Annotated in this window: 65 protein-coding genes and 1 other annotated feature (1 of these 66 cut by a window edge); of the genes, 12 read left to right on the top strand and 53 right to left on the bottom strand. The window is 49.2% G+C overall.

What is annotated here, in order from left to right; translation table 11 throughout:
• The 26 genes from secY to thrC form a co-directional block, all read right to left on the bottom strand.
• Positions 1–833: the 5' portion of a preprotein translocase subunit SecY gene (gene secY, locus DW819_RS08220; protein WP_118732877.1), read on the bottom strand. The gene continues 487 nt to the left of window position 1, outside the view; 833 of the gene's 1320 nt are visible here — the first part of the coding sequence; its start codon is at positions 831–833; its stop codon lies off the left edge, out of view.
• A gap of 1 nt (position 834) precedes the next feature.
• Complete coding sequence (gene rplO / locus DW819_RS08215; RefSeq protein WP_118533428.1) at positions 835–1275, bottom strand: 50S ribosomal protein L15; 441 nt, start codon at positions 1273–1275, stop codon at positions 835–837.
• Between the two features lie 26 nt (positions 1276–1301).
• Positions 1302–1484, bottom strand: a complete 183-nt coding sequence (gene rpmD / locus DW819_RS08210) for a 50S ribosomal protein L30 (protein ID WP_118533430.1) — start codon at positions 1482–1484, stop codon at positions 1302–1304.
• Between the two features lie 13 nt (positions 1485–1497).
• Positions 1498–2007, bottom strand: coding sequence for a 30S ribosomal protein S5 (rpsE, locus tag DW819_RS08205; RefSeq protein ID WP_118533432.1), 510 nt, complete (start codon positions 2005–2007; stop codon positions 1498–1500).
• Between the two features lie 16 nt (positions 2008–2023).
• The gene (gene rplR, locus DW819_RS08200) at positions 2024–2392 is read right to left on the bottom strand and encodes a 50S ribosomal protein L18 (RefSeq protein ID WP_118533434.1); all 369 of its coding nucleotides are present in this window, start codon (positions 2390–2392) and stop codon (positions 2024–2026) included.
• A 17-nt stretch (positions 2393–2409) separates the two neighbouring features.
• The gene (gene rplF / locus DW819_RS08195) at positions 2410–2952 is read right to left on the bottom strand and encodes a 50S ribosomal protein L6 (RefSeq protein ID WP_118540162.1); all 543 of its coding nucleotides are present in this window, start codon (positions 2950–2952) and stop codon (positions 2410–2412) included.
• A 93-nt stretch (positions 2953–3045) separates the two neighbouring features.
• Positions 3046–3447 carry a 30S ribosomal protein S8 gene (gene rpsH / locus DW819_RS08190; RefSeq protein ID WP_118533438.1) on the bottom strand — a complete coding sequence of 134 codons (402 nt, stop codon included), beginning with the start codon at positions 3445–3447 and terminating at the stop codon, positions 3046–3048.
• Positions 3448–3711: 264 nt separating this feature from the next.
• On the bottom strand, positions 3712–3897 hold the full coding sequence (locus DW819_RS08185; RefSeq protein ID WP_002566501.1) for a type Z 30S ribosomal protein S14: 186 nt from the start codon (positions 3895–3897) through the stop codon (positions 3712–3714).
• A 15-nt stretch (positions 3898–3912) separates the two neighbouring features.
• Positions 3913–4452, bottom strand: coding sequence for a 50S ribosomal protein L5 (gene rplE / locus DW819_RS08180; RefSeq protein WP_118533440.1), 540 nt, complete (start codon positions 4450–4452; stop codon positions 3913–3915).
• 23 nt (positions 4453–4475) lie between these two features.
• Positions 4476–4775 carry a 50S ribosomal protein L24 gene (rplX, locus tag DW819_RS08175; RefSeq protein WP_118533442.1) on the bottom strand — a complete coding sequence of 100 codons (300 nt, stop codon included), beginning with the start codon at positions 4773–4775 and terminating at the stop codon, positions 4476–4478.
• A 13-nt stretch (positions 4776–4788) separates the two neighbouring features.
• Entirely contained in the window at positions 4789–5157 is a 369-nt protein-coding gene (gene rplN, locus DW819_RS08170; protein WP_118533444.1) for a 50S ribosomal protein L14, read from the bottom strand.
• A gap of 24 nt (positions 5158–5181) precedes the next feature.
• Positions 5182–5442, bottom strand: coding sequence for a 30S ribosomal protein S17 (gene rpsQ / locus DW819_RS08165; protein ID WP_118533445.1), 261 nt, complete (start codon positions 5440–5442; stop codon positions 5182–5184).
• Between the two features lie 16 nt (positions 5443–5458).
• The gene (gene rpmC, locus DW819_RS08160; protein WP_118533447.1) at positions 5459–5665 is read right to left on the bottom strand and encodes a 50S ribosomal protein L29; all 207 of its coding nucleotides are present in this window, start codon (positions 5663–5665) and stop codon (positions 5459–5461) included.
• Entirely contained in the window at positions 5655–6092 is a 438-nt protein-coding gene (gene rplP, locus DW819_RS08155) for a 50S ribosomal protein L16 (protein WP_118533449.1), read from the bottom strand. The genes rpmC and rplP overlap by 11 nt, the downstream gene beginning before the upstream one ends.
• A complete protein-coding gene (gene rpsC / locus DW819_RS08150; RefSeq protein ID WP_118533451.1) occupies positions 6092–6754 on the bottom strand; it encodes a 30S ribosomal protein S3 in 663 nt (220 codons plus the stop codon). The genes rplP and rpsC overlap by 1 nt, the downstream gene beginning before the upstream one ends.
• A 12-nt stretch (positions 6755–6766) precedes the next feature.
• Positions 6767–7153 (bottom strand): 50S ribosomal protein L22, encoded by a 387-nt coding sequence (gene rplV, locus DW819_RS08145; protein ID WP_118533453.1) that lies wholly within the window; start codon positions 7151–7153, stop codon positions 6767–6769.
• A 30-nt stretch (positions 7154–7183) separates the two neighbouring features.
• Positions 7184–7462 (bottom strand): 30S ribosomal protein S19, encoded by a 279-nt coding sequence (rpsS, locus tag DW819_RS08140; protein WP_006782235.1) that lies wholly within the window; start codon positions 7460–7462, stop codon positions 7184–7186.
• Between the two features lie 21 nt (positions 7463–7483).
• Positions 7484–8329 (bottom strand): 50S ribosomal protein L2, encoded by an 846-nt coding sequence (rplB, locus tag DW819_RS08135; RefSeq protein ID WP_118533455.1) that lies wholly within the window; start codon positions 8327–8329, stop codon positions 7484–7486.
• Positions 8330–8541: 212 nt separating this feature from the next.
• A complete protein-coding gene (gene rplW, locus DW819_RS08130; RefSeq protein ID WP_118533457.1) occupies positions 8542–8841 on the bottom strand; it encodes a 50S ribosomal protein L23 in 300 nt (99 codons plus the stop codon).
• Positions 8841–9461 (bottom strand): 50S ribosomal protein L4, encoded by a 621-nt coding sequence (rplD, locus tag DW819_RS08125; protein ID WP_118533459.1) that lies wholly within the window; start codon positions 9459–9461, stop codon positions 8841–8843. The genes rplW and rplD overlap by 1 nt, the downstream gene beginning before the upstream one ends.
• Before the next feature lie 28 nt (positions 9462–9489).
• On the bottom strand, positions 9490–10125 hold the full coding sequence (gene rplC / locus DW819_RS08120; protein WP_118732876.1) for a 50S ribosomal protein L3: 636 nt from the start codon (positions 10123–10125) through the stop codon (positions 9490–9492).
• A 51-nt stretch (positions 10126–10176) separates the two neighbouring features.
• Positions 10177–10494, bottom strand: coding sequence for a 30S ribosomal protein S10 (gene rpsJ, locus DW819_RS08115; RefSeq protein ID WP_118533463.1), 318 nt, complete (start codon positions 10492–10494; stop codon positions 10177–10179).
• A 412-nt stretch (positions 10495–10906) separates the two neighbouring features.
• Positions 10907–12271 (bottom strand): cell wall-binding protein, encoded by a 1365-nt coding sequence (locus DW819_RS08110; protein ID WP_118533465.1) that lies wholly within the window; start codon positions 12269–12271, stop codon positions 10907–10909.
• A 284-nt stretch (positions 12272–12555) separates the two neighbouring features.
• Positions 12556–14673, bottom strand: coding sequence for a glutamine synthetase III (locus DW819_RS08105; RefSeq protein ID WP_118732875.1), 2118 nt, complete (start codon positions 14671–14673; stop codon positions 12556–12558).
• Between the two features lie 227 nt (positions 14674–14900).
• Entirely contained in the window at positions 14901–15764 is an 864-nt protein-coding gene (gene fba, locus DW819_RS08100) for a class II fructose-1,6-bisphosphate aldolase (RefSeq protein WP_118533469.1), read from the bottom strand.
• A gap of 116 nt (positions 15765–15880) precedes the next feature.
• Positions 15881–17368 (bottom strand): threonine synthase, encoded by a 1488-nt coding sequence (thrC, locus tag DW819_RS08095; RefSeq protein WP_118732874.1) that lies wholly within the window; start codon positions 17366–17368, stop codon positions 15881–15883.
• Between the two features lie 202 nt (positions 17369–17570).
• Here thrC and DW819_RS08090 point away from each other — a divergent pair, with 202 nt between their 5' ends.
• Together DW819_RS08090 and DW819_RS08085 are read left to right on the top strand one after the other, a co-directional pair.
• A complete protein-coding gene (locus DW819_RS08090) occupies positions 17571–18650 on the top strand; it encodes a hypothetical protein (RefSeq protein WP_118732873.1) in 1080 nt (359 codons plus the stop codon).
• Positions 18651–18706: 56 nt separating this feature from the next.
• Positions 18707–19639 (top strand): LysR family transcriptional regulator, encoded by a 933-nt coding sequence (locus DW819_RS08085; RefSeq protein ID WP_118732872.1) that lies wholly within the window; start codon positions 18707–18709, stop codon positions 19637–19639.
• Positions 19640–19724: 85 nt separating this feature from the next.
• Here DW819_RS08085 and proS read toward each other — a convergent pair whose 3' ends face one another.
• The 9 genes from proS to DW819_RS08040 all read right to left on the bottom strand — a co-directional run bounded on the left by proS (position 19725) and on the right by DW819_RS08040 (position 28491).
• Complete coding sequence (gene proS / locus DW819_RS08080; RefSeq protein WP_118732871.1) at positions 19725–21158, bottom strand: proline--tRNA ligase; 1434 nt, start codon at positions 21156–21158, stop codon at positions 19725–19727.
• A gap of 114 nt (positions 21159–21272) precedes the next feature.
• Positions 21273–21496, bottom strand: a binding site (T-box leader).
• 172 nt (positions 21497–21668) lie between these two features.
• Complete coding sequence (locus DW819_RS08075) at positions 21669–21977, bottom strand: DUF3837 family protein (protein WP_118732870.1); 309 nt, start codon at positions 21975–21977, stop codon at positions 21669–21671.
• Between the two features lie 133 nt (positions 21978–22110).
• On the bottom strand, positions 22111–22746 hold the full coding sequence (locus DW819_RS08070) for a histidine phosphatase family protein (RefSeq protein WP_243025729.1): 636 nt from the start codon (positions 22744–22746) through the stop codon (positions 22111–22113).
• Positions 22747–22773: 27 nt separating this feature from the next.
• Positions 22774–23550, bottom strand: coding sequence for a triose-phosphate isomerase (locus DW819_RS08065; RefSeq protein ID WP_118732868.1), 777 nt, complete (start codon positions 23548–23550; stop codon positions 22774–22776).
• A 16-nt stretch (positions 23551–23566) separates the two neighbouring features.
• Positions 23567–24541: a 4-hydroxythreonine-4-phosphate dehydrogenase PdxA gene (gene pdxA, locus DW819_RS08060; protein WP_118732867.1), complete on the bottom strand. Its 975-nt coding sequence runs from the start codon at positions 24539–24541 to the stop codon at positions 23567–23569.
• A 33-nt stretch (positions 24542–24574) separates the two neighbouring features.
• Positions 24575–25786 (bottom strand): four-carbon acid sugar kinase family protein, encoded by a 1212-nt coding sequence (locus DW819_RS08055; RefSeq protein ID WP_118732866.1) that lies wholly within the window; start codon positions 25784–25786, stop codon positions 24575–24577.
• Positions 25787–25811: 25 nt separating this feature from the next.
• The gene (locus tag DW819_RS08050; protein WP_118732865.1) at positions 25812–26762 is read right to left on the bottom strand and encodes a 2-keto-3-deoxygluconate permease; all 951 of its coding nucleotides are present in this window, start codon (positions 26760–26762) and stop codon (positions 25812–25814) included.
• 251 nt (positions 26763–27013) lie between these two features.
• Complete coding sequence (locus DW819_RS08045; RefSeq protein ID WP_118732864.1) at positions 27014–27454, bottom strand: RpiB/LacA/LacB family sugar-phosphate isomerase; 441 nt, start codon at positions 27452–27454, stop codon at positions 27014–27016.
• Between the two features lie 29 nt (positions 27455–27483).
• The gene (locus DW819_RS08040) at positions 27484–28491 is read right to left on the bottom strand and encodes a sugar-binding transcriptional regulator (RefSeq protein ID WP_118732863.1); all 1008 of its coding nucleotides are present in this window, start codon (positions 28489–28491) and stop codon (positions 27484–27486) included.
• A 277-nt stretch (positions 28492–28768) separates the two neighbouring features.
• On the opposite strand from DW819_RS08040, the gene DW819_RS08035 reads away from it, so the two are divergent.
• Positions 28769–30112 carry a RuBisCO large subunit C-terminal-like domain-containing protein gene (locus DW819_RS08035; RefSeq protein ID WP_118732862.1) on the top strand — a complete coding sequence of 448 codons (1344 nt, stop codon included), beginning with the start codon at positions 28769–28771 and terminating at the stop codon, positions 30110–30112.
• A gap of 66 nt (positions 30113–30178) precedes the next feature.
• On the opposite strand, the gene DW819_RS08030 is transcribed toward DW819_RS08035, so the two are convergent.
• The 3 genes from DW819_RS08030 to DW819_RS08020 form a co-directional block, all read right to left on the bottom strand.
• Complete coding sequence (locus DW819_RS08030) at positions 30179–32485, bottom strand: DMSO/selenate family reductase complex A subunit (RefSeq protein WP_182432599.1); 2307 nt, start codon at positions 32483–32485, stop codon at positions 30179–30181.
• Entirely contained in the window at positions 32430–33611 is a 1182-nt protein-coding gene (locus DW819_RS08025) for a sensor domain-containing diguanylate cyclase (RefSeq protein WP_177303683.1), read from the bottom strand. The genes DW819_RS08030 and DW819_RS08025 overlap by 56 nt, the downstream gene beginning before the upstream one ends.
• A gap of 180 nt (positions 33612–33791) precedes the next feature.
• The gene (locus DW819_RS08020) at positions 33792–35069 is read right to left on the bottom strand and encodes an L-serine ammonia-lyase, iron-sulfur-dependent, subunit alpha (protein WP_118732906.1); all 1278 of its coding nucleotides are present in this window, start codon (positions 35067–35069) and stop codon (positions 33792–33794) included.
• A gap of 184 nt (positions 35070–35253) precedes the next feature.
• Here DW819_RS08020 and DW819_RS08015 point away from each other — a divergent pair, with 184 nt between their 5' ends.
• Positions 35254–36138: a LysR family transcriptional regulator gene (locus DW819_RS08015; RefSeq protein ID WP_118732859.1), complete on the top strand. Its 885-nt coding sequence runs from the start codon at positions 35254–35256 to the stop codon at positions 36136–36138.
• A gap of 11 nt (positions 36139–36149) precedes the next feature.
• Here the strand turns inward: DW819_RS08015 and DW819_RS08010 are convergent, their stop codons facing one another.
• The 3 genes from DW819_RS08010 to DW819_RS08000 form a co-directional block, all read right to left on the bottom strand.
• The gene (locus DW819_RS08010; RefSeq protein ID WP_118732858.1) at positions 36150–36407 is read right to left on the bottom strand and encodes a TIGR03905 family TSCPD domain-containing protein; all 258 of its coding nucleotides are present in this window, start codon (positions 36405–36407) and stop codon (positions 36150–36152) included.
• Between the two features lie 127 nt (positions 36408–36534).
• A complete protein-coding gene (locus DW819_RS08005; protein WP_118732857.1) occupies positions 36535–36810 on the bottom strand; it encodes a type II toxin-antitoxin system HicB family antitoxin in 276 nt (91 codons plus the stop codon).
• A gap of 210 nt (positions 36811–37020) precedes the next feature.
• Entirely contained in the window at positions 37021–37884 is an 864-nt protein-coding gene (locus DW819_RS08000) for an RluA family pseudouridine synthase (RefSeq protein ID WP_118732856.1), read from the bottom strand.
• A 259-nt stretch (positions 37885–38143) separates the two neighbouring features.
• Here DW819_RS08000 and DW819_RS07995 point away from each other — a divergent pair, with 259 nt between their 5' ends.
• Positions 38144–38794, top strand: coding sequence for a hemolysin III family protein (locus tag DW819_RS07995; RefSeq protein WP_118732855.1), 651 nt, complete (start codon positions 38144–38146; stop codon positions 38792–38794).
• Here DW819_RS07995 and DW819_RS07990 read toward each other — a convergent pair.
• The 5 genes from DW819_RS07990 to DW819_RS07970 all read right to left on the bottom strand — a co-directional run bounded on the left by DW819_RS07990 (position 38769) and on the right by DW819_RS07970 (position 43720).
• The gene (locus tag DW819_RS07990; protein WP_118732854.1) at positions 38769–39041 is read right to left on the bottom strand and encodes a GIY-YIG nuclease family protein; all 273 of its coding nucleotides are present in this window, start codon (positions 39039–39041) and stop codon (positions 38769–38771) included. The two genes, DW819_RS07995 and DW819_RS07990, sit on opposite strands and share 26 nt — an antisense overlap.
• 316 nt (positions 39042–39357) lie before the next feature.
• Positions 39358–40926, bottom strand: coding sequence for an SPOCS domain-containing protein (locus tag DW819_RS07985; RefSeq protein WP_118732853.1), 1569 nt, complete (start codon positions 40924–40926; stop codon positions 39358–39360).
• A 105-nt stretch (positions 40927–41031) separates the two neighbouring features.
• Positions 41032–41682 carry a serine O-acetyltransferase gene (gene cysE, locus DW819_RS07980; protein ID WP_118732852.1) on the bottom strand — a complete coding sequence of 217 codons (651 nt, stop codon included), beginning with the start codon at positions 41680–41682 and terminating at the stop codon, positions 41032–41034.
• A 97-nt stretch (positions 41683–41779) separates the two neighbouring features.
• Entirely contained in the window at positions 41780–42211 is a 432-nt protein-coding gene (locus DW819_RS07975; protein WP_118732851.1) for a protease complex subunit PrcB family protein, read from the bottom strand.
• A gap of 117 nt (positions 42212–42328) precedes the next feature.
• The gene (locus tag DW819_RS07970; protein WP_118732850.1) at positions 42329–43720 is read right to left on the bottom strand and encodes a sodium-dependent transporter; all 1392 of its coding nucleotides are present in this window, start codon (positions 43718–43720) and stop codon (positions 42329–42331) included.
• 140 nt (positions 43721–43860) lie between these two features.
• On the opposite strand from DW819_RS07970, the gene DW819_RS07965 reads away from it, so the two are divergent.
• Complete coding sequence (locus DW819_RS07965) at positions 43861–44727, top strand: LysR family transcriptional regulator (protein ID WP_118732849.1); 867 nt, start codon at positions 43861–43863, stop codon at positions 44725–44727.
• 14 nt (positions 44728–44741) lie between these two features.
• Here the strand turns inward: DW819_RS07965 and DW819_RS07960 are convergent, their stop codons facing one another.
• Positions 44742–45707 (bottom strand): D-2-hydroxyacid dehydrogenase, encoded by a 966-nt coding sequence (locus DW819_RS07960; RefSeq protein WP_118732848.1) that lies wholly within the window; start codon positions 45705–45707, stop codon positions 44742–44744.
• Between the two features lie 167 nt (positions 45708–45874).
• On the opposite strand from DW819_RS07960, the gene DW819_RS07955 reads away from it, so the two are divergent.
• Positions 45875–46603: a histidine phosphatase family protein gene (locus tag DW819_RS07955; RefSeq protein ID WP_118732847.1), complete on the top strand. Its 729-nt coding sequence runs from the start codon at positions 45875–45877 to the stop codon at positions 46601–46603.
• Between the two features lie 15 nt (positions 46604–46618).
• On the opposite strand, the gene spoIIID is transcribed toward DW819_RS07955, so the two are convergent.
• From spoIIID to DW819_RS07925, 6 genes are all read right to left on the bottom strand, one after another.
• Positions 46619–46897: a sporulation transcriptional regulator SpoIIID gene (spoIIID, locus tag DW819_RS07950; RefSeq protein WP_118732846.1), complete on the bottom strand. Its 279-nt coding sequence runs from the start codon at positions 46895–46897 to the stop codon at positions 46619–46621.
• A gap of 70 nt (positions 46898–46967) precedes the next feature.
• Positions 46968–47141 (bottom strand): chorismate--pyruvate lyase, encoded by a 174-nt coding sequence (locus tag DW819_RS07945; protein ID WP_118533521.1) that lies wholly within the window; start codon positions 47139–47141, stop codon positions 46968–46970.
• Positions 47134–48222 (bottom strand): FUSC family protein, encoded by a 1089-nt coding sequence (locus DW819_RS07940; RefSeq protein ID WP_347560189.1) that lies wholly within the window; start codon positions 48220–48222, stop codon positions 47134–47136. The genes DW819_RS07945 and DW819_RS07940 overlap by 8 nt, the downstream gene beginning before the upstream one ends.
• Positions 48223–48357: 135 nt before the next feature.
• Positions 48358–49080, bottom strand: a complete 723-nt coding sequence (locus tag DW819_RS07935; protein WP_118732845.1) for an amino acid ABC transporter ATP-binding protein — start codon at positions 49078–49080, stop codon at positions 48358–48360.
• On the bottom strand, positions 49064–49732 hold the full coding sequence (locus DW819_RS07930; RefSeq protein ID WP_118732844.1) for an amino acid ABC transporter permease: 669 nt from the start codon (positions 49730–49732) through the stop codon (positions 49064–49066). The genes DW819_RS07935 and DW819_RS07930 overlap by 17 nt, the downstream gene beginning before the upstream one ends.
• Before the next feature lie 22 nt (positions 49733–49754).
• Positions 49755–50636 carry a transporter substrate-binding domain-containing protein gene (locus DW819_RS07925; RefSeq protein WP_243025692.1) on the bottom strand — a complete coding sequence of 294 codons (882 nt, stop codon included), beginning with the start codon at positions 50634–50636 and terminating at the stop codon, positions 49755–49757.
• A 260-nt stretch (positions 50637–50896) separates the two neighbouring features.
• Between DW819_RS07925 and DW819_RS07920 the strand changes: the two genes are divergently transcribed.
• The 5 genes from DW819_RS07920 (at position 50897) to DW819_RS07900 (ending at position 56541) form a co-directional block, all read left to right on the top strand.
• Positions 50897–51766, top strand: coding sequence for a polysaccharide deacetylase (locus tag DW819_RS07920; RefSeq protein WP_118732842.1), 870 nt, complete (start codon positions 50897–50899; stop codon positions 51764–51766).
• Complete coding sequence (locus tag DW819_RS07915; protein WP_118732841.1) at positions 51763–52599, top strand: polysaccharide deacetylase; 837 nt, start codon at positions 51763–51765, stop codon at positions 52597–52599. The genes DW819_RS07920 and DW819_RS07915 overlap by 4 nt, the downstream gene beginning before the upstream one ends.
• Entirely contained in the window at positions 52592–53986 is a 1395-nt protein-coding gene (locus DW819_RS07910) for an MATE family efflux transporter (RefSeq protein ID WP_118732840.1), read from the top strand. The genes DW819_RS07915 and DW819_RS07910 overlap by 8 nt, the downstream gene beginning before the upstream one ends.
• Before the next feature lie 55 nt (positions 53987–54041).
• Positions 54042–54626, top strand: coding sequence for a TetR/AcrR family transcriptional regulator (locus DW819_RS07905; RefSeq protein WP_118732839.1), 585 nt, complete (start codon positions 54042–54044; stop codon positions 54624–54626).
• Between the two features lie 379 nt (positions 54627–55005).
• Complete coding sequence (locus tag DW819_RS07900; RefSeq protein ID WP_118732838.1) at positions 55006–56541, top strand: sodium/proline symporter; 1536 nt, start codon at positions 55006–55008, stop codon at positions 56539–56541.
• Positions 56542–56644 lie beyond the last annotated feature (103 nt).

Genomic DNA, 56644 nt, shown 5'->3' with positions numbered 1-56644 from the left:
ATGGAGGAAGCAAAGATTACCGGGATGACACCTGCGGTGTTCACCTTTAACGGAATGTGGGAAGCCTGGCCGCCCACTAACTTTCTGCCAACCATCTTTTTGGAATACTGGACCGGGATTCTGCGCTCACCATCCTGAAGGATGATTACGAACACAACCATGGCTGCGGTAACCGCAAGCATGATGAGCACGATCAGCACAGTTGATCCGATATTCTTGCTGTTGCTTAAGAATCTGGTGTACAGGGTGTTCACATCCTGTGGGAGAGAAGATACGATATTGAACAGCAGGACGATGGAAATACCATTGCCCACGCCCTTCTCAGTAATACGCTCACCGATCCACATCAGGAATGCGCTTCCTGCAGTCATGGTAGCGACTGCAATAACCACGCTCCATACATTGTAATTGATCAAAAGTCCCTGGCCGCCGAAACCGACTGCCATACCGATGGACTCGATCAGTGCAAGCCCAACCGTTAAGTAACGGGTGTACTCTGCAATCTTCTTACGGCCATCCTCGCCGTCACGCTGCATCTCTTCCAGCTTCGGAATTGCGATCGTGAGCAGCTGCATGATAATAGAAGATGTAATGTACGGGGTGATGCTCAGTGCGAAAATAGACATGGAGGAGAAGGATCCACCTGTCATCGCATTGAAAAATCCAAATGCATCAGTGGACTGATTCGCGAAGAAATTCGCGAAAAAGTCCGTCTTAACTCCAGGAATCGGCAGTTCAGATCCAAAACGGATGACCACCAGCATGAGGAAGGTGAAGATCAGTTTTGTTCTGATCTCCTTGATCTTCCATGCATTTCGGAGTGTCTTTAACATATTAGATCACCTCGCAGGTTCCACCTAAAGCTTCAATTTTAGCCTTCGCACCCTCACTGAATGCATCTGCCTTTACGGTCAGCTTTTTGGTCAGTTCTCCGTTACCCAGGATCTTGACGCCATCTCTCGGATTCTTAACGATTCCGCTCTCAAGAAGAGTCTCAACAGTAACAACTGCATCGTTCTCGAAGCACTCTAAAGCGCTTACATTGATACCAACGATAACTTTGGTGTTACGATTCTTGAAGCCTCTCTTCGGGAGACGTCTGTATAACGGCATCTGACCACCCTCGAAACCAGGTCTCGGTGCGCCAGAACGTGCTTTCTGACCCTTGTGGCCCTTACCAGCAGTTTTGCCGTTTCCGGAAGCGTGACCGCGTCCTCTTCTGAAATTATCACTATGTTTAGAACCAACAGCAGGCTGTAAATTGGATAAATCCATTGCACTGCACCTCCTTACTTCTATAATTAGATTTCTTCTACCTTAACTAAATGCTTTACGTGCCAGATCATACCTCTGACAGCCTCGTTATCCGGAAGTTCAACAGTCTTGTTGACTTTCTTCAGGCCCAGAGCCTCTACGGTAGCTTTCTGCTTCGGGATAGCACCGATCGGGGATTTGACTAACGTTACTTTTAACTTCTCTGCCATTTCATTACCCTCCTTAGCCTAAGATCTCTTCAACAGATTTGCCGCGAAGTCTTGCATACTCTTCCGGAGTCTTAAGCTGAGTCAGACCGTTGATCACTGCAAGAACAACGTTGGTCTTGTTGTTGGAGCCTAAAGACTTAGCACGGATGTTCTTGATACCAGCAAGCTCCAGTACGGAACGAGCCGGACCACCAGCGATGATACCAGTACCTTCCGGAGCCTTCTTTAACAGTACAGAAGAGCTGCCGAACTTGCAGATGTGGTCGTGCGGGATACTCTTGTTCTCGTCAACCGGAATCTCTACCAGGTTCTTCATAGCTGCTTCTCTTCCTTTGCGGATTGCCTCCGGAACCTCACCAGCCTTACCAAGACCTGCACCTACGTGACCATTGCCATCACCTACTACTACCAGAGCAGAGAATCTCATGGTACGTCCACCTTTTACGGTTTTGGATACACGCTTGATTGCTACTACGTTGTCATTTAATTCAAACTGACTTGGGTCAATAATTGTACGCTTCATGCCGTTCTCCTCTCTACTAGAATTTCAGACCAGCTTCACGAGCTGCGTCTGCGAGTGCCTGGATCTTACCCTGGTAAATGAAACCGCCTCTATCGAAAACGACTTCCTCGATACCCTTCTCCAGAGCTCTCTTAGCGATCAGAGTTCCAACATAAGTTGCTGCTGCAGTGTCATTGGTGTGCTCAAGCTCAGCCTTAACTGCCTTCTCATTGGTGGATGCTGCTACCAGAGTATTGCCGACTGAGTCGTCAATAATCTGAGCATACATATGATTATTACTTCTGAAAACAGCCAGACGCGGTCTCTCTGCAGTACCTGCAAAGCGATTACGTAATCTGGTATGCTTTTTAACGCGAATTTCGCTTCTTGATTTCTTACTAACCATCTTTGTACTCTCCTTAATTATTTCTTACCAGTCTTACCAACTTTACGTCTGATAGTCTCATCAGCATACTTGATACCCTTGCCCTTATACGGCTCAGGTCTTCTCTTGTCTCTGATCTCTGCAGCGTACTGGCCAACTTTCTCTTTATCGATACCTTTAACCGTGATCTTATTCTGACCGTCCAGAACAGTCTCAAGACCTTCCGGATCTTCCATCTCTACCGGATGGGAATAGCCCAGGTTAAGGGTTAATTTCTTGCCCTGCTTAGATGCTCTGTAACCTACACCGTTTACTTCCAGAACTTTCTCGTAGCCAGCGGTAACACCAACAACCATGTTATTGATCAGGGTTCTGGTCAGACCGTGTAAAGATTTCATCTTCTTTAAGTCATTCGGTCTGGTTACAACAATATGTCCATCTTCTTCCTTGATGTCCATCTCTACCGGTAACTCTCTCTCAAGGGTTCCCTTAGGACCTTTTACAGTCACTTTATTATTCTCTGCAATCGTTACAGTTACGCCTGCCGGGATTGCGATTGGCATTCTTCCGATACGTGACATGCCATTTACCTCCTACTTAAATTTTCGGAAAACGCTCTGTGCGTTTTCTGTTTTCAGTTACATAATATATAGAAGTAGCTTCGCGGCAACGAATTACCAAACGAATGCTAATACCTCTCCGCCTACGCCCAGACGACGTGCTTCCTTATCGGTGATAACGCCCTGGTTGGTAGAAATGATTGCGATTCCCAGACCGCCAAGTACTCTCGGGAGATCCTCTTTGTTTGCGTATACACGCAGACCCGGTTTGGAAATTCTCTTGATGCCGCTGATGATCTTCTCATTCTTATCTGCACCATACTTTAAGGTGATGTGGATAGTCTTGAATGCGCCGTCCTCAACGATATCGTATTTCTGAATGTAACCCTCTTTTACCAGGATGTCTGCAATAGCAAGCTTCATCTTGGAAGACGGTACGTCAACAGTGTCATGTTTAGCAGTGTTTGCGTTACGGATTCTTGTAAGCATATCTGCGATCGGATCACTCATAGTCATGATGGATAATTCCTCCTTAATATTGTTAGTTGGTTTCCTTTTTGTTGGACCTCACTCCTTCGAAACTTACGAAGCCGCAGGGGCTCATAAGTTTCGGGAGGGACATCTGCTGATTTGCTTGAACTGTAATTTCTCACAGTCAGCAGCATCGCTCAACTAAGCGCGCGCGGCGCCTTGCGGCTTGCACTTGCTAAGGTTCGCGATGGGCCTCGCACTAAGCTTGTCCGTCGCCTTGCGGCTCGGACTCGCTAAGTTGCTTTCGGCCTACCAGCTTGCCTTCTTTACGCCCGGGATCTGGCCCTTATATGCCAGCTCACGGAAGCAGATACGGCAGATACCGTATTTTCTTAAATATGCATGCGGACGTCCACAGATTCTGCAACGATTGTACTCTCTGGTGGAGAACTTCGCCGGACGCTGCTGCTTAATCTTCATTGAAGTCTTAGCCATGGATCTTTCCTCCTGTTATTTTGCAAATGGCATATTGAATAATGTCAAAAGTTCACGAGCTTCTTCATCAGTCTTGGCAGTGGTAACGAAGATGATATCCATACCTCTTACCTTGTCAACTTTATCGTATTCAATCTCAGGGAAGATCAACTGCTCTTTGATACCCAGAGCGTAGTTACCTCTGCCATCAAATGCGTTCGGGTTAACACCGCGGAAGTCACGTACACGCGGCAGAGCCAGGTTGATCAGACGATCAACGAACTCGTACATCTTCTCACCACGAAGGGTAACCTTACAACCGATCGGCATACCTTCTCTGATTTTGAAGTTTGCAACGGACTTTTTAGCCTTGGTGGTAACTGCCTTCTGTCCGGTGATCAGCTCTAAATCTCTAACTGCAGAATCCAGAACCTTAGCATTGTCTTTTGCCTCACCAACGCCCATGTTGATAACGATCTTATCAAGCTTCGGGACTTCCATGATGTTCTTGTAACCAAATTTCTTAATCAGTGCGTCAACCATCTCGCTCTGATACTGTTCTTTTAATCTAGCCAACTCTCTGTTCCTCCTCTCTGCAATTAGTCGATAACTTTACCGGTTGCCTTTGCAACGCGGACTTTCTTACCATCTTTTACTTCAAAGCCAACACGGGTAGCTTTGCCATCAACAACCAGCATAACGTTGGAAATATCCATAGCTGCTTCCTGATTTACGATGCCGCCCTGCGGGTTAGCAGCGTTCGGTTTGGAGTGCTTGGTAACCATGTTGCAGCCCTCAACCAGAACTTTACCGCCCTTAACGCTCAGGACTTTACCGGTTTTGTCTTTATCTTTACCTGCGATAACCTTTACCAGGTCGTCTTTTTTAATTTTCTGCACAGCCAATACCTCCTTACAGTACTTCCGGAGCCAGAGATACGATCTTCATGAACTGTTTCTCACGTAATTCTCTTGCTACCGGTCCAAAGATACGGGTTCCTCTTGGGGTCTTGTCATCTTTGATAATAACTGCTGCGTTCTCATCGAACTTGATATAAGAACCGTCTTTTCTGCGTGCGCCCTTAACGGAACGAACTACAACGGCCTTCACAACATCGCCTTTCTTTACAACGCCGCCTGGTGTTGCATCTTTAACGGAAGCGACGATTACATCACCAATGTTAGCATATCTTCTTGTAGAGCCACCCATAACACGGATGCAAAGTAACTCTTTTGCGCCGGTGTTATCAGCAACCTTCAGTCTGGTTTCCTGCTGAATCATGCCTGATACTCCTTCCTGGATAACTTATTTAGCCTTCTCGATAATCTCAACCAGTCTCCATCTCTTGTCCTTGGACAGCGGTCTGGTTTCCATAACTTTAACGGTATCACCCTTGCCGCACTCGTTGTTCTCGTCATGAGCTTTTAACTTAACGGTCTTTTTTACGATCTTGCCGTATAAAGGATGTTTGATGTGGTCCTCGATTGCTACAACGATGGTCTTGTCCATCTTGTCGCTTACGACTTTACCTACGCGGGTTTTTCTTAAATTTCTTTCCACGGTCATGTTCTCCTTTCAAACCTTAAGCCAGTTTAGATTTCTCTGTAATAACAGTCTGAATTCTAGCGATATTCTTGCGAACCTCTTTGATTCTGCTGGTATTATCTAACTGGTTGGTTGCATTCTGGAATCTTAAGTTGAAAAGTTCTTTCTTTGCAGCTACTAATTCTTCCTGTAACTCAGCCGCTGATTTTGCCTTTAAGCCTTCTACGAATTTATTAGTTTTCACTGTTATCACCGCCTTCTAAATCTGCTTTAGCAGCAATCTTACATTTGCATGGTAACTTGTGCATAGCAAGACGTAATGCCTCACGCGCGGTTTCCTCCGGAACGCCAGCGATCTCGAACATTACTCTGCCCGGTTTAACAACTGCTACCCAGTACTCCAGAGCGCCTTTACCGGAACCCATTCGAGTCTCAGCCGGCTTAGCAGTTACAGGTTTGTCCGGGAAAATCTTGATCCAGACTTTACCACCACGTTTGATGTAACGGGTCATGGCAACACGGGCTGCCTCGATCTGATTGGACTTGATCCAGCACGGCTCAGTAGCCACCAGACCGAACTCACCGTAGTTAATTTTATTTCCTCTTAAAGCCTTACCGGTCATAGTTCCACGGAACTGTTTGCGGCGCTTTACTCTCTTAGGCATTAACATTATTTATCGCTCCCTTCCTTGTTTCCTCTAGTAGGAAGTACCTCGCCTTTGTAGATCCAAACCTTAACGCCAAGCTTGCCGTAGGTGGTATCTGCCTCAGCGAAACCATAGTCAATATCTGCTCTTAATGTCTGTAACGGAATGGTGCCCTCGCTGTAGAACTCGGTACGAGCGATATCAGCACCGCCAAGACGTCCGCCAACAGCGGTCTTGATTCCCTTAACGCCAGCCTTCATGGAACGACCCATGGTAGACTTCATAGCACGACGGAAGGAAACACGGTTTTCCAGCTGCTGTGCAATGTTCTCAGCTACTAACTGAGCATCGCGGTCCGGTCTCTTGATTTCTTTAATGTCGATAAATACTTTTTTGTCGGTCAGCTTCTGAACCTCAGCTCTGAGCTTCTCGATCTCTGCGCCGCCTTTACCGATTACTACGCCCGGTTTAGCGGTGAAGATGATGATTTTTACTCTGTCGGATGCAGATGCTCTCTCGATCTCGATTTTGGAAACACCAGCGCTATACAGTTTTTTCTTGAGGAATTTACGGATGTTGTAATCCTCTACCAGGCAATCAGCGAAGTTGCCTTCTGCATACCACTTGGAATCCCAGTCTTTAATAACACCGACTCTTAAGCCGTGCGGATTAACTTTCTGTCCCATAATTGCCTCCTCTTATCTCTCATTCAGCACAACAGTGATGTGGCTCATTCTCTTCTCGATTCTGTAAGCTCTGCCCTGTGCTCTCGGTTTTACTCTCTTCATGGTCGGTCCCTTGTTAGCGAAGCACTCCTCCACGTAAAGTTTAGCCGGATCCATGTTGTTGTTGTTCTCTGCATTAGCAATTGCAGATTCCAGTAATTTTTTAATTAAAGAAGAAGCATATCTTGGGTTGTAAGTTACAATACCAAGTGCGGTCTGTACATCTTTGCCTCTGATGGCATCTAATACGAAGCAAGCCTTCTGAACGGAAACACGTGCGTAAGATAACTTTGCGCTCGGTCTGGTGTCCTTCTGGGCATTTCTCTCTCTCTTAATCTGACTTCTATGTCCTTTAGCCATTGCTAATTAACCTCCTTTCAATCCTGACGATTATCGCTTGGATTTCTTCTCGTCTTTTCCATGTCCTCTGTAAGTTCTGGTAGCTACGAACTCACCCAGTTTGTGGCCAACCATATCCTCGGTAACATATACCGGAACATGCTTTCTGCCGTCGTGAACTGCGATTGTATGTCCAACCATCTGCGGGAAGATTGTAGAACGGCGGGACCAGGTCTTGATTACCTGATGCTGTCCTGCTGCGTTCATTGCATCAACTTTTTTCAGTAAGTGTGCATCTGCAAATGGTCCTTTTTTTAATGAACGTGCCATAGGTTTTGTATCCTCCTTGAATTATTTAATGGTCTTGCCGTCGCGTCTTCTTACAATCAGCTTATTAGACTGCTTGTTTTTCTTTCTGGTCTTCAGACCCAGAGCAGGCTTGCCCCACGGAGTAGAAGGACCCGGACGACCGATACCAGTCTTACCTTCACCACCACCGTGCGGATGGTCATTCGGGTTCATAACGGAACCGCGAACTGTAGGACGGATACCCATATGACGTTTTCTACCAGCCTTACCGAGGTTGATCAGATTGTGCTCGCCGTTACCTACAACACCGATGGTTGCGCGGCATACGATCGGAACCATTCTCATCTCGCCGGAAGGAAGTCTTAAGGTTGCATATTTGCCTTCTTTTGCCATAAGCTGAGCAGCGTTACCAGCGGAACGAACCAGCTGACCACCCTTGCCCGGATACAGCTCAATATTATGAATCTGCGCACCAACCGGAATGTTTGCCAGCGGTAAGCAGTTACCAACTTTAGCCTCTGCAGTCTCGCCGCTCATAACCTTCATGCCATCGGTTAAACCAGCCGGAGCCAGGATATAAGCCTTCTCGCCGTCTGCGTAGCAGATCAGTGCGATGTTTGCAGTTCTGTTCGGATCGTACTCGATACCGATAACGGTTGCCGGGATACCATCCTTGCTGTTTCTCTTGAAATCGATGATTCTGTATTTTCTTCTGGAACCGCCACCACGATGTCTAACGGTAATCTTACCCTGGTTGTTACGGCCAGCATTCTTCTTTAAAGAAGTAACCAGAGACTTCTCCGGAGTGGACTTGGTGATCTCACTGAAGTCAGATCCGGTCATATGTCTTCTGGAAGGTGTATATGGGTTGTATGTTTTAATTCCCATGACTTGAACTCCTTTCAATTCCGTACACGGTCGTGCGTTATCAACGCACTCGCGTGTATCTCTTTATCACGGCGCAGTATATTCTTTTCACTGGCAGCCGTATAGTTTCATTAATTCTCATCGCTCAACTAAACTCAGCTTCGCTTCGTTAAGGTTCGCGATGGGCTTTCTCACTAAACTCGCGCTCTGCGCGCTCGTTAAGTGTTCAATGCCTACAGACCTGCAAATACCTCGATCTCTTTGCTGTCCTCAGTTAACTGAACGATAGCCTTCTTGGTTGCAGCGGTCTTGCCGAAGGTCATACCACGTCTCTTGTTCTTGCCTTCGCTGTTCATGGTGTTTACACTCTTAACTTTGGTTCCCGGGAACATCTTCTCAACAGCCTCTTTGATCATGGACTTGTTCGCATCGGTGTGAACCAGGAAAGTGTATTTCTTCTCGCTCATTGCGTTCATGCTCTTCTCGGTTACAACCGGTTTCAGAATGACGTCATAGTACTGAACGTTAGCCATTATGCGTACACCTCCTCGATATTTGCAACAGCAGCCTTGGTAGCTACTACGGTGTTGTATTTCAGAATGTCATATACGTTGATGGTATTGACATAAGCGGTCTTTACAGACTGGATGTTCTTAGCGGACTTAACAACGTTGTCGCTGTTCTCGTCAACTACTACCAGAGCCTTGTTAACCTTTAAGTTATTCAGGACGTTCTGGAATTTTTTGGTCTTGATTTCATCAAGCTTCAGCTCGTCAACAACGATGAACTTGTTTTCAAGCACTCTGCTGGTCAGTGCAGACTTCAGAGCTGCTCTCTTCTCTTTCTTGTTGAGTCTGATTGTATAATCTCTCGGAGTCGGAGCGAATACGATACCGCCGCCGGTCCACTGCGGAGCTCTGGTTGAACCCTGACGTGCATGTCCGGTTCCTTTCTGTCTCCACGGTTTTCTGCCGCCACCAGATACCTCAGAACGGGTTTTTGCTTTCTGAGTACCCTGACGATTGTTAGCAAGCTGTGCAACGACTGCCATGTGTACTAAGTGCTCGTTAACCTCAACACCGAATACAGCATCGTTTAAATCCATCTTGCCTACTTCATTACCTTCCATATTGTAAACAGATACGTTTGCCATCTGTGTGTTCCTCCTTTCTCGTCAAAGCTTACTTGGAAGCTTTCACTGTTTCTTTGATCGTTACTAAAGATTTCTTCGGTCCCGGAACAGCGCCCTTAACCAGAAGCAGATTGTTCTCAACGTCTACGCGGACAATCTCAAGGTTCTGAATGGTAACCTGCTTGGAACCCATATGTCCCGGCATGCCTTTACCCTTGAATACCTTGCTCGGATCAGAACAAGCACCGTTGGAACCCTGATGACGATGGAATTTAGAACCATGAGCCATAGGTCCTCTGTGCTGGCCGTGTCTCTTGATCGCGCCCTGGAAACCTTTACCTTTGGAAACAGCGGTTGCATCCACCTTATCGCCGTTAGCGAAGATGTCAGCTTTGATCTCGTCCTTTACAGAATACTCTTCTGCGTTCTCGAAACGGAACTCGCGGACGAATCTCTTGTAGGAAACACCTGCCTTGTCGAAGTGTCCCTTAACCGGTTTGCTAACCAGTTTGTCTCTCTTGTCTACAAAACCAACCTGAACTGCTTTGTAGCCATCGTTCTCAACGGTCTTAACCTGGGTTACTACACACGGGCCAGCCTGAAGAACGGTTACCGGAACTAACACGCCATCTTCGTTGAAGATCTGAGTCATTCCGACTTTAGTAGCTAAGATAGCTTTCTTCATTTCAATTTCCTCCTTACAGCGGATTACCTTTTACGGCAATCATACTAAAGCTTATTTCTGTTTCATTTTGATGTCGATATAAACACCAGCCGGCATTTCCAGTTTGCTTAATGCATCAACTGTCTTCTGGCTCGGAGTGGTGATATCGATAAGTCTTTTGTGAGTTCTCTGCTCGAACTGCTCTCTGGAATCTTTGTACTTGTGTACCGCTCTCAGAATAGTTACTACCTCTTTCTTGGTCGGTAACGGTACCGGTCCGCTCACCTGAGCCCCTGTCTTCTTTACGGTCTCGATGATTTTTCCAGCAGACTGATCAACTAACTGATGATCATAAGCTTTTAATGTGATTCTCATTACTTGACTTGCCATAAAAAAAGTCGCCTCCTTTTCGCACTTTTGTTTGAAGTACGACAAGCGGTGACTGTACACATCTCCGTGTGTGTCGCGCGGACTACACACTGCGTTACTGCAATTACTCTTTACTACAGCTGTTAAATTGGTACAGTGACTTGTCGTCAGTTTCCTAACTTGACATTCGCTCCACGGAAAACCTGCCATTTTGGCAGCAACCTCGCGCTTCATTGCTATCATGTCACAGCCTTTGTATGATATCATAGTCTTTCCAAAAAAGCAAGTATTTTATCTATTATTTTAATGTTTTTATTCTCATGCAATTTTCCGTGCATTGGCCAGAGCTGTGTTTCTTCTATATATAATACAACAAAGAGGCCGATACAGCTTTTCCCTGTATCAGCCTCTGTTTCTTTAATGGTATTCTGCTTTATTCGTTATCCCATTCCGGTTCTTCCGGGCTGCGGTAGCTTCCGCCGTCTACGCTCTCGTCATCTTCTTTAGTCAGGACCCCGCTGCTGTTGGTTTTGTATTTTACGCCATTGCTGTCCTTGACCGTAGTGTTCTTGGCAATCTTGCCGGAAGTGTTCACTACATAGTTCTTATAGCTGTTTCCGTTCGGAACGGAGAAGACTTCGTATTTGCTGCCGGAATCTGCCTTCTGCAGTTTACCCATATAATACAGATAATTGTCATACACTCCGGTATAGCCTTTTCCGGTAGAGTTGAAATAATACGGCCAGGAAACTCCTCCCTCCGTGATATTGTACTTGCCTGTCAGCATACTGCTCTGCGGATAATTGCCAAAGTAATAGGCGGTATACTCACTGCTGTTGGTATACACCTTCTGAACGCCATATACAGGAGTTCCATATTCATTGAACAAATGTGTATATCCGTTGATGCGCTTTAAATCACTGGTTTTCGCACTGCCCTTTGCCGGTCCCACTTCCGGAACACCCTTGGAATTGAAATAAAACCACTCAACGTCATGATCATAATGCCCCGCCAGATATTCCGGCGGCTCGGCAGAATACCAGCCGGTGCGGACTTTTCCCTCGGCATCTACCAGGCGGTAATCCTCAATGTTGTCGGATTCATCGCCGGTGACGCAGACCCAGCCGGTCTGAACAGCACCGTCCTCGCGCAGGCAATAATAGGTTCCGTTGATCTTTTTCTGTTTGATATTGGTTCCGTTCTCGCTTGGAACCGTTTTCTTTCCGTTGGTTCCGAAATAGTACCAGTACTGACCATCACTGGCAGTTTCAAACGGACCGGTGTGCTTGTCCTCATCCTGATATTCCTCCGGCGGGGTCAGTTTCTTCCATCCGGTCACCATAACGCCCACATCGTCGCAGTAATACATGTCATCCAAGATCCAGCCAGTCTCCATGGCGCCGGTATCTCCGAAATAATAATACTTACCATCAATCTGCACCCATTTTTCTTTCGAGCACTTGCCGTTATTTCCGAAATAATACCAGTCATACCCGCTGGTTTTCCGGCTATTTGCCACCTGAAGCCATTTATTGGTGATCATGATACCGCTGGCATCTACATAGTAATCATCGTTATCGACCCATTTGTTGGTTGCCATGGCTCCGCTGCTTTCCAGATAACGCCAGGTTCCATCCTGTGCCTGACGCCACGCATTGGTTACCTTGCTTCCATTGTTATTATAGTATACCCAGTTGCTGCCTTCCTGTGACCAGCCGGCCGCAAACGCCGTAATCCCCACCGCGCCAAGGCTCATGACTGCTGCCAGGGCAAACATTGCCAAACCCTTTTTCTTCATATATAAAAGCTCCTTCGTATCGTTGCGCCGCCGTTTCTTCTTTTTTGCAGCCAGTCTGCCTGCGCAGATGCCTGCTTTCCCCGGGCGGTCTCTTATACGTTTCATTTTAACAATAACGGCATAAATATTCAACCAATTCGCGCAAATAGATTCTTACGATTTCCTATCGGCCGGAAGGTCCGATTCAAAAAGCTTTCCCGCTGTATTCTTACCCGTAACTACAAAGCAGGCCTCCGCCAAACAGCGAAAGCCTGCCCTGATTTTTTTCTAATATGATTGGAACTTTATACCTCGAAGATTAGATCGCCGTAGCTCGGGAATGGCCACAGGTCTTTGTCCACGATCATCTCCAGCTTATCTGCCGGTGTACGGAGCGCTGCCATAGCCGGAACCACCTTCTCGTGGTAAACGCGTGCCTGAGTCTCAACACCGTCAACACATGCTGCCTCTTCCGTAATATCGATCAGAGCTGCCAGGGCAACCTTCATATCAGACAGAAGAGCAGAGGTCTCGGTCAGCAGTTCAGCCTGTACGCTGGTATCTGCCTCCGGGCATGCAGCCTTGACTGCACCAAGTGAACCTGCCAGCTGAGTGGTGTACTTGATCACAGCCGGAATGATCTGCTTGCTCGCCATATCGATCATGGTTCTTGCCTCGATGTTGATCATCTTGCCATATGCCTCATACTCAACCTCGGCACGGGACTCCAGCTCTGCCCTGGTAAATACGCCGAAGGACTCGTAGAGTTTTACTGCCTTCTCGGTAGTGAGGGCCGGGATTGCATCTACCATGGAGCGGATGTTCGGAAGGCCGCGTCTTTCTGCCTCTTCTACCCATGCATCAGAGTAACCATTGCCGTTGAAGATGATGTGCTTGTGGTCGCGAAGCAGTTTCTTGATCATGTCATGTACTGCAGTATCGAAATCATCTGCCTTTTCCAGCTCATCTGCCGCCTCTTTGAAAGCCTCTGCCACGATGGTGTTCAGGACTACGTTGGCCGGGGCAACAGAATCGGAAGAACCTACCATACGGAACTCGAACTTGTTTCCGGTGAAAGCGAACGGTGAAGTACGGTTACGGTCGGTTGCATCTTTATCCAGATCCGGAAGGGTTGCAACACCAGTCCTTAACGTACCGCCGCTCTTAGAGTGAGTTGCCTCACCAGTGCTGCACAGCTGATCAATCACATCCTCAAGCTGCTCGCCCAGGAATACGGAAATGATTGCCGGCGGTGCCTCGTTTGCTCCCAGACGGTGATCGTTTCCGATATCAGCTGCGGATTCACGAAGCAGGTCTGCATGAATATCGACTGCCTTTAAGATGCAGGCCAGAACAAGAAGGAACTGAATGTTCTCGTGCGGGGTATCGCCCGGGTTTAACAGGTTCACACCATCATCAGAGGTAAGGGACCAGTTATTGTGCTTACCGGAACCATTTACGCCCGCAAATGGCTTCTCATGAAGCAGACAGGTAAGGCCCTGACGCCCGGCAACCTTCTTTAAGGTTTCCATAACCATCTGGTTGTGGTCAACCGCCAGGTTTGCCTGGTCGTAAATTGGAGCCAGCTCATGCTGTGCCGGTGCTACCTCGTTGTGCTGGGTCTTAGCGGTAACACCAAGCTTCCAGAGCTCCTCGTTGACTGCCTTCATGTAAGCACCGATGCGCTCACGGATTGCACCGAAGTAATGGTCGTCCAGCTCCTGGCCCTTTGGAGGCATGGCACCGAACAGGGTGCGGCCGGTGTAGATCAGATCTTTTCTCTGTAAATACTTCTGACGGTCTACGATGAAGTACTCCTGCTCCGGTCCAACAGACGGGCAGACACGCTTTGCGGTGGTGTTGCCGAAGAGTCTTAAAATTCTTAAGGACTGCTCGTCAATGGCCTGCATAGAACGAAGAAGCGGGGTCTTCTGATCCAGTGCCTCACCAGTGTAGGAGCAGAACGCGGTCGGAATGCAAAGAGTCACGCCGCAGGCATCTTCTCTTAAAAAGGCCGGGGAGGTACAGTCCCATGCGGTATAGCCTCTTGCCTCGAAGGTAGCACGCAGGCCGCCTGACGGGAAGGAGGATGCATCCGGCTCGCCCTTGATGAGCTCCTTGCCGGAGAATTCCATGATGACCTTTCCCTCCGCATCCGGTGCGGAAATGAAGGAATCATGCTTCTCTGCGGTTACGCCGGTCAGCGGCTGGAACCAATGGGTATAGTGGGTTGCTCCTCTCTCAATAGCCCAGTCCTTCATTGCATGTGCAACTACATCTGCAATGGACGGATCCAGCTCAGCACCATCTTCGATGGTCTTTTTCATTTTTTTGAAAACGCTCTTTGGTAAGCGCTCTTTCATAACGGTTTCGTTGAAGACGTTCTTGCCAAAAATCTCAGCTACATTTACGATTTCGCTCATAGACTTTTTCCTTCCTCTCACTTAGAATTGCCGTTCCCGGTCTCCTCACCCTGCCCTAAATTATTTTTATGTATACTTAATTTTCTTAAGCTGGGTATCTGGTTAAAAAAAATGGTGCTCTTCCCATGTGGAAGAACACCATCGTTCCCTAATTAAAATAAACCATCAGCTTGGAAAAAGCAAGTGTTTTTTTGCATTTTCCCGTATTTTTTTCAAAGCACTGATTTTCAGGCTTTTCCAACGGAACCGAACAGCTCCATTTTCTCTTTTACAGTTGCCTTGATAGCCTCTGCGCCCGGTGCGAGCAGCTTACGCGGATCGAAGCCCTTGCCCTCTAAATCCTTGCCTGCCTCGACATACTTACGGGTAGCGTCTGCAAAGGAAAGCTGACACTCGGTATTTACGTTGATCTTTGCCACACCAAGATCGATCGCTTTTTTGATCATGTCAGCCGGGATACCGGTACCGCCATGAAGAACTAACGGCAGGTCGCCCACCTTCTCCTTGACTGCTGCCAGAGTCTCAAAGCTTAAGCCTTGCCAGTTTGCCGGATATTTGCCGTGGATGTTGCCGATGCCTGCTGCCAGGAAGTCTACGCCCAGGTCTGCGATCATCTTGCACTCGTTCGGATCTGCGCACTCGCCCATACCGATCACACCGTCTTCCTCGCCGCCGATGGAACCAACCTCAGCCTCGATGGAAAGACCCATAGCGTGAGCAACCTTTACTAACTCTTTTGTCTTCTCTACATTTTCTTCAATGGCATAGTGAGAACCATCGAACATGATGGAGGAGAATCCTGCCTTAATGCACTTGTAGCAGCCATCGTAGGTGCCGTGGTCTAAGTGCAGTGCTACCGGAACGGTAATGTTCATTTCCTCGATCATGGCCTTTACCATAGCGGAAACCGTCTTAAATCCGGTCATGTACTTTCCTGCGCCCTCAGATACACCCAGGATGACCGGGGAGTTTAACTCCTGTGCGGTTGCCAGGATAGCCTTGGTCCACTCCAGGTTATTGATGTTGAACTGACCTACTGCATAGTGGCCTTCTACTGCCTTTTTCAGCATTTCTGTTGCAGATACTAACATGTTCAAAACCTCCGTTTTTCTATAGTTTTCCGCGCAGCCTGTCCCAAATTCAGGCCGGGGGGCATAACTGTCTTTATTATATTACAAAAACAGTTTTTTGTGAAGCAGATAACGAATTATAAGCCCAGAATCTCTGCCACAGTCTTTTCCATGTCGGCTGCGTCGCACTCTCTGTTGTGACGGATCTCTGCGTTGCGGATTTCCTCCACTGCGCGCGGGATGGCTACGCCGGATGCCTTGCACAAAGCATCGATGGAAGCAAACTCATCCGTCTTTGCCTCCTTGCCGGTCACTGCCGCCATAACGCTGTGGGAGAACTTGTACGGACTTGCGGTAGACGCAATAACCGTTGGGGTCTTGTCTCCGGTCTCTGCCACATATTTTTTATATACGCAGGAAGCCACACCGGTATGTGTATCAATGATATATCCGGTCTCATCAGCCAGGTGTCTGATACCTGCGGCATTCTCTGCCTCGGTTGCATAACCGCCCACAAAATCCTTCATGAAGGCTTTCATGGAATCCGTAACCGTATAAGCGCCCTTGGTGCTTAAATCTTCCATCAGCTGCCTGTTGGCTGCTGCATCACAGCCGGTGCTTAAGTAGATCAGGCGCTCTAAGTTGCTGGAGATGAGGATATCCATGGACGGGGAATTGGTCAGGATAAACTCTCTCTTGCGATCGTAAGTACCGGTCTTGAAAAAGTCATACAGGACTTTATTGTCGTTAGATGCACAGATGAGGGTTTTGATCGGCACGCCCATCTGTTTTGCCAGGTATGCAGCCAGGATATTGCCGAAGTTTCCGGTCGGAACAGTCACATTGATGAGATCACCGTTCTGGATTTCTCCGTTCTGCACCAGCTTGGCGTAAGCGTATACATAGTAAACCACCTGCGGAACCAGACGGCCGATGTTGATGGAGTTCGCAGAGGAAAGCTGGAAGCCCTTTGCAGCCAACTTTGCAGCAAACTCTTTGTCACCAAAGATCTTCTTTACGCCGGTCTGCGCATCATCGAAGTTGCCGTGAATGGAAACAACGGCGGTATTGGCTCCTTTCTGGGTCACCATCTGCAGCTCCTGAACCTTGCTGACGCCGCCCTTCGGATAGAAGACAATGATGCGGGTTCCCGGTACATCCGCGAAACCTGCCATAGCTGCCTTTCCGGTATCTCCGGAGGTTGCAGTCAGAATGACAATTTCATTCTCTACATGATTCTTCTTTGCAGAGGTAGTCATCAGATACGGAAGAATGGACAGTGCCATATCTTTGAACGCAATGGTGCTTCCGTGGAAGAGTTCCAGATAGTAGGCACCGTCTGCCTTGACAAGCGGAGCAATCTCCTCCGTGTCAAACTTGCTGTCGTAAGCGTGATCGATGCAATAGCGCAGTTCTTCCTCGGTGAAATCTGTTAAGAACTGTTTCATAACACGGTAAGCAGTTTCCTGGTAACTCATGCCTGCCAGCTCTTCCATCGTTACATCCAGTTTCGGGATTGAAGTCGGCATAAACAGGCCGCCGTCATCAGCCAATCCTTTTAAGATTGCCTGAGATGCAGTCAGTCCGCTCTCTCCGCCTCTTGTGCTCTGATATGTTAAATTCATAGCTCTCTTTCCTTTCTCCCATTTCAGAATACATTTTTGTGCAGCTGCACATGTAACTATATTTTTGTTGATTGTAGCACAGACCAATATCCTTTGTCCATGCTTTCTTTTGCAAACAAAAGCCTCTGAAGGCATATTGAAGGTTTTTTCCGGATATGCTAAACTAAGATAAGTTGTTGATTCGCAAAAGAGGATTTCGATCATGTACACATATGCCTGGTATCACTGGCTTACTTTCTTCTATATATATTGCTTCTTCGGCTGGATTTTTGAATCCACCTATGTTTCCTTAAAGCAGCACCATTTTGTCAACCGCGGCTTTCTGAGGCTTCCCATGCTGCCTCTGTATGGCACCGGAGCCGTCATGATGCTGTGGGTATCCCTTCCGGTCAAGGACAATCTCCTTCTGGTCTACTGCTCCGGTGTGGTGGCAGCCACCCTGCTGGAATATGTAACCGGCTATATTATGGAGCGTCTGTTCAAGGTCCGTTACTGGGATTACAGCAGTCAGAAGTTCAATCTTCATGGTTACATCTGCCTGACCTCTTCCATTGCCTGGGGCTTCTTAACCATCTTTATGACCGAGATCATCCACAGGCCCATTGAACGTTTTGTTCTGAATCTTCCGCCGTCACTGGAATGGTGCCTGCTTGGGATCGTGAGCGGATGCTTTGTCATGGATACCATCCAGTCCACCAGAGAGGCTCTCAGCCTGGCAAAGACTCTGGAATCTGTTTCTAAGCTGCGTGCTGACCTGGAAGAAATGCAGGTACAGCTTGCTCTCCTGAAGGCCGAGACCGAACAAAATATCGAAAACGCGAAGGAGGAGCTGCGCGCGGCCGTGGCCGAAAATGTAGAAGCACACAAAGAGATGGTATCCGCACGCAGGGAGGCTCTGGAAGAAGCTGTTGCTGCACGCAGGGAAGAACTGGCCGAGGCTGTCGAAGCTCATAAGGAAGCTGTTGCCGTACGAAGGGAAGAGCTGTCTGAGGCTGTCGAAGCCCATAAGGAAGCTGTTGCCACACGCAGGGAAGAGCTGGCCGAGGCTGCCGCTGCACGCAGGGAGACTGTTGCCGCACGCAGAGAGGAGCTGGCCGAGGCTGCAGCTGCACGCAGAGAGACTCTGGCGGCACGTATCAGCGCACTGAATGAGAAGATGACAGACACAACCCGACTCTTAAACAACAAAAAATCAATACTTCGCCCGTCCATCCTGCGACGTAATCCAACTGCTGTATCCCGGCGTTTTGCCAATGCCTGGAAGGAGCTTTTTAAAGAATAATTGTGACTGTGAAGGTACTGAACAGTTACGAATAATTCCATGCCGGAGGCACTTTTATGGATTTAAAACAGATTGAATACATTGTAAAAATTGATGATGAACACAGCATCACCCGCGCGGCGGAAAAGCTGTTCGTAACCCAGTCCGCCTTAAACCAGCAGCTTCTGCGGCTGGAGAAGGAGCTTGGGGCACCGCTTTTTCACCGCAGCAAGGTAGATATGCGCCCCACCGAGATCGGACAGGTTTATCTGGACAATGCCAGGGAAATCCTGCGGATCAAGCAGCGCACCTACAACCTCATAAACGACATGACAGATGCCAAGAAGGGCCGTCTTTCCATTGGCTTCACGCCGGGCCGCGGCAGTGAGATGTTTACCCACGTTTACCCCGCATTTCACCAGGCTTATCCGAATGTTGTCGTTGAGCCTCATGAGCTTAGCGTACACCGCCAGCAGCAGATGATCACCCAGGGCAACCTGGACATCGGATTTCAGACACTCTCGGAGCGGCAACGCAACGACAGCGAATACATAAAGCTTGGCGAAGAGGAGATTTTTCTTCTGGTGCCCAGCATTCATCCCGCTGTGGAGGAACTGACGGCTGCACAGGCAGCAGCTGATCAGCAGGGTCAGCTGACCGGGCCTTACCCCACCGTCAGCCTCGCCCGCTTCCAGTATGAGCCCTTCGTCCTGATGTACAAGGAGTCCACTATCCGGGCCATCACCGATGAGATTTTCCGAAAATCCGGTTTTACCCCAAATGTTCTTTTTGAAACTGCCAGCAACAATACTGTACTCTCCATGATCGAGGCAAACCTCTGCTGCGGCGTAGTTCCTGAACACTATGTACGCAGGCTGCCAAAGGGAATCAGCTGTTTCTCATTTGCATCCCATCCGTCCTGGGACATTGTAGCCAACTACCGCAAAAACGGATACTTAAGCGAAGCCGCTAAATACTTTATTGAACTGGTCCGCGCCTTCTGGGCCTGACAACATCAGCAAAAACGAAAAAGGTCCGGGAAAGACCGCCGAACAGGCGCTTTCCCGGACCTTTTTACCGATTTCATATAAAATTTTAGTATGCTCTGCCCCAGTAAACCATCTTCTTGGCCGGCTTGCCGCAGCATACGCACTTATCGGAGAGATTCTCCTGTGCAAACGGCATGCAGCGAGAGGTCGCAGCTGTATCTTCTTTGATTTTGTCCTCGCAGGCCTGATCGCCGCACCACATAGCTTTTACAAAGCCCGGCTTCTCGTTGATGGTTTTTACAAACTCATCGTAGGTGGTTGCAACGTAGGTGTGAGAATCGCGGTGTGCTCTTGCGCGCTCCAACATATCACTCTGGATAGTGTCTAAGAGCTCGCTTACCTTGGCTTCGATCTCGTCTAAGGAAACCGTGATCTTTTCATGAGTATCGCGGCGGACCAGAACTGCCTCGTTATTCTCGATATCTCTCGGTCCGATCTCCACACGTACCGGAATTCCGCGCATTTCAGACTCACTGAACTTCCAGCCCGGGCTCTTGTCAGAATCATCTACTTTTACGCGGAAGTTGGAAAGAACGTCTTTCAGTGCAAATGCCTTGTCCAGAACGCCCTCTTTCTGCTGCTGGATCGGCACGATCACAACCTGGGTCGGAGCGATTCTCGGCGGCAGCACCAGACCATTGTTATCACCGTGTACCATGATGATCGCACCGATCATACGGGTCGTCATGCCCCAGGAAGTCTGATGAACATACTGCAGAGTGTTGTCCTTTGCTGCATACTGGATGCCGAATGCCTTTGCAAAGCCGTCACCAAAGTTATGGCTGGTTCCGGACTGCAGTGCTTTTCCGTCATGCATCAGGGACTCGATGGTGTAGGTAGCCTCTGCGCCTGCGAATTTCTCTTTATCAGTCTTCTGACCGCGGATTACCGGAATAGCCAGCACCTGCTCACAGAAATCTGCATAGAGATTCAGCATCTGGATGGTTCTTGCCTCTGCTTCCTCTGCGGTTGCGTGAGCGGTGTGCCCCTCCTGCCATAAGAACTCTCTGGAGCGCAGGAACGGACGGGTGGTTTTTTCCCATCTGACTACAGAACACCACTGGTTGTATACCTTCGGCAGGTCACGGTAAGAGTGGATATCCTTTGCATAGAAATCACAGAACAGAGTCTCTGAGGTCGGGCGCACGCACAGACGCTCCTGAAGCGGCTCCAGGCCGCCGTGGGTTACCCATGCAACCTCCGGCGCAAAGCCTTCCACATGATCTTTTTCTTTCTCCAGAAGGCTCTCCGGAATGAAGAGCGGCATATATACATTCTGAACTCCGGTTTCCTTAAAGCGGCGGTCCAGCTCATGCTGGATATTCTCCCAGATTGCATAACCAGCCGGTTTGATGACCATGCAGCCCTTTACGCTTGCGTAGTCACACAGCTCTGCTTTTTTTACCACATCCGTATACCACTGGGCGAAATCCTCGTCCATGGATGTGATGGCTTCTACTAATTTCTTATCCTTTGCCATGATAACTCTCCTTTATTTTTAATGAAAAAAAGTGCGCTTCCTCGCGACGCATTTTATTTCATAGGACGTAATTTCCTATGAAATAAAAAATCATCCGGTCCTCTGCCATTTCTGACAAGGGACCGAATGACCAGATAAATTCGGCGGTACCACCCTGATTAGCGCTGCAATGGATGCAGAATCGCTCACTCTATGCTCCGTTAACGCCGGAAACTACGCTGCAGTTCACTGCAGGACTCCAAGGCCGGTTCAGCTTCCAGGGACATGACGGCCTTGCACCAGATAGCCATCTCTCTGTGATGTAATGTCTGCTTACTAATCCTCTTCACTGTCGTTTTCTCTTGCTTGATTTTAAGCCATTTTCCGCACTTTGTCAAGGGAAGCTGAACTTTCCTTTTTCCATGTTATGTGAAATTGTTATCAGTTTTTTGTGAAACAACGATATGTGAAAATAGAGGAAGGCGGTCTCATTCACTTCCGGACCTTTATTCAGCTTTGTAGCTCAAATTTTTATATTGATTCGTACCCCATCTGAAGCGTGATGGCCGCATCTTCCGTCACTTCATCGTTGTCGAACCAGGTGTAGCTACGGACAATTTCGGATAGATTGCCGTTTTCTGCGTCGTAGACCTGTTGTGGAATGCTCTCGATGAGTTTTCCCAGGTTATCGCCCGCTTTCACCTCCGGCATGGGCTGGCCTGCTTTTTTGTACAGCATGCCGATGGCACATGTTACTTCACAGGTATTGATAAGCCGAGACGGCGGCGTAAACAGGGTTGATTTCAGTTTTACGGACTGAACGGTTAATTCATAGACCATAATGGATTCCTCCTCTTTTTTCCAGTTTCAGTATACTGTAATTTCCCCGCTGGTGCAATTTGATTCTCCTATGAAAAATTGAATGTTAAAACAGAAAAGACGGCGCTGCTCAAAATAGGGCAGCACCGTCTTTTCATGCTTTTAATGTATAGAAATCTTGAATCAGGGATACATCATAATAAATTTTATCCCGTTCCAGAAAACAGCTTTTTCCATGCTTCACTTTCAGAATAGTGACGGCGCAGTTGGCTGGCACGCCACCCTGCCAGAAATCAGAGGGATTCTCATACAGATGGTTCAGGATTCCCCGCAGTGCACAACCGTGGGTTGCAACGAGAATGGTTTTGTCCTGAAAGACTTCGTTCCGAATCAGTTCCTCATAAAAATCTTTTCCTCGCTCGCATACCTGACGTATATTCTCCCCACCGGGTGCTCCCCGAAAAAAGAACGGATTGGTGTAAAATAGTTCAAACCGTTCTTTTCCTCCAGCTTCTGCAATTTCTTCCGGTGTCAGGCCGTCCCAGTCTCCCCAGGTAATCTCCCGGATTCTGGCATCCTGGATACAGGGAATATCCGCATTTCCCGTTATGATCTGCGCGGTCTCCCGTGCACGCTGATAAGGACTCGTAATTACCAGGTCAAACGGGATCGTTCCCATATTCTCACGGGTAATCTCCGCAAGCCTTCGTCCATTTTCATTCAATAGAATATCCGATTCTCCCTGTAGCTTTCTTCTGCAGTTCCAGTCGGTTTCCCCGTGTCTTATCACATATAATTTCACGCTGTTTTCCTTCACTTACGACATTCTTTTTAACATTACCGCGGTTGTGATGGCCAGTTCGCTGTAAGTCTCCGCGTTTACACCGCAACCGGTGGTAAACAGGCCATTGACATCTGGCAGAGCTGCAATATCAAGATACGTTTCCATATTCACGCCACCACCATATACAATGTACACCGCTTCTGCTACATCACTTCCATATAAGGAAGCCACAACACTGCGAATATAATGATGAACCATCTGAATATGAGAAAGGTCTGCAGTAGATTTCTTTCCAATGGCCCACATAGGCTCATAAGCAAAAATAATCCTCCTCGCCTCCTCCTTCGACACTCCATCCAGAAGCTCCTCCAGTTGTTTTTGGATGAATGCCTGAACCTGCTCATCCGATTCTTTCAGCTCCTCGCCCACACACAGGAACGGATGCAAACCAATCTTCACAGCAGTTTTCAGTTTCCGGTTTGACATCTGGTTATCTTCCTTCAGGTAACGCCGCCGTTCCTGATGATTGATCTCCACATACCGGCAGCCGATGTCCAGGAGCATCTGCCCGGACACCTCACCAGTGTAGGCACCGTCCAGTTCCCAGAACATGTCCTGGCCCCCCACCTTTACCACACTGTCCGGATTTAGATGCTTTGTAATCTCCGGGATCACTGGAAAGGATGGAAAGATCACAACCGGATAGTCATGAAAGTCCTTCAGTTTCTCCTGCAGCTCTCTCGCAATGCGGATGCTGTCCTGATATCCATTTACCATCTTCCATCCGGAACCACAAATGAAATGCTTCACGTTATTCTCCACCTTACTACTTATTATTCAAAAATTCCTCTGCCACACGCATGGACTGCTTCATGTTATCTCCGCTGGCAATGCCTTTTCCGGCAATATCAAACGCGGTTCCGTGATCAACGGAAGTACGGATGATCGGAAGTCCGATAGTGCAGTTTACACACTCGCTCATGAGCTGCAGCTTCGCTGCGATATGTCCCTGATCATGATACATGGCAATAGCTGCATCATAGATACCATTTAATGTCTTGTTGAACACAGAATCCGGCGGAATCGGGCCGGTAACGTTGATGCCCTCTTCCTTTGCCGCTTCAATGGCCGGAATGATCTCTTCAATCTCCTCCATGCCGAACAGCCCGTGTTCTCCTGCATGCGGATTTAATCCGGCTACCGCGATCAGCGGATTCTCCATTCCGGTCTGCTTTAATGCCTTGTCCATCAGCTCAATGCAATCCAGGACACGCTGCTTCGTTGCCCGGTTGCAAGCCTCACGAAGAGAACAATGGGTCGAAACATGCATGATCTTAAGCGGTCCGTAAAACATCATAGCATACTTTTTGGTTCCTGTCAGGGTTGCAAAGATCTCAGTATGACCGTCATAATTATGACCGCCCATATGCAGGGCTTCTTTGTTGAGCGGTGCAGTTACCACTGCATCAATTTTCCCTGCGTTCGCATCTGCAATGGCATGTGCGATGTACTGGTATGCCGCATCTCCGCATTTAGCGGAAAGCTTGCCAATCTCATACTGGTCCATGGTCAGATGATTCGGATCGATTACATTGATCACACCGTCCTCGTACTCCTCCGGAGCCTGAATTTCCTTAAATTTACAATCCAGCTTTAACAGATCATTATAAAATTTCAGAATATCGACAGCACCGTACACAACGTATTTTCCCCCAAACTCTGTGCCGTCTCCCAGCGCTTTCATAATAATTTCCGGTCCGACTCCGGCCGGATCTCCCATGGTGATTCCCAGTCTTTTCATGAACAATCCTTCCCTTCCGCTCAAACTTTATTTTTACATCCGCTCTTTGAAATACACGATGGATTTTGCCAGTGCTTCCCGGTCTCCGATGGAGCCACCCTTTACAATACAGGGAAGTCCCGGATAATCACCGCCGTCCAGCTGAATCAGGGCAATAATTGGAAGAACCTCCTCCACCAGTTTTGCGCCGTGGGCGTGATTATAATTATTGACGCTGATGGCGGTATCACCGCCGGTCAGAAAGCATCCGCATACCTTTGCTTCCTTCAGTATCAGAGCAGAAAGCTCTCCAATCCGGGACTGGGCGTATTTGGCTACTGCCGTGCGGCTCATTCCCTTTTCTTTACCGACTTTAACAGCTTCCAGATAGTCCTCATGCTCCCTGGCCGTCACAACAACAACATCCTGTCCATAGTGAAGCAGTTCAATGGCTTCCCTGGCTGCTTTCTGAATATCGCCGCCGCGAAGCAGTTCCGCGATATTCATTTCCACAACCTTCGCTCCGGCTTCCTGCGCCACCCGCACCTGCATTCTGGAGGTCTCACTAATGCTTCCCACCAAAGCGAGCACCGGATACTGTACACGCATGGTCTTTACCAGCGCATTGGCCATACCAGCCGAGCCTACCCAGAGAACCTTTTTCTTCAGACTTAAAATGTATTCCACTACCACATTCAGGTCTGAATTCTCCAGGACATCAAAGGTCACAATCTTTGCCTGCCCCACATCCATGGTCTGATTTCTCACTTCATTGAGGGAGAAGTGCACCACCGGCTCTTCCATCTCCTTCTTCATGAGCTTTTCCAGATTATCCTCGGTTACCAGACACAGCGGATCCTTCATAATCTCTGTTTCGGTAATCCGCACACCGTTCATCATCAGGGTGCCATCCACAACCATCCGGTTGGAATCCGGATTAGCCGGATTAAACACAATAAGATCCGGTTTCAGTACTTCCTTGGCTGCAGTCATCTCAGCCTTCAGATTTCCTCGCAGCGTGGAATCAATCTTTTTGTAGTAATATTCGTATGGATACGGATTCATGCTCTGCAGAATGCTTTTTACCTTCGTGTAAGCCTCCTCAGCCGGAATATTGCGTGATTCCGTATCGATCACATAAGACTTTTCCGGATCAATCTCGTCCGTATCAAAAATAATGTGTGCTTCAATTCCGTTTTTGGTCATCTGCACACCAGCATCTCCGGCACCCGTAAAATCATCTGCCAACATCAGTAATTTGCCCATAACAGATTCCTCTTTATCTTTCCGGTTATTGTTTTGGATACTTCGGACAGCCAAACTTCTTTGCCCACCAGGTTGTGATAAACGGTACGAGCAGTGCGCTTAAAACAGTAGATGCTGCCACCTGTACAGTTGCTACAGATGCAAATGCTTCCCATGCCGGATCTGCGATGGCAATGGCTGCCGGTACTGCTACTGCATTTCCTGCGGTTGTAGCTACGGCCCACCCTGCATAACCAGGACGCTTGCCGATAAATCTGTCACAGCATACGATAAATGCGCCGCCGATAAAGATAGTGATCAGGCCAAGTACAACACCGGAAACTCCTCCCTTTACCACGTTAGCCAGGTTGATGCCTGCACCCAGTGAGAAACCGGTAAACGGAATGATTGCAGAGCCAACTGGTCCAAAGAAATCTTTTACCTTCGGATCAATGTTGCCAAGAAGCATACCTGCAAAGATTGGAACAACTGCTGCAACCAGGCTCATGAACGGAATATCCGCAAGACCGGATGCGCCAAGGGCAACCAGGGTCAGGAACGGACCATCGTTCAAAGCCAGAATCGGCATGCATGCACAATCTTTTTCGTCTCCGTACTGTTCCATCAGTGCATAGTAAACAGAACCATTACTGTTGGTTACTGCACAAATAATTGCCATACTGGAAATACCAAGGAAACCTGCGCTTCCAAAAATCTTTCCTACTGCTATACCAAGCGCTGCGCCAATCACGAATTTGGATACCAGAAGCAGTCCGCCTCGTTTTACGACTGCAGGCATATCTTTCACGGTCAGTGTTGTTCCCATACAGAACAACAGGATGCCTAACGCGCAGGAACCACCCGCGCTGGAGAATGTTGCCGTTGTAATACCACCGATCTGCAATGCAGACGGGAAAAATGTATTTACCAGACATCCAAGAATCAACGGAACAACCATCATGCCTGCCGGAACCTTTTTAATAAAATCCATAATCATAAACAATTACCTTCCTTTCCGTTCAATGCGTCCATTTGGATTTCCTGTGGTTTTCATACATGCATGTTTTTATTCTGGCATTCATGGCCATTCCTGCCAAAAATACGATTAATCGTCATTTTCACCAATCAACTATCCAAATTTTATTATTTGATAGTCAGATTATATAATGTCCTTCTTTTTATGAATAGTTTGAAAATATTTTCATACTATTCATATTTACTAACTTCTGTTACTTTGTTATATTGCTGTCACACTTTTTGAGTTTCATAATCATAGATCCGCTGTACTTTTACTTTCGATCTGGACTGCGGATCAAAGGTATTCTTCAGGTATTCCCGTACCAGGCACTTCGCCAGTTCAATTCCCGTCACCTGCGCACCAATGGTAATGATATTGGCACAGTTGCTGAGTTGGGCCCGCTCTGCCTGGTAAATATTATTCACCTCCGCTGCATAAGCGCCTTTTACCTTATTGGCTGCAATGCAGACTCCGATTCCAGTTCCGCAGATTAGGATTCCCCGGTCACATTCCCCCGCTGCCACGGCCTCTGCCAGACGAATGGCTGTATTGGCATAGATCGGATCCTCACTTCCAAAATCTACGCACTCATGTCCCAGATCCTCTACCAACTTTTTTAATACCTTCTTGTGTTCTGATGCGTTTGGGTCGCATCCAATTGCAACTTTCATGTTATCCCCTCCTTATGTTCTTTACCTTCTCAATCCGAAGTACCCTGATGCGTTTTCCAGATATCAATCAGCTCTGTTCCCAGCCTGCTATCGATGATCAGCGTATCTATCAGCCCTCCTTTCACCGCCGCCATAATCGCATAGGCCTTCTCAACTCCGGAAGCAAGTGTGATCTTTCTCGGAATCTTTTTAAACTGCTCCAGTTCAATGGAAACTGTCCGGTCTTTTAAGCTTGTATTACATTCATTTCCATTGATGTCTAAGAATCTCACCACAACATCCCCCACAACTCCGCATTTGCGCAGCTCCTTCAAATCCTCTGGCGGCAGATATTCCGGCCGGGCTAAAACCGTTGTTGTTTCTGGATAGAAGGCTCCGATTCCATTAATAGCAATATTCACCCGATCAAACATGGAATAAACCTGCGCAATGCTTTTTTCATTTTTCAATAGCCCTGTAATTTTTGATGAACTCATGAGAGTATCGGTAAGCAGAATATGTTTCTTTCCGGAAAATGCCTTCGCTGAGCGGGTTACCAAGGTTCTTACATCCCACTCTGCCACACTGCTCGCAAGGCTGCCATGCAGCGTGACAAAATCTGCCTCTACCTTCTGAGCCGGATTCAGGTAATTGATCATCTGGTAAATCGTGCTGCCCCAGGTAAATCCGATCACGTCACCCTTTTTGATGATCCTCTGCAAATACCGCGCTGCTTCCAGAGCCACCAGTTTCTTCACATTTTCCGGGTCCTCCGGATGATCCACGCCTTCCATACTCACAGCCGGTGCAATGATCACTTCTTTAATCCCAAGAAGCTCTTTTAGCTGGCGCTCTACCTCGATACATTCCACAAAAGGATCGCGAATTACAAATTCGATAATTTTTTCTTCCTTGGCACGTTTGAGCAATCTCGATACAGTCGTAATCGAGATTCCCAGTTCTTCCGCAATCTGATTCTGCGGTTTTTCTGAAATGTAATAGAGGTATGCCGCTTTCAAAACCAGGAACGTAGACTGGTCAAACTTGTCAATATGCATACTTTCCGTGCTCCTTTTCTGATATATCTATAACAATTTATCTATATTTTTCTACTTTCAGAAAAACATCCCATCATGTTGTATATTTTCTCATAGTTTCATGTTATCAGATATGTTAATAATTTCAATATTGAAATTTTTTCCAGTACCCGCCTCTCACAGGCCGAATATGAAATTATTTTCAGAGTTGTAATTATTTTTCATACCCCGTATATTGGAGCTACAGAAACAAAACAGGAACACAAAAAATTAAATATATCACACATGGAGGTATCTTATGATTAAACAGAACAGATTCTACAACACCCTGCTGAACCCTTTATATGAGGGATGTGACCTGAATGACTTATGCGTAGCCACCTACCTGATTGGTGCGGCAAAAGAAGAAGGCGCAATCTTAAAGGCTGTCAGTATCGGTATTGAGCAGACTACCGGTTCCTGGGTGGATGTACCGGCTGAGACGGATGAAATGCGTGCGAAATACGCATCCAAGATTATCGGTGTATATGAAGTACCGAACTATGAAAATCAGACTAATGTAAATCTGGATGTGGCTCCGGACGGCCTTCGCTTTTACGTGATTCGCATCGGCTATCCGGTTGATAATATTGAAAACAATATCCCACTGCTGATCGGTTCTATCTGCGGCAATATCATGTCCATGCCGTATCTGAAGCTGCTGGATATTGACTTCCCGAAGAAATTCACCGATGCATTCCAGGGACCGAAATTCGGTATCGATGGAATCCGCAAGATTTTAAATGTTTACGACAGACCACTGTTAAACAACATGATCAAGCCTTGTACCGGTTATACTCCAGAGGTTGGCGAAAAGCTGTTCTTTGAGGCTGCAGCCGGTGGTGTTGACATCATCAAGGATGACGAGCTGATCGGCGGAAACCGGAAATTTAACAGCCTGGCTGAACGTGTAAAGAGAAACATGGATGCCGTTGAGCGCGCGAAAGCCATTAAAGGTGAGAATACCATGTACGCCTGCAACATCACCGATGAAGTCTGCCGTCTGAAAGAGAATGCCATGACCGTCATCAACAACGGTGGCAACCTGATCATGGTAGACATTCACGGTACTGGCTACAGCGCAGTCCGCATGCTGGCTGAGGATCCGGAGATCACCGTTCCGATTCTGGCTCACTCCTGCTTCAACGGTGCCTTTACTTGTTCCCCGTACCAGGGCATAAGCTCCAAGGTAGTCAACAAGCTTGTCCGTCTCAGCGGTGCTGATATTTATCTGACCCAGCCTCCGTACGGAAAATTTGATAATACCTTTGATAACTACATCACCAACATCAACGCTTCCAAGGCAAAATTCTATGATTTAAAGCCGATGCTTCCATTCGTGGGCGGCGGCGTAGTTCCGGGACTGGTTCCGAAGTTCGTTGATGACTGCGGTCCGGATGTTCTCCTTGGTGTTGGTGCAGGTATCCACGCTCATCCGATGGGGCCGAGAGCCGGTGCGATTGCATTCCGCAATGCCATCGATGCCGTGATGAATGGTATCCCACTGCGTGAAAAGGCAAAAGACTGCAAGGAACTGACTGTAGCCATTGAGAAATGGGGCATCTACGGCGAGGACCATAGCAAAGACCTCTATGCCATTTAATATACTCCATAGATTTCAAAACAAGAGGCTGGCGCTTGGCGTCAGCCTCTTGTTTTGAAATCTATTTTATTTTCTGGATTCTTCCCGGGTCACCTCCACAAGGTTCGTATGCTGCCCGTTGCCCCGGGCGTAAGGGGTCGGGTGCAGGGATGTCAGCACGTTGATGGAACCGGCTGTGTCGGTTCCGTTTTCGTCCGGCCGGTACCAGGCGCCCTGGGAGATGGCGGTCACCCCCGGCATGATCCGGTCGGTGACGCGCACCGGCATGCGGATCCGGCCGCGGTCATTGAACACCTCTGCCAGGTCTCCGTCCTGCAGGTTCCGGGCTGCGGCATCGACCGGATTCATCCACAACATCTGAGGATCGATCTTATGCATGGCCTGGTTGTTGTCATGGATGCTGTGGCAGCGCCGTTTTGTATGCCAGCCGGTCAGCTGCAGCGGATATTTCTCTGTCAGAGGATCCCGCGGTCCCTCTACCGGCGGCACATACCGTGGGATGGCCGGCACAAATTCTTTAAATTCTGTCCTGTATACTTTCTCAGAGAAAATCTCTATTTTTCCACTCTTTGTCGGAAACGGATGTGCTTGCGGATCACGGCGTTCTTCTGCAAAAGCAGGCTGGACCGGCTGCTTCTGATAGCGGAACAGCGCCTGCTTTTTAAAGGCTTCATAATCCGGCAGTTCTGTTTCTGTTTTTCTCAATTCTTCATATAAATATTCCAGCCACTCTGACGAGGTACGGCCGCAGGTAAACTGTTCTTTTAACCCAAGGCGATCCGCAACCTCAGCGAGCCAGTCATACTCAAATCTTCCCTCATACAAAGGCTCGATCACCTTATTGTTGAAGCCAAGGAAATTGCCATATTTCCAGGGCATGGTAATGTTTTCGCATTCAAACATGGAAATTCCCGGAAGCAGGATATCGGCATATTTCGCGCTGGCCGTCATAAACAGATCACTGACTACAATGAACTCACATTTGCTTTCATCCCGCAGGATCTCTGCCGTACGGTTGATATCTCCATGCTGGTTGATGAGTGTGTTGCCCGCCAGATTGAGGATCATCTTGATATCACTTTCCAGCGTAACCGGTTCTTCCGGTCCGTCAATCCACTGTACCCCATCTTGCTGGTTCATGGTATGGCCATGCAGCACGGCCTCGGTCCAGAGGTAAACCGGGATCTGACGGTTGTAATGATTCACCTGCTTCGGCCAGGATGGTTTTTTATGTTCCATCCAGTCTGCGGTTCCGCTGGCCCAGCCGCCGGAAATTCCCACATTTCCGGTCATACAGGCAAGCAGAATGCCGCCCCGGGTGCTCTGTTCTCCATTAGCATTGCGCTGCGGTCCGTATCCCTGAATGAGGGCAGCCGGCTTTGCCAGGGCATAACGCCTTGCCAGACTTCGGATGGTGTCTGCCGGTACTCCGGTGATCGTTTCTGCCCATTCCGGCGTTTTCTCCACGCCGTCCTTTTCACCGTACAGATAAGAGAGATAACACTCTGACGGGTCCACTCCATCCGGCATATGCTCCTTATCAAAGCCAATACAGCAGCGGTTCAGAAATTCCTGATCCTGCAGGTTTTCTTCCACAATGACCCATGCCATGGCATCCATCATGGCACTGTCGGTGGCAGGGCGCACAGGAATCCACTCTGCCTCCAGGCGTACCACCGTGTCATTCTTTCTCGGATCAACAACGACAATGGGAATGCCCTTCTTCTTTGCGCGCAGAAGTACGTTCATGGTAACGCTGTCAAACTTTGTTTCTTCCGGATTATGGCCCCAGAGGATAATGAAATTCGCATTCAGCCAGTCCTCCGGGTTCTGCCCCGTCTCGTTGGTGCCATACATGAGAGGGGTTGCCTGCCGAATACAGGCTGAGCTGTAGGAATTGTAATAATCAAGAAATCCTCCGTCCAGATTCAGAAGGCGCTTCGCCAGGCTATTGCCGCGATTCAAGGCACTGATGCCCGTTGCATAATTAACATAGCGTGCTCCCGGTCCGTAAGTATCGCGAATACGGATCCACTCGGAGGCAATGATATCTACCGCTTCTTCCCAGCTGATACGCTCAAATCTGCCTTCACCGCGCTTCCCCACCCGCTTCATAGGATAACGCAGCCGGTCCTCGCCCAGAAAGGTCTTATGGTAATTCAGACCGCGCACGCAGGCTGTGAGCGGAATCTCTTCCTCAGGTGCATCGCATGGGTGCTCCGTACTCAGATGATCGATTTTTCCAGCTTTCATGTGTACGCAGATCACACAGCGTCCGCCGCAGTTATTGCGTCCGGTGGTCCGGATAACCTGTTCTTTACATATACTCGCTTCTCCGGATATCGCGTCTCCGGTCATGTTCTCTTTTTTCATAAAATTTCTTTTTGTCCTCATACATTTTTTCGTCGGCTTCCTTCAGCATCTCATCCAGAGCCATGCATTCTGTTCTCCAGACCGAACCGCAGGAAATACTGACATGATGCTGTCTGGCATTCAGGCGAAGCTGGTTTATCAGGAATTCAAACTGCTGCTGCAGAATGTCTGGATAAATCACCACAAATTCATCCCCGCCGATCCGGTAGGTATGCTCCGGGAAAACTGCCACAATCTGCTGGGCTGCCCGACGGATAAAGGAATCACCTGCTTCATGCCCCTGCTCATCGTTGATCTGCTTTAAACCATTTAAATCAATATAAACCACTCCGATATTTTTAAAGCATCTGCCCCGGGATTTTTCCAGCAGGCGAATGTAATAGTTGCGGTTATACAGATTCGTCAGCAGATCGCGGTAGCTTAAATACTGAAGCTGTTCCTGGCGGTCCTTCATCTCCAGACGGTTCATGAGAAAGAACTGAATGGAAGAGAGGAGCTGAAAATCCCGGTAGTATTTCCTTGGATTGTCTACACCAAAAAATCCTATCACCGTACCGTCTTTTTTAAATGGAACCGCGATCAGACTGTTGATATTCTGTGCTTTCAGAATATCATAGGTCTTGGCCTCCTTTTTCTTTTCACGGTCCAGATCAGATATATAAAACATACCCTGCTTCTGAAACATATCAAGCCAGGACTGAACAACCTGAAGCGGCACCTGCTGAAGATTGTCAATTTCTTTTGTGATCCCGGGTGCGGCATACTCATATGTATTGTGAACCAGCTGGTTCTCATAATCCACCTTAACGATATAGGACCGGTCTCCCTCAAAATACTCCGTCACGATTTTCAGAAGGTTATTGATTGCCCGATCCATGTCTTCATGAGAAGAAAGCTCTGTCACGCAGCGGATCAGCACCGTACTGCGTTCCAGTTCCACCACCGCCTCCGAACGGCTTTTTGCAAGCTGTTGGGTGGTCCAGAGATTCCAGCCAAAATAACACCAGAGAAGCAGAAGCACAACCAGACTTTCATGTTCCGGATTTCGGTATATACTCAGTGCCATAGCCAGGGTTATCACGCTCATGACCAGCAGCTGCGCAATTCTTCCTTTTCTTTTTTTCATCAACATTCTTCCTTTACTGAAACAGTCAGGATTTCTGACGCTACATAAATCTATAATTTTATATTATCACATCCTGTCTGACTTTTCACGCAATACTATGTAAAATAAAAAAAGAAACCCTCTGCATCAAAAAGTTACCAGATGCAGAGGGTTTTATCCTGTTTCAGGTTCTGTCCCGAATTATGCTTCGATCATAATCTTGATGATCTCTTCGTTGGTTTCTTTCATACCGTCTTTTCCGAGACGTCCGACATTCCGTAAGGTATTCTCTACGCCCTTGGATACAATACCGTCTCCGCCGCGGAACTGCTGGCCGCGGATATACATGTTGTAGCCGAGGATGCCGGCATCGACTGCTGCCGCGATCTTGGCTGCGCAGGATGCCTTAGCGCCATCACATACAATGCCGGATACGATTGCCAGGGCATTGACTACAGTGTGCTCTACTTCCTTCAGGCCGCCGCCGCACAGATATGCGATTCCGGCACCTGCTCCAGCACCTGCTCCTACTGCTCCACAGTAAGCAGACAGACGGCCGATCGGTGTCTTTACGTGAATGGTTGTCAGGTTTGACAGGATCAGTGCGCGATAACGCTTCTCCTCGCTGACACCAAGCTCTTTTGCATATACAACGACCGGTACAGAGGTGGTGATACCCTGGTTTCCGCTTCCGGAGTTGATCACAACCGGCATCTCACAGCCATTCATGCGGGCATCAGAGCCTGCTGCTGCCATTGCCTTTGCACGGACACGTACATTGTTGCCGTCCATATCAAGGAGCACTTTACCGATGTTTGCGCCGTAATCATTCTTGATACCCTCTTCCGCAATAGCTACGTTAAAAGCTACCTGCTGGTCCAGAAGGGCTTTGACATCGTCAATATCTGCTGTCATTGCAAAATCCCAGATATGCTCCATGTCAAGCAGAGTGCGATCGGTCAGACCTTCCTCACTGTCATCGGAAACTGCCTCGCTCTTTAAAACCTCTCCGTTCTTCTCGATCAGAACAATGTTGGTGTGGAAGTTTGCGATACGTACCTTTGCGTAGGACTTGCCGCTAAATACTGTCACAATGATATCAAAGGTACAGCCGTCCTCCATGTGCACTACCTGGATCGGAACCTCTTCCATGAACTGCTTCATCTGACGGATCTGCTCCTGGCTTACCGTGGCAATAACCTCTAACTTCTTGTCCGGGTCACCGGCCACAATGCCTGCTGCCGCTGCTGCATTGATACCCTTTAAATGACCGGTATTCGGTACGATTACAGATTTTACGTTCTTGATAATGCTGCCGCTGGCTTCTACGACTACCTTATCCGGCATCTCGCCGAGAGTTTTTCTTGCTACTGCTGCTGCATAGGCCAGCGCGATCGGTTCGGTACATCCCATAGCCGGAATCAATTCCTCTTTCAGAATCTGAATATATGCCTGATAACGTGGATCTTTCTTCTCCATTCTGATTTTCCCCTTTTTCTGCATTTCTGACAGACGGCACATATTGATCAAGTATGTCCGCCCTGCTTTATCATTGTGGCTTGCCTTATTGATAAATTTATCGTACCATATAGTTATATTAATGTAAAATTTAAAGTTTTTATCACATCGTTTAAAATTTTTTAATTATCAAAGGAGATTTCCTATGGAATTTCGCGAGATCAGCACCTTTCTGCAGGTTGCACAATATCAGAGCTTTTCCAAGGCAGCCAGACATCTGGGATACTCCCAGGCCGCCGTCACCATTCAGATCAAGCAGCTGGAGCAGGAGCTTGGTGTCCATCTTTTTGACCGGATCGGAAAACAGATTTCCCTGACGCATCAGGGACAGGTATTCTATCAGTACGCCGTCTCCATCCGCAACGAACTGGAGCAGGCAAAAAACGCAGTTTCCGATCCTTCCACGCTAAGCGGCAAGCTCTGCCTCGGCACCATCGAGTCCATCTGCGCTTCCATTTTCCCGGATCTTCTGGCCGAATACCACCGGCTGCACCCGGAGGTCACCATCAGCATCGTAACGGATTCTCCCGGAGTACTGCTCGACCGGATGAACGAAAACACCATCGATATCGTGTATCTTCTGGACCGGCGGATCTATGACAACCGCTGGTGCAAGACCCTGGAGGAACCGGAAGAAAATATCTTTGTGGCCTCCCCGGACCATGAGCTGGCCCTGGTAAAGCGTGAACTGGAGCTTGATGAGGTTCTGCGCTTTCCGTTTTTCCTGACAGAAAAAGATGCCAGCTACCGTCATATGCTTGAACAGTATCTGGCATCCATAAATCGTTCCGTAAAGCCGTTTCTGGAAATCGGCAATACAGAATTCATCATCCATATGCTATTGAAAAATACCGGGATCTCATTTCTTCCGAAATTCACGGTCCAGCGGGAATTACAGCAAAAGCAGCTGACTGCCTTAAATGTCCGCGGCTTCCAGATGCAGACCTGGCGGCAGATTTTCTACCACAAGAATAAATGGGTCACCAGGGAAATGCAGGAATTTCTGCGCCTGGCAGACAAGATGAGCTAAGCCCCTTCAGCCTATTTCCGGCTCTCATCGTAACATTTGCGCACAGCCTGGGCCAGCTGGTCTGCGCAGGATGTATCCTTAAAACCGCATGTATTGCCATGCAGCGTATTGTAGATCTGGTCTACGGTCATGCCGTCTACCAGTTTACTGATTGCCTTTAAATTGCCATCACAGCCTCTGGTAAATTCTACGTTTCTGACAACATCATCATCTAAGTCAAAAGACAGAGAGGCTGCGCACACATTGTGCGGTTTTACAGTGTATCTCATGATCCAACTCCTCCTTATCATTCGTTTTCGTGACAAAGAATGTGCCCTGGCACATTCTTATGCCGAGGCGTAGTTGCTTCGGCAACCCAGGCTGCCGCAAACAGCCTGGTCCTTGTCTCCGGACGTATCAGTCACTGTCCGGAAGAAGCTTGATGCGCACGATGATCCTGCGGACGAAACCGCCCTCCGGAACCTCAATATCCTCCTCATGGCTCTGTGCCGGGAATTCTCCTCCCTCTTCCAGTTCCACCATCAGCCAGTTATAAGCTGCTTCTCTTGCGTCATCCAGAGCATCCTCCAGATCCGGGCCGTCTCCTTCACAGAGCTCCAGGTCCGGGAATACGATATGGAAACCATCATCGTCTTTATGCGGTGTGATTACCGCTGGATAGGTAAATGTCATGTTCCTGCCTCCATTTTCTTTCCGTTAATCCAGCTCAGCGCATGAATCCACGCTGCAGGCTTGTTTAAACGAAGCAGTATCAGTATACGACATTATCGCAGATATGTAAATGGATTATCTTTTGTGCTCCGCCGGTTTCCCCATGGATCCACCCGCTTTTTGATTTGTACTTCCTTTGTACATTTTCTAGTCTGTCCATCCTTTACGGATTTATACATGCTCCTGTCCGATCGCAAACTTGCGGAAGATACCGCCGGACGGATTCCGCCGGAAGGTCATGATCTTTCCGGTGACCGGATGAGTAAAACGGAGTTCATACGCTGCAAGCGCGATGTCGGCACGATGCGCACGCGGACGGCGGGCCGCTATGCGGTCAGTACCAGCCTGTGCGGCGCTCCTGCGGCCGGACAGGGCACGTCTGCGGCCAAAACCGCCTGCCGGAAAATCTGCACTGTCAGCAGCGATGGATCCTGCCGCCTGGTTTCCCTGACAAAATGCCGGATTGTAGCGGTTATCTCCCCAGAGCGGCAGCCCGTGGCCGGACATCTGCACCCGGATCTGGTGATGGCGGCCGGTCAGAAGCTCAATCTCTGCAAGGGTCAGTTCCCCATAGGGCTCCACCGTCTTTGACTCAAGCACGCGGCAGATGAGTTCTGCACGTTTTCCACCTTTTATCCCCATATCCACAATTCGTGATGTATTTTCCTTTTCATCTTTCAACAGATAATCCACATACTTTTCCACATTATCCACAGGTTTTCCACAGAGTACAGCAAGGTATTTCTTGTGCATTTTCCCTTCTGCTACCTGCTTACTCAGCGCAGCTGCGGCATTTTTCGTTTTGGCATACACCATAACACCACTCACCGGCTTATCCAGTCTGTGGATAACTCCCACATAAGGTTCCACAGATTTTGTGGACAGCTTGTGATTATCCACTGGTTTTCCTGTGGATAAATACCGGCGGATCTCACTGACCATGTCCGCGTCAAAACCGTGGCCGGACTGGGACTCCATGCCCACCGGTTTCCACACCACCAGCACCGTTTCATCTTCATATAGTATATTCAGCATTCTTCTGTTTCCTCTCCTTTTTAACAATATCCGTAACTGTTCAGTACCCTCACAGTTACGAGCAAAAATCCATTGAAAATTGCCTTCGGCAATGGGATTTTTGCCTGCATTTTGGCAACTAGTTTGAATTTCAAAGTTTTTCAGGAAAATCTATTGCATTTTTTGCCGCACCGCTGTATAGTATATAAAACAGCTTAATGTAGTTTTCAAAACTACATGTATCCTTTTGCTCATCACATTTCCGAAAGGAGGAATCATCATGACTCTGAAAATCAAAGATCCGGGCAGTGCCCTGACTCATTTTATCGCCATGATCCTGGCTCTGTGCGCCGCTTCCCCACTCATCATCAAGGCTGCCGCAGAACCGGACAAATCCCATGTACTGGCTCTTTCCATATTTATTGTCAGCATGATCCTGCTCTATGCAGCCAGTACCATTTACCATACACTGGATATCTCACCGAAGATCAACCGCATGCTGCGCAAGGTGGATCACATGATGATCTTTATTCTGATTGCTGGAACCTACACGCCAGTCTGCATGCTGGTTCTGGGAGACCGCACCGGCTGGATCATGCTGGCACTGGTATGGGGCATTGCTGCAGCAGGCATCCTCATCAACGCTTTGTGGATCACCTGTCCCAAGTGGTTTTCCTCCATGGTCTACATTGCCATGGGCTGGGTCTGCGTACTTGCCTTTGGAAAGATCATCGCGGCACTTCCGCGGCAGGCCTTTGGCTGGCTTCTGGCCGGCGGTATCATTTATACCGCAGGCGGCGTGATCTATGCCATGAAGCTGCCGATCTTTAACCAGAAGCACCGCTATTTCGGTTCTCACGAAATCTTTCATCTGTTCGTAATGGGTGGAAGTCTCTGCCATTACATCATGATGTACGCATTCGTTGCGTAAACGCCTCGATCAGCTCCAGCTTTTCCTTCCGGCTTAGCTGTTTGACCGCCCATTCCCGCCGCATGGCCTCCTGCTTTGTACTGAAGGTTTCATAATACTTCAGTACCACAGGCCTGCGGCTTTTTGTATACCTGGCACCCTTCCCCGCATTGTGGGCTGCAACCCGTTCCTGCAGATGGTTTGTCCATCCGCAGTAGAGGGTTCCGTCCGCGCATTCCAGGATATACGTATAATTTTCCTCTGTCATGTTATGCCTCTTTTCCGGCTGCTCCGGGTTTTCCGGAATCAGCCGTTCACACGTTCCCTATCATCCTATCATAAGAAACGCTGCCGCGCAACGCTCCGGTTCCCGCCACAAAACGCTATGTAGGCGGTGCCTGCTGCTTGCAAGTACAGCATGCGCCGCCCAGGTTTCCCTGATCTATGAAAAGCACCGGCCTGATGCGATACCCCGGTTTCTGGCTGACTCGCCGCTATCTGCATGGATCAGCTATGTTTCATAGTATATCCTACGCCGGTCTGTTTTCTTTTGTGTCTGTCCGTTTTTTTATTTTTCCGGAAACTCATCCAATTTCCTTTACCAGGATCAGGCAGTCTCCTGCTTTGATTTCTCCGCCGGGCAGCTCGTTGGAGGCCAGAATGGAGTCCTCTGTGGTATGAAAGTGCTTTGCCACATCCCACAGGCTATCCTGCGGCTGCACAAAGTATCCCACGATTCCCGGCATGGCCTTCATCTTTTCCGTATCTGCCGGCAGGACCTGTACCTGCCGGATCACCTGCCCCGGCTCAGACTGCAAAACCAACAGATCAAACGTGATCACTCCGCGCAGTTCCGCCTGTCCGCCTCCGGCCATAACCGCAGTCAGCTGTTCCAGCCCAGGCTCCAGATACCAGCTGCTGTCCTCACGGATTCCGGGCACCTCTGCCTCATAATGAAACGGAACCAGCCGGGTCACTGCCTGTACCGGGCGCGCATCATCATCCGTCAGGTACAAAAGCTTCACCTCCAGAACACCATCCAGGGCCAGAATTTCCTCCCTGCTCTCCACTCCGTCCAGCTTCACACTGCCGCCGCAGTGGCAGATCTGCAGCACCCTGGGATCTGTTTCCAGATTTACCTTTTCCGCAACCTTGCATTTTCCAAAGTTTCGGGTCAGGATCCGGTCAAATACTGCATCTGCGGTTTCCGGCACGATTTCCCGGTTCGTGGCATAGAGATCCTGCAACAGCTCCAGTTCCTGCTCCTCGTAGAGGCGTACATCCAGCTCGATCACAGCGTCAACGGAAAGTTCCCGCAGTTCCCCGTCAGGATCCGGTTTTTCCTCTATTTCCCGGTGAACCAGCTTCATGCCGATTGCCGGTATCATCTCTGCCTCCGCTCCCTGCATCTTAACTTCTCCGGAAAACGGAATGCTTTCCTCCACCCACTGCACCTGTCCGTCTCCGCCGCCCTCGTAAAGAACAAATACCATCAGGGTTCCCTCTAGATGGATCTGACCATCCAGCGGCTTCGCGAGACAGCCGGCCAGACTCATCTCAGTCCACAGCATACGTTCAATAGCCGGTTTACTGCCGGGCAGGGTAACATCCTCTTTTAATCGGTAGGTATCCTTTCTGCGAAGAGCAATCGCTGCTGTGGGAATCTGCCTCTTCTTCACCTGAAGATGAATTTCTCCGTCAGCAGCCCCGCTGTCTCTCACATCCACGGCGGCCTCTGTGTCATACAGGCTTTCTGCCTTCACCTCCAGCGTCACAATGGCCCGGACCCCCAGTTTGCGCGAATGAATCATCTCAGTATCCAGATCATCCAGCTGCCAGCCCACACTGACATAGTCCTTTTCCTCCAGTTCCGGCACATTGATACCTTCCTCGAACGGGATTGCTCCACCCAGTGTCTGCAGTCCGCCTTCTTCTGTCCGGTAAAGCACATGGAATTCCAGCTTTCCACGCACCGTGATCCGCTCCCTCTGCACCTTCACCGGCTCCAGCTGGATCAGTCCGGAATCCAGGATCACCTCACTGATATCATCCATGGTATCCGGAACGATAAAATCATCATCCAGGGTCACCTGCGTTCCCGTCTGGCTCTTCAGACGGTTCCTGTGTATGTTCCGCTTTTCCAGTTCCAGCATAAAAAAGCACCCACCTTTCTTTCCATATCAGAAACCCTTTACAGAAAGTCTATGTGAGTGCTTTTCTTTTTATGATACCGCCTCCATACGGGGCGTTGTCTGCTGCTACGCTTCCCTGGAGGCTTCCTCCAGCTCTCCCTTTAAACGCTCCAGCTCTGCTTCCAGCTCTTTAACACGCTGTTCCATCTTTTCGAAATGTTCCATGGTAACCGTTTTTTTGCGGTTCTCAATGGGAACCCCGGCTACCTTGACCGGCCGGGCCGGAATACCTACTGCGGTGGTATCGTTGTCAAGCGGCTTTAACAACACCGCATTGGCAGCAATATTACAGTTGTCTCCCACCTCAAAGGCGCCAAGGATCTTTGCACCGCAGCCTACGGTAACATTATTGCCCAGAGTAGGATGGCGCTTGCCCTTGTTCAGACCCACTCCGCCCAGGGTAACACCCTGATAAATAGTACAGTTATCGCCAACGACAGTAGTTTCACCGATGACAACACCGCAGCCATGATCAATGAGAATGCCATGCCCCAGCTGCGCACCGGGATGAATCTCGATCAGGGTAAAAAATCTGGCAATCTGAGAGATCAGACGCGCGATAAAAAACATATGATGCTTATAAAACCAATGGGCAAACCGATGCCAGATCAGCGCATGGACCCCCTGATAAAGCAGCAGCACTTCCAGTGCGCTCCGCGCTGCCGGATCCCGCTCCTGTACGGCTTTTACATCCAGCCAGATATCTTTCAAAATCATAATCCCAGGCCTCCGCAATATACGTTAGAATTTTAGCTTTTATTTTACCATATGATATGAAAGAAATACAAGTACCGGCAGAAGAATTCCTAGTAAATTACTGGAATATAACAGGTTCCTCCAGATGTTCGGTTTTTACGACAATGTACGGATACGATTTTTCTGTTCCGGCCTGTTCCGCACTCTCCGGCCCCAGAAGCTCCGTATCTGCCACAATCGCATTCTCCGTCAGGTAAAGCTCCTTCACGGAAATGCTGCAGCCTCCGGTCTCCTGTTCTCCGTAGCCCACGACTATGTAAAGATTCTGGTCATCGGTATAGGTCAGCTTAAAGGGCGCCATCTTTTTCTCTCCGATCACATTCTTCAGCTCCTCCGGAAGATCTGTCTCTCCCACTACGGTAAATTCCAGATCGCGCACCTTTTGCAGATCTTCCTTCTCCACGCTGCAGGCCGTCAGAAACCGCACCACGAAGACCCAGGCCAAAAGAGCCGCCACCAACAGCACCTTTCCGCTTTTTTTCTTTCCCATAACAGCCTCCCCGAAAAAATTTGATAGTAATAGCCTATTCTAATTCCGGTGCACCTATGCCTGGCTCTGTAAATTTTTTCTGTTTAACTCTGTAAAAAAACGAAAGCAGGCCTGGGGTCATGCAAAAATTCCGGTAGACTGCAAGAACAGCACAAGCATCATCAACGGAGCGATGTAGCGTATCATCACCCGGTAGATTGCTTTTCGTCCAAAGGTCTCTCCATTTCGCTCCATCTCTCCGATGACATAGTCCGGAGTTTTGATCCAGCCAATGAGAATGGCGGAAAGCAGGGCAATGAACGGCATCATGACACTGTTGCTGATGTAGTCCATAACATCTAAAAGCTGCGCGCCAGAACCGTTCGGCAGCGTAATTTCAAAATAAAAAACACTGTATCCCAGCGCAATGACCGCTGATGCTGCCAGGTAAATGACCGCCAGCACCAGGACGGTCTTTTTGCGTTCTGTGTGGAAAATCTCCATGCAGTTGGCCGTAATGGATTCCAGCACGGAAATGCAGGAGGTCAGGGTTGCGAAAATTGCTGCTACGAAAAACAGGATTCCCATAAACACACCAGCCTTCCCCATAGCCGCAAAGACCTTCGGAAGAGAAATAAACATCAAGCTCGGACCTGCGCTCATCCCTTCTGTTCCGGAAAACACGTATACAGCCGGAATGATCATGGCACCGGCCAGCAAAGCCACTCCGGTATCAAAAATCTCGATCTGGTTGACCGCCCGGTTTAAATCCACCTCCGGTTTTACATAAGAACCATAGGTGATCATAATTCCCATGGAAACACTGAGGGAGAAAAACATCTGGCTCATGGCATCCAGCAGGATCTGTAAAAACCGGCGTAATGTTATACCTTCCAGATCCGGCCTGATATAATACAAAAAGCCCTCCATACCGGTGCGTACCTGACCATCTGCATCTACATGATGCAGTGTCAGCGAATATCCGGCAATGATAACCACCAGAACAAGAAGCACCGGCATCATGCACTTGGATACCCGTTCGATACCGCCCTCAACACCATTATAAACGATCAACGCTGTTACGCCCATAAATAAAAGTGCAAAAATGACCGGCGAAACCGGTGAAGTGATAAAGGATGTGAAGTACCCGTCCCGGGCTGCCGCTTCTGCCTGCCCGCTCAGGTAGACCACCGCATAGCGGGTAATCCAGCCTCCGATGACTGCATAATAGGTCATGATCAGAACCGGTACCAGGAATGTCAGGATTCCCAGAAATTTCCATCTTTCCTGCATTTTGCTGTAAGCTCCGATGGCACTTTCTTTTGTTCTGCGCCCAATGGCAATATCTGAGGTCAGCAGGGTAAAGCCAAATGTGAGTACCAGAACCAGATACACGATCAAAAACAGGCCGCCTCCGTCTTTTGCTGCCAGATATGGGAACCGCCACAGGTTTCCCACACCAACAGCACTTCCGGCAGCTGCAAGAACAAATCCGATCTGTCCCGAAAAATTACTTGATTTCTTTTCCATAACAAAACACCTTCTCTTTTTCTTTCATGGGACTGTCAAAAAACCAGCCCATATTGCTTTATTAAGATAGCATGTGTTATGATATCAGTAAATCAAATGTTTTTACTGCTATATATAAATTTTTGTAATGGATGGAGATTATGAAGGAACAGAAAGACCGCTATGAGATATTTTTAAAGGTCTGTGAGACCGGCAGCTTTTCCGGGGCTGCCACTGCTTTAAATTATACCCAGTCCGGTATCAGCCAGATGATGGCCGGGCTGGAGGAAGAGCTTGGCGTTCAGCTTTTTGCACGGATAAAACGTGGTGTAATCTTAACGGACAACGGTGCACGGCTGATCCCCTACATTCAGGAAATGGTAAACCAGAAGGATAAACTGCGCCAGGCCGCCTTTAACATCAACCACAAGATAGAAGGAAAGCTGCGGGTAGGCAGCTTTTCCAGCATCACTGCTCTGTGGATGCCGGACGTGATCCATTTTTTCACGGAACATCATCCCGGTGTGGAAGTTGAGGTTCTAGATGGAAACTATAACGAGATCCGGGAATGGATCCTGCACGGACAGGTTGACTGTGGCTTTCTCTCCTCGATCGTGGCCGATGACCTGACCTTTTATCCACTAAAAGAAGACCCTCTCTGTGCTGTCTTTCCGTCATTTCATCCGCTGGCAGCAAAAGAGAAGGTCTCCTTAGAAAGCTTACTGGATTATCCCATGATCATCGAGACACCTGGCTGCGACAATGACATTCAGCATCTTCTGTCCCAATGCCGGCGCCGGCCGGATATTGTCTACAGTTTCCGGGATGATAATCTGATCATGGCCTTTGTGCAGAATGGACTGGGCATCACCATTTCCCAGGAGCTGGTCATGAAAGCATTTCCGAATCAGCTGGTTTCCCGCCCATTGGATCCACCCCACCATCGTACCATCGGTCTGGCCTTCTCCAGAACCGCAAGCTCCGTAGTGTCACAGACCATGCTGCATTACCTGCAGGCGAGATCGTAAACCAAAAACGGGGCCTATTTCCGGTTTCCGGTCTTTACATTTACCTGATTGCGCATCTCTTCCTTCTCTCCGGCCAGATATTTCTCCAGATTTTCCCCGGTGATCCGTACAATGCGCTCAAAGGTCTCACGCAGATGGAATTTTCCTGCGCTGTGCGGGGTTATGATGGTGCGCGGCGCATCCCAAAGGGGATGGTCTGCCGGAAGCGGCTCCGGCTCGGTTACATCTAACGCACAGCCGGCCAGCGCACCGCCCTCACGCAGGACTTTATTTAACGCATCGCAGTCTACCGCATCGCCGCGTCCTGCGTTGATGAGATAACTGCCCGGCTTCATCAGGCGCAGACGGCGCTCATCCATGATGTGATGGGTCGCCGGGGTACTCGGCAGAATAAATACAGCGAAATCCACCTTCGGTAAAACCTCATCCAGCTGGTCCATGGTGTAGAGTTCGTCGATGAAATCCGGCTTCTCTGCCACGTTGCGGCGAATACCAATGACATGACTGCCCAGCGCCTTCATGCGTTTTGCATACTCACTTCCGATATCACCAAGCCCTGCTACCAGTGTGGTGGAATTCCAGATGGAGGTTACGCTGCCCTCTTCCTTCCACTCATGGTTGATCTGATTCTTCATATATAAATCCATCTTGCGGCAGAGCATCATGGACATGGAAACCATATGCTCGGAAACAGACAGACCATAGGCACCGGTGGCACAGGTCAGAATCGTATCCGGGCCAATGACTCCCGGCTTGCAATACTGGTCAGAGCCTGCAGAATTTAACTGCATCCACTCCAGATGGTCATTCTGCTTCACAAGCTCCGGACTGATGTTGCCAAAAATGATGTCCGCTGCCTTTACCTCCTCTGCAGTGGCAGTCTTGATGGTGGTGTAACGAAACTCACAGTCCGTTCCGATTTTCTCTATGTATGCCTTATGCGTATCATCGAAAGGCATGGCTACTAAGATATGCTTCATTGGGGGATCCTCCGTATTGTAATGGTTTTCCGTTTCATTTTAGAATAAAATAAAGAAATGCACAATGCAAAAAACTGTGAAATTATGTTATCATAACCATAACTAACTCTCAAAATCACATGTGATACCGGATCTTATCTTCCGGTTTTGACTGAAAGGATTCCAACATGAAACTTCTGATTGTAAGACACGCTGATCCGGACTATTCCATCGACTCCTTAACCCCAACCGGCTGGCGGGAAGCGGAACTGCTTTCTGACCGGCTTGTCCGTACTCCGGCGGACTTTTATTATGTCTCGCCTTTAGGCCGGGCACAGGACACAGCTTCCCTGACTTTAAAAAAGCTAAATCGCACTGCCGAAACCTGCGAATGGCTGCAGGAGTTTTCTCCACGTATCATAAAACCCGGCATGGACCGGACCAGCTGCATCTGGGACTGGCTCCCGGAGCTCTGGACAAAGGAGCTGCGCTATTATGATCCGGAAGAATGGTATCATACCGATGCCATGCGATCCATTCATGTCGAAGAGGAATTCAAACGGGTCACCTCAGAATTCGACCGGCTCCTGGCCGCCCACGGATATGAGCGGGAAGGCCTGTACTACCGTGCTGTCCGGCCAAACCGCGACACCATCGTGCTGTTCTGTCATTTTGGCGTGGAATGTGTGCTGTTAAGCCATCTGATGCACGTTTCCCCGATGCCGCTCTGGCACGGCCTGTGCGCGGCACCGTCCTCCGTCACCACCATTTACACGGAGGAGCGTCGACAGGGCATCGCAAGCTTTCGGGCCGGCACATTCGGAGATGTTTCCCATCTCTACGCGGCAGGGGAGGAGCCTTCCTTTGCGGCCCGCTTCTGTGAAACCTGGGACAATAAAGAAGAGCGGCATGACTGAACATGCCGCTCACTGCTACAAGTTCTCCTCCCGGCTGCAGATAGCCACCCTGTGCTGATACTTCTCCCGGGTGGCCATGCCGCCGCGGATATGGCGCTCCGATTTGTTGATGTTCAGGACGATCCTGGCCCGGGCTGCCAGCGCCGGATTTATGTACTCCAGCCGGTCCGTGACGTCCTTGTGGACCGTGCTCTTGCTTATCCCAAATTTCTTCGCCGTCTGCCGCACCGTGGCATTGTGGTCTATGATGTAATTGGCAATGGCAACGGCCCGCTCTTCGATATAATCCTTCAAAAGAAAACCCCTCAGAATTCTTTTTTACAGTCTATGAAGAACTCTGAGGGGTTATACCGTTTATTCACTTTTATGCCATACTGTATTCCAGCATCTCATATGCCACGCGGCAGCCTTCGCTGATCTCTGCCGGAAGCAACGCTCTTGCCACGCATTTTTCTTCTGCGGACGGATCGTCCACCCGCTGTAAATATGCGTAATCTCCGTCAATTCTTGCTACGGTATACTCGACTCTCTCAAACATAGCCTTCTCTCCTTTTCATTTCGCGGCCAAACAGCCGGTTTAAGATCTGATCTAACAGCATGGTATAAGCTGCTGCTCCCACGTTGGTCCCGATTCTTAAGACAATGGCTCCCACTAGTCCAAAGGCCCCGGACGCAATATAAAGTGCACCGAAGGTATTAAACACCGTCTGCCATGCGTATCCGGCAGAATAACCGACACCAATTCCGCCCAAAATGCCCAGATATGGATGCAGTGACTGGGGCAGCAGAAAATATAAAACAGCGAATACCGCACAGCCCAGAACATTGTATAAGCCACGGATTTTCGCCCTTGGCTGCATATCCCCGGAAAATGGCAGGCACACGGACATGCAGGCAATTCCGGCCCACATGGCTCTGGAAATTCCCAGAAGATTCATGATGAGAAGTGCCGTGGAGACCGTCAGCGTCATACGGATATACCACCAGTTTCTTGCCGAACGGAAATGGAATTCCCGGAACAGATCCAGAAAGCTTCTGCGGTACGGACGCAGTCTCTGATTTTTATAAAATACAGCCATGCAGATGACCATTCCCAAAAGCAGTCCCACGATACGTTTTTCATAATCGGCTCCGCTGACATCGTAGCCCTGAAGCAGCAGATAGCTCAGAACGAATGTAGAATGATTCGACATGATCACATTGTGGCAGCCCAGCACCATCAGAATCATGATGAAGATACAGTTTGCAAAAAACGCATATCCCGGTGGCAGCATATTGGAGAGGCGCGGACCTGCGATCAGCACGCCGAAGATCAATCCGATACAGATGAGTCCGTGCGACGTGCGGATTCCGAAATCTGCCTGACGCAGCACCAGAAGAGCCAGAAGCACCACCACGCCCGCGATGCTGTTGGCTGAACCAAACAGCAGGCTGAAGGCGGTCACCACCGCAAAGCAAAACGCTACCACAAGATACACCTTCGCGTTATAAATAAAAATATGACGCTTTTTTTCTTCTTTATTTTCTGACCGCCGGATCAGATTCTTCGATCCTGCGGAGCTTAACTGTAATTCCTGGTAAATAGTCATAACATCCCTGCCTTTTTTCTTTTTATCCATTGCAGTCTGCCCGGACGGAAAACAGCAATGTATTAAGAACTATATCCTGTCGCGGCAGGAATGTCAAATCTTTTATGCAAAAACGGCAGTACGTATTTTTTGTACGCACTGCCGTCCGGCATTCTGCAATATGATCTACAGCACCTTCTCGAGGAAGTTCTGTGCACGCTCGCTCTTCGGGTTTGAAAAGAATTCGGCCGGGTTGGAGTCCTCCACGATCTGCCCGTTATCGATGAAGCAGATGCGGTCGGAGACTTCCCTTGCAAAGCCCATCTCATGGGTAACAAGCGCCATGGTGATCCCGGTGTGGGCCAGACCCTTGATTACCTCCAGAACCTCTTTTACCATCTCCGGATCCAGTGCGCTGGTCGGCTCATCGAACAGCATAATCTTCGGCTCCATGGCCAGCGCCCGCGCGATGGCTATACGTTGCTTCTGTCCTCCGGAAAGCTTGCCCGGATACACGTCTGCCTTCTCGGTCAGGCCGACCAGCTTTAAAAGCTCCAGAGCCTTTTCCTTCGCCTGATCCTTCGGCATCTTATTGACCCGGATCGGCGCATAGACCATGTTTTCCATGACTGTCATATGCGGAAACAGATTGAAATGCTGGAACACCATGCCGATATCCTTGCGGATCTTCTGAATGTCGGTCTTCGGTGCCGTAATGTCCTGTCCTTCAATGAGCACCTGGCCGCTGGTCGGCCGCTCCAGCAGGTTCATGCACCGCAGGATCGTGGATTTACCGGAACCGGAAGGACCGATCAGGGTAACAACCTGGCTCTTTTCAATCTTTAAATTGATTCCTTTTAACACATCAAGAGAGCCAAAACTCTTATGGACATCATGAAACTCGATCACTTCGGTTCACCCACCTTTCTACACGACTGGCTACCATAGACAGCAGCATGACAAAAACATAATAGATCAATGCGATCACCAGATACGGCTCAAAGAACCGGAAGGTCAGTACCGTGATCTGGTCTGCTGCACGAAGCAGTTCCACCGCTCCGATATAGGAAAGGATGGAAGACTCTTTTAACAGGGAAATTGCCTCATTTACCAGGCTCGGCAGGATATGCTTGACTGCCTGCGGAAGGATGATATCCTTCATCATGTCCCGATATCCCACACCCAGGGACATGGCAGCCTCATACTGTCCGCGGTCAATGGCATTGATTCCGCCACGGAAAATCTCGGAAATATATGCAGCTGAGTTCAGTGAGAAGGTCAGCACACCGGACTGCATCGTGGTAAGGGTCATACCGGTTAACTGCGGAAGGCCAAAATGCACGATACAGAGCTGTACCAGAAGCGGGGTACCACGGAAGATCGAGGTGTAAAAGTTACCAAACCAGACAAGAGGCTTACATTTACTGATTTTGATCAGCGACAGAAGCACACCCAGTATAAATCCAAGTACCGCCGCCATGGCCGTTATTTTTAAAGTAGTCAGTGCACCATGGTATAAGAACGGCCAATACTGCCAGACACTGCTAAAATCAAGCTTCATATGATTTCCTTTCTTTTCAAAATTAGTCCAGGATGAACTGCTCGCTTAAGTGCTCTGCGATGATCTTGTTTAACTCGCCGTCATCCATCATCTCTTTCAGAGTGTTGTTGAAGGTCTCATAGTACGGAGACTCCTTCGGGAAGCCGATTGCAAAGCAGTCATCGGTCTTGTCCAGAAGGCTCATCTTTAACGTATCGTTGTTCTTCAGGAATTCGCTTGCGCCGGCGCCATCAATGATGCAGGCATCCGCACGTTTACTCTTTACTTCCTCGATGCAGGCCGGGCTTCCCTGAATACCAACTGCATTGACATCCGGGATACTTTCAGCTACCTGCTGATAGTTGGTACCAAATACATATGCTACGGTCTTGCCCTGGAGGGAATCCAGATCCGGGTAATCATCCTCTGCGCGGTAAACGATCGCATTTCTCGGATAGAAGAAGATTTCGGAGAAATCCAGAGTCTTCTCACGCTCCTCGGTCGGTGCCATGCCGCCGCTGCAGAAATCAATCTGGCCGGCCTGGATTGCTGCCATCAGGCTCTTAAACGGCATATCTACAAACTCAACGCTTCCTCCGTTTTTCTCAACGATTGCCTTAACAATATCAATATTCATGCCAACATAGTTCTTGCTTCCGTCTGCTGCCATCTCGATGGACTCAAACGGAACAAAGGTTGCGGAACAGCCAACCTTCACGGTCTTGCCTGCAAACGGGTTATCTGCAGATACCTCAGCCTCACTGCTCTCTGCTTCGCTGCCTGCTGCTTGTGTTGTCTCTGCTGCAGTGCTCTCTGTCTCGGCAGCTGTCGCTGCTGCGGTGGTCTCTGCCGGCTTGCTGCCGCATCCGGTCATAAGCACAGCTGCCAGCATTGCACCGGCTGCAAAAAGAATATGTTTTTTCATAATTTCATTCCTCCTCATGTATATGATCGTGCATAAAAATAAACATTCCGGCTGATTATAACACTTTTATTTCCCCATTTCAACTATACAGATGAATATTATTCATAAATTCCCATACGAAATATTTATAAGAACATGGCCGCGCGGTTATACCCGACAGGGCGGTTGACATTGATCTTTCCCATGCTTATAATCGAACTATGAAAGGAAAACTCTTCCTATATATAAAGAGAGTTTTCAGACCGCGAAAGGAGCATTTTATGTACATTGCAGATGGAAAAACAAACGGACCAGCGTTTTCCTGGCCAGACGGCAAACGCATTGCCGTGATGGTTACATTTGATTATGACGCTGAATTTTTACGGATATCCCGCGCCAAAAGCAAGGGAACGAGCATTGGCTTTACCGATTTTTCACGAGGCCAGTACGGCCCCCATGAGGGACTGGCCAGATGCCTTGATATGTTAGATACCATGAATATCAAATCTACCTTTTTTGTGCCGGGCGCTGTGATCGAGACCTACCGGGATACCGTAGAGGAAATCCACCGACACGGCCATGAGCTGGCCTGCCACGGCTACCGGCATGAATCCGATCCGGAGCTTTCCCGGGACGAGATGATAAAAATCCTGGATAAAAGTGAAGCACTGCTCGCAGAGATTACCGGAAAAAAGCCGGTGGGACACCGGGCACCGGAAAGCGTGCTCCAGGATTTTATGCCGGAGCTTCTGGCTGAGCGGGGCTATCTGTACAGCTCTTCCATGAAGGACTGTGACTGGGCTTATCTCTGGGAAAAGGATCAAAAGGAGCTGCCCCTGGTAGAGCTCCCAAACGATATCACCATGGATGACTTTACCTATTACTATTTCACCTTCAGCGATCCTGCAGTCCGCTGTATGTACCCGAACCGGGAGGTCTTCGGCAACTGGAAGCATGAATTTGACGGTCTGGCCCTGGAGGGCAACAAGATCTTCATCTTAAAGCTGCATCCGCAGATGATCGGCCGCGCGAGCCGCATCGGCATGGTAGGCGAATTCATTGCCTATATGCAGAATCACGGCGCATGGATCACCACCTGCGAGGATGTAGCGCGTTATGTACAGAAGCAGAACGGAGGAAACAGAGCATGATGAACTGGCCTGACAACAAACGCATTGCCGTAATGATGGCATTTGACCTGGACGCAGAAACGATGTGGACAACTCACGGAGACGGCAGTACTGCCCATATGACAAACCTTTCCCGCGGCGCCTATGGCCCCAAACAGGGTGTCCCGCGCATCCTTGACATGCTGGACAGCCACCAGGTAAAGGCAACCTTTTTCATTCCCGGCGTAGTCGCTGAGCATTACCCGGAGGTCGTGAAGGAGATTGCACGCAGAGGACACGACATCGGTTTTCATGGTTATCTGCATGAGGAATCCACAAAAACTACCTATGAGCAGGAAGATGCCACCATGCACCGCAGTGAGAAGATCATCTACGATCTGACCGGGCAGAAGATTGCCGGACACCGGGCACCGGGCGGCGTTATCCATGACTACAGCCTGCGCCTGTTTTTGGAGCATGGCTATATTTACAGCAGCAACTGGCGCGACAGTGACGGCCCGTTTCTTCATCAGATCGACGGTAAGACCGTTCCGTTGGTGGAGCTTCCGAAGGATTCCATTTTCGATGATACCGCCTACGACTTTTATACCGATGCTGCCCCGGAGCGCTACGGACTCAAATCACCGGATGAGATGTTTGAGATCTGGAAGGAGGAATTTGATTCCCTGGCTGTAGAGGGCCGCATGATCAATTTTGTGCTGCATCCGCAGTTTGTAGGCCGGGCCAGCCGCGTGCAGATGCTCAGCCGCCTGATCGGCTACATGAAATCCCACGGTGCCTGGCTGGATACCAACCGTGCCGTTGCATCCTGGGTATTAAAAGAAAACGGCTTCCAGGTACCGGATCATGAATAAACAGGTGCCGGATATTCTCTCCGATCAGGCACAGAGCCACTTAAACCGTACCATCCTGAAGCTGGCCTGGCCCGCGATCCTGGAGCAGTTTCTGATCTGTATGGCTTCTCTGGCAGACACCGCCATGGTAGGCTCCATCGGTGCTTCTGCCACTGCCGCAGTGGCTGTCAACATTTCCAGCATCTGGCTCATCAATGGCTTTATCACATCCTTAAGCGTGGGCTTTTCCTATCTGATCTCCCATGCGGTGGGCTCCGGCGATGATGCTCGTTCCCGCCGGATCACGGCCCAGGGACTTGTGTGCGCAGCCGTGCTTGGTCTTTTGCTGGCTCTTGGCGTGGAGCTCATCTGCCATCCGCTCCCCATCTGGCTTGGTGCTGCTCCGGAGGTCATTCCCCAGGCACAGCGCTACATGCAGATCATCGGCTACGGCCTCACGGCCCAGACACTCTCGGTAGTACTCTCCGCAATTTTCCGTTCTGCCGGAAACACGCGGATCCCGCTGGCTGCCAATCTGACCTCTAATGCAGCCAACATTGTCGGAAACTTTTTCCTGATCTATCCGGCACGAAGCCTGACCATCGGCTCCCACACCATTTCCATCTGGGGCGCCGGCCTTGGTGTGGCAGGAGCGGCCTGCTCCACCATGCTCTCCCAGATGCTTCTGCTGGTCATTCTGCTGGTGTTCCTGACAACTGCCAAAACACCGATCCGGCTGAATCCGTTCCATACAGATTACCACGTGGAACGGCAGGTACTCGGTCAGCTCTGGCATATCAGCATTCCGGTTCTTCTGGAACGTCTGACCCTGACCTCCGGACAGGTAGCCTTAACCGCCATGATCTCCGGTCTTGGAACCATTTCCCTGGCAGCGCACTATCTGACCAATCAGACCGAGGGACTGCTTTATCTGCCTGCCTACGGCTTCGCCTACACAGCTACCGCGCTGGTGGGCCAGGCTCTTGGTGCCGGACGCAGGGATCTGGCGGACCGGTTCGCCTTCCGCATCTGCTGGATCGGTTCTGCCGTTATTATCGCGGCCTGCGTGCCGGTTGCCATTTTTTCAGGGCCAATCATCAGCCTGTTCAGCCGGGAGCCTGAGGTCATTGCCCTGGGCAGCAAAACGCTGTTTATTGCGGCAGCCACGGAAATCTTCTTCAGCTTTACCGTCATCGCTGGCGGCATCAGCCGCGGCTCCGGCGATGTGCGTTTCTCCCTTCTGGTGAGCATCATCGGTATGTGGGGACTGCGGATCGGCCTGGTATGGCTGGCAATCCACCCCCTGGCACTGGGCGTGACAGGCGTATGGCTGGCCATTGCCGCAGACTGCTTCATCCGCATGCTGCTGTGTATCTGGCGGATCAAGAGCCGAAAATGGCGGAAATAACGCGGCTGCCCGGGAAGCGCCAAAACAGCAGAACAGAAAAAAGCAGGAGGATATTATGGCAAAGAAAAACGCACGAAACACACGCGGAAAAATTGTAAATGCCGCATGGAAGCTCTTCTATGAGCAGGGCTATGAGGATACCACCGTGGAAGAGATCATTGACCTGTCCGGCACCTCCAAGGGGTCCTTTTACCACTATTTTGACGGCAAGGACGCGCTTCTTTCCACCTTAAGCTCCCTGTTTGATGAAAAATATGAAGCGCTTACCCTGGAGCTGACACCGGCCATGAGCGCCATGGACCAGCTTCTCTTCTTAAACCAGGAACTGTTTCGTATGATCGAAAACAGCATCTCCCTGGATCTTCTGGCAAGACTTTATTCCACCCAGCTTACCACCAATGGTGAGAAGCATCTGCTGGACCATAACCGTATTTATTACAAGCTTCTGCGGAAGATCATTGCAAAGGGGCAGGCAGACGGACAGCTCAGTACCCGCTCGAATGTGAACGAGATGGTAAAGCTCTATGCCCTGTGCGAGCGGGCGCTTCTCTATGACTGGTGCCTCTGCTCGGGAGAGTATTCCCTGGTGGAATATGCCGGGAAAGTCATGCCCGGATTCTTAAGCAGCTTCCAGCCCTGACCGGCCGGAAGCTGTAAAAATGAAAAATTTTAATTTTTGTATTGACTTTCTTTTATTATATCGTCTACTCTGTTTTTCTTATAAAATCTAGTGTTTTTCGCTTATATTTCACTAATCGTACAGTATTCATTCTATACTTCATTCTGTATTGTGGTCTATTTTAGTTCATGCTATAATTGAGCACATCATGCTGTCGGTTCGTAACCGTTCAGTAGGTCTGCGCATTTACTGCGCTGACCGTAAGAAAACATAGGCGGGCAGGCAAAAATCCCATTGCCGCAGGCAATTTTTCATGGATTTTTGCTCGTGACTGTGAAGGTACTGAACAGTTACGTCGGTTCTTTATTTATGCCGACAAAGGGAATGAGGAGGAAAATTTATGCTATCAGGACAGATTGGAATCCTGGCAGCCATTGTCATTTATCTTGCGGCAATGGTATACGTGGGATTCTATTTCAGCAAACAGGGCAGCGGCGATTCCGCTGACGATTTCTACTTAGGCGGCCGGAAGCTCGGACCGCTTGTAACCGCCATGAGCGCGGAGGCATCCGACATGAGCAGCTGGCTCCTTATGGGACTTCCGGGTGTGGCTTATCTTTCCGGCATCGCGGACGCAGGCTGGACTGCCATCGGCCTTGGCATTGGCACTTATTTAAACTGGCTGATCGTAGCACAGAGACTTCGCCGCTATTCTGTAGTCTGCAATGCCATCACCATCCCGGATTTCTTCTCCAGACGTTTTCACGATCAGAAGAATATCCTGATGTGCATCTCCGCGATCATCATCCTGATTTTCTTTATTCCGTACACCGCCTCCGGCTTTAAGGCTATCGGAACCCTGTTCTCCAGCCTGTTCGGAGCAGATTATCACGTTGCCATGATCGTAGGCGCCATTGTTATTGTAGGATATACTGTCATGGGAGGCTTTATGGCAGTGTCTACCACTGACCTCATCCAGAGTGTTGTTATGACCATCTCTCTGATCATCATTGTATTTTACGGTATCCACATGGCCGGTGGCTGGGACGAGGTCGTAAACAATGCAACCTCCCTGGCCGGTTACCTTTCCATGAACCACATTCATGACCGTGCAAGCGGAAACGCAGCTCCATACAGTCTGCTGACCATCATATCTACCGTGGCATGGGGACTTGGCTATTTCGGTATGCCGCATATCCTGCTCCGCTTCATGGCAATTGAGGATGAGAAAAAGCTGACCCTTTCTCGCCGGATCGCAACCGTATGGGTACTAATTTCCATGTGCGTGGCTATCTTAATCGGCATCATCGGTTATGCTGCTTCCGTGGCGGGCGCAATCCCGCTCTTTACCCAGAGCTCTGAGTCTGAGACCGTCATCATCCAGTTCGCGCATCTGCTGGGACAGCACAACTTCCTGCTTTCCCTGGTTGCGGGCGTGGTTCTGGCCGGTATCCTGGCGTGCACCATGTCCACCGCAGACTCCCAGCTGTTAACCGCAGCATCCGGTGTCTCCCAGAATCTGCTCCAGGATTTCTTAAAGATTAAAATGAGCACGGCAGCTTCCATGATGGCAGCCCGCCTGACCGTAGTCGGTATTGCCATTGTCGGTGTATTCCTGGCCTGGAACCCGGACAGCTCCGTATTCTACATCGTATCCTTCGCATGGGCAGGCTTCGGTGCCGCATTCGGCCCGCTGGTACTCTTCGCCCTGTTCTGGAAGCGCACTAACCTGCAGGGTGCCCTGGCCGGAATGGTAACAGGCGGCGTGATGGTATTCGTATGGAAATACCTGGTACGCCCGATGGGAGGCACCTGGAATATTTATGAACTGCTTCCGGCATTCCTTGTATCCGCACTGGCCATCGTGATCGTATCTCTGGCAACCAAGGCACCATCCGAGGAAATCTGCAGAGAATTTGATTCCGTCAGGAAATAAAAATATTGAGACGGAACCACTAAAAGGTCCGAAGTTCCGGAAAGCGCGTACAGAAACGCAGAAACGGTGGAATTTTGCGCTTTGTTCACTGCGCCGCCTATTG

Source organism: Clostridium sp. AM33-3 (assembly GCF_003480315.1).
GTDB lineage: Bacteria > Bacillota > Clostridia > Lachnospirales > Lachnospiraceae > Brotaphodocola.
This window is presented reverse-complemented; position numbering and strand designations above follow the sequence as displayed.

Coding starts and splice junctions, on each gene's coding strand:
- rplO (WP_118533428.1), bottom strand. CDS start 1,275: ATGGATTTATCCAATTTACAGCCTGCTGTTGGTTCTAAACATAGTGAT.
- rpmD (WP_118533430.1), bottom strand. CDS start 1,484: ATGGCAGAGAAGTTAAAAGTAACGTTAGTCAAATCCCCGATCGGTGCT.
- rpsE (WP_118533432.1), bottom strand. CDS start 2,007: ATGAAGCGTACAATTATTGACCCAAGTCAGTTTGAATTAAATGACAAC.
- rplR (WP_118533434.1), bottom strand. CDS start 2,392: ATGGTTAGTAAGAAATCAAGAAGCGAAATTCGCGTTAAAAAGCATACC.
- rplF (WP_118540162.1), bottom strand. CDS start 2,952: ATGTCACGTATCGGAAGAATGCCAATCGCAATCCCGGCAGGCGTAACT.
- rpsH (WP_118533438.1), bottom strand. CDS start 3,447: ATGACTATGAGTGATCCGATCGCAGATATGCTTACAAGAATCCGTAAC.
- DW819_RS08185 (WP_002566501.1), bottom strand. CDS start 3,897: ATGGCTAAGACTTCAATGAAGATTAAGCAGCAGCGTCCGGCGAAGTTC.
- rplN (WP_118533444.1), bottom strand. CDS start 5,157: ATGATTCAGCAGGAAACCAGACTGAAGGTTGCTGATAACACCGGCGCA.
- rpsQ (WP_118533445.1), bottom strand. CDS start 5,442: ATGACCGTGGAAAGAAATTTAAGAAAAACCCGCGTAGGTAAAGTCGTA.
- rplP (WP_118533449.1), bottom strand. CDS start 6,092: ATGTTAATGCCTAAGAGAGTAAAGCGCCGCAAACAGTTCCGTGGAACT.
- rpsC (WP_118533451.1), bottom strand. CDS start 6,754: ATGGGACAGAAAGTTAATCCGCACGGCTTAAGAGTCGGTGTTATTAAA.
- rplV (WP_118533453.1), bottom strand. CDS start 7,153: ATGGCTAAAGGACATAGAAGTCAGATTAAGAGAGAGAGAAATGCCCAG.
- rpsS (WP_006782235.1), bottom strand. CDS start 7,462: ATGGCACGTTCATTAAAAAAAGGACCATTTGCAGATGCACACTTACTG.
- rplB (WP_118533455.1), bottom strand. CDS start 8,329: ATGGGAATTAAAACATACAACCCATATACACCTTCCAGAAGACATATG.
- rplW (WP_118533457.1), bottom strand. CDS start 8,841: ATGGCTAACGTTCAGTACTATGACGTCATTCTGAAACCGGTTGTAACC.
- rplD (WP_118533459.1), bottom strand. CDS start 9,461: ATGGCAAACGTATCTGTTTACAATATGGAAGGTAATGAAGTAGGCAAG.
- rplC (WP_118732876.1), bottom strand. CDS start 10,125: ATGAAGAAAGCTATCTTAGCTACTAAAGTCGGAATGACTCAGATCTTC.
- rpsJ (WP_118533463.1), bottom strand. CDS start 10,494: ATGGCAAGTCAAGTAATGAGAATCACATTAAAAGCTTATGATCATCAG.
- DW819_RS08110 (WP_118533465.1), bottom strand. CDS start 12,271: ATGAAGAAAAAGGGTTTGGCAATGTTTGCCCTGGCAGCAGTCATGAGC.
- DW819_RS08105 (WP_118732875.1), bottom strand. CDS start 14,673: ATGAGCGAAATCGTAAATGTAGCTGAGATTTTTGGCAAGAACGTCTTC.
- fba (WP_118533469.1), bottom strand. CDS start 15,764: ATGTTAGTATCTGCAACAGAAATGCTGAAAAAGGCAGTAGAAGGCCAC.
- thrC (WP_118732874.1), bottom strand. CDS start 17,368: ATGAATTTAACATATCAGAGCACAAGAGGCGGAGAGAGCGGACTGACT.
- DW819_RS08090 (WP_118732873.1), top strand. CDS start 17,571: ATGTACACATATGCCTGGTATCACTGGCTTACTTTCTTCTATATATAT.
- DW819_RS08085 (WP_118732872.1), top strand. CDS start 18,707: ATGGATTTAAAACAGATTGAATACATTGTAAAAATTGATGATGAACAC.
- proS (WP_118732871.1), bottom strand. CDS start 21,158: ATGGCAAAGGATAAGAAATTAGTAGAAGCCATCACATCCATGGACGAG.
- DW819_RS08075 (WP_118732870.1), bottom strand. CDS start 21,977: ATGGTCTATGAATTAACCGTTCAGTCCGTAAAACTGAAATCAACCCTG.
- pdxA (WP_118732867.1), bottom strand. CDS start 24,541: ATGAAAAGACTGGGAATCACCATGGGAGATCCGGCCGGAGTCGGACCG.
- DW819_RS08055 (WP_118732866.1), bottom strand. CDS start 25,786: ATGGGCAAATTACTGATGTTGGCAGATGATTTTACGGGTGCCGGAGAT.
- DW819_RS08050 (WP_118732865.1), bottom strand. CDS start 26,762: ATGATTATGGATTTTATTAAAAAGGTTCCGGCAGGCATGATGGTTGTT.
- DW819_RS08045 (WP_118732864.1), bottom strand. CDS start 27,454: ATGAAAGTTGCAATTGGATGCGACCCAAACGCATCAGAACACAAGAAG.
- DW819_RS08040 (WP_118732863.1), bottom strand. CDS start 28,491: ATGCATATTGACAAGTTTGACCAGTCTACGTTCCTGGTTTTGAAAGCG.
- DW819_RS08035 (WP_118732862.1), top strand. CDS start 28,769: ATGATTAAACAGAACAGATTCTACAACACCCTGCTGAACCCTTTATAT.
- DW819_RS08030 (WP_182432599.1), bottom strand. CDS start 32,485: ATGAAAAAAGAGAACATGACCGGAGACGCGATATCCGGAGAAGCGAGT.
- DW819_RS08025 (WP_177303683.1), bottom strand. CDS start 33,611: ATGAAAAAAAGAAAAGGAAGAATTGCGCAGCTGCTGGTCATGAGCGTG.
- DW819_RS08020 (WP_118732906.1), bottom strand. CDS start 35,069: ATGGAGAAGAAAGATCCACGTTATCAGGCATATATTCAGATTCTGAAA.
- DW819_RS08015 (WP_118732859.1), top strand. CDS start 35,254: ATGGAATTTCGCGAGATCAGCACCTTTCTGCAGGTTGCACAATATCAG.
- DW819_RS08010 (WP_118732858.1), bottom strand. CDS start 36,407: ATGAGATACACTGTAAAACCGCACAATGTGTGCGCAGCCTCTCTGTCT.
- DW819_RS08005 (WP_118732857.1), bottom strand. CDS start 36,810: ATGACATTTACCTATCCAGCGGTAATCACACCGCATAAAGACGATGAT.
- DW819_RS08000 (WP_118732856.1), bottom strand. CDS start 37,884: ATGCTGAATATACTATATGAAGATGAAACGGTGCTGGTGGTGTGGAAA.
- DW819_RS07995 (WP_118732855.1), top strand. CDS start 38,144: ATGACTCTGAAAATCAAAGATCCGGGCAGTGCCCTGACTCATTTTATC.
- DW819_RS07990 (WP_118732854.1), bottom strand. CDS start 39,041: ATGACAGAGGAAAATTATACGTATATCCTGGAATGCGCGGACGGAACC.
- DW819_RS07985 (WP_118732853.1), bottom strand. CDS start 40,926: ATGCTGGAACTGGAAAAGCGGAACATACACAGGAACCGTCTGAAGAGC.
- cysE (WP_118732852.1), bottom strand. CDS start 41,682: ATGATTTTGAAAGATATCTGGCTGGATGTAAAAGCCGTACAGGAGCGG.
- DW819_RS07975 (WP_118732851.1), bottom strand. CDS start 42,211: ATGGGAAAGAAAAAAAGCGGAAAGGTGCTGTTGGTGGCGGCTCTTTTG.
- DW819_RS07970 (WP_118732850.1), bottom strand. CDS start 43,720: ATGGAAAAGAAATCAAGTAATTTTTCGGGACAGATCGGATTTGTTCTT.
- DW819_RS07965 (WP_118732849.1), top strand. CDS start 43,861: ATGAAGGAACAGAAAGACCGCTATGAGATATTTTTAAAGGTCTGTGAG.
- DW819_RS07960 (WP_118732848.1), bottom strand. CDS start 45,707: ATGAAGCATATCTTAGTAGCCATGCCTTTCGATGATACGCATAAGGCA.
- DW819_RS07955 (WP_118732847.1), top strand. CDS start 45,875: ATGAAACTTCTGATTGTAAGACACGCTGATCCGGACTATTCCATCGAC.
- DW819_RS07945 (WP_118533521.1), bottom strand. CDS start 47,141: ATGTTTGAGAGAGTCGAGTATACCGTAGCAAGAATTGACGGAGATTAC.
- DW819_RS07940 (WP_347560189.1), bottom strand. CDS start 48,222: ATGGATAAAAAGAAAAAAGGCAGGGATGTTATGACTATTTACCAGGAA.
- DW819_RS07930 (WP_118732844.1), bottom strand. CDS start 49,732: ATGAAGCTTGATTTTAGCAGTGTCTGGCAGTATTGGCCGTTCTTATAC.
- DW819_RS07925 (WP_243025692.1), bottom strand. CDS start 50,636: ATGAAAAAACATATTCTTTTTGCAGCCGGTGCAATGCTGGCAGCTGTG.
- DW819_RS07920 (WP_118732842.1), top strand. CDS start 50,897: ATGTACATTGCAGATGGAAAAACAAACGGACCAGCGTTTTCCTGGCCA.
- DW819_RS07915 (WP_118732841.1), top strand. CDS start 51,763: ATGATGAACTGGCCTGACAACAAACGCATTGCCGTAATGATGGCATTT.
- DW819_RS07910 (WP_118732840.1), top strand. CDS start 52,592: ATGAATAAACAGGTGCCGGATATTCTCTCCGATCAGGCACAGAGCCAC.
- DW819_RS07905 (WP_118732839.1), top strand. CDS start 54,042: ATGGCAAAGAAAAACGCACGAAACACACGCGGAAAAATTGTAAATGCC.
- DW819_RS07900 (WP_118732838.1), top strand. CDS start 55,006: ATGCTATCAGGACAGATTGGAATCCTGGCAGCCATTGTCATTTATCTT.